Raw genomic sequence first — 57,671 nt, 5'->3', positions numbered from 1 at the left:
AGCGCATCTACGGCTTCCTCTTCGGGTACGTCGTGCTGCACTTGCGTGTGACCGCGATATAGCGCTACTTTCCCTGCGCCCATGCCCACATAGCCGTAGTCGGCGTCGGCCATTTCGCCTGGCCCATTGACGACGCAGCCCATCACCGCTATTTTGAGACCTTTTAGATGGCAGGTTGCAGCTTTTACTTTTTGCAGCGACGCCTGAATGTCGTAACGGGTGCGCCCGCAGGATGGACAAGCAATAAACTCCGTTTTGCTGATGCGTGCACCGCAGGCTTGCAAAAGTGTATAGGCCAGGCTCACAAAATCCTGGCGATGCTCCTCGTCAGATTCAAGCCAAATTCCGTCGCCGAGGCCATCGAGAAACAGTGGCCCAAAGTCGATGGCTGCAGAGATGGCTGATGCGGCTGCGTCGCCGGAATAGGTTTTATGCAAAATCACCGGAATGCGCAATTCGTCCTGATGCAACTCTTCAAAAAATCTCCGGAAGGAATATACTGCCGGCGCTTTCCGGCTGGTTGCCATTACCGGTTGATTGTAGTCCTCATCATTTGATGTTTCGTCCAAAGAAACTCGTTGCCAGCGCTTTTGCGCTGATTGGTTTGCATTGATTACTATATCCGGTTTTTCACATGTGTAATCTCCTGCCTCTGCCAACACCAGTGGTTCCACAATGGCAGTTTTGAGTTGCGATCGCTTCGAAAACCGCGGATTATAACTAAACGGATCGTAGAAAAAATCGTTAAAAACATCTGTAACCAATGCTTTCTTTTCCTGCTTTAGGTAATTGAGAATGCTGTGTGCTACCGGCACCTCATTCACCGGGTCTTCGGTAAGCGAAACGCGGATGGTGTCGCCGATGCCGTCGGCCAGCAATGTTCCAATACCTACGGCCGATTTTACGCGGCCTTCGATGCCGTCGCCTGATTCGGTTACGCCCAGATGCACCGGATAATCCATGCCTTCGTCCATCATCTTTTTTACTAAAAGTCGTGTGGCATGAACCATTACGCGTACGTTGCTGGCTTTCATCGAGAGGATGATTTGATGGAAATCCATCTCGCGGCAAATCCGTACAAATTCCAAAGCAGCCTCCACCATGCCTTCGGGGGTGTTGCCGTATCGATGGATGATGCGACGACCCAACGAGCCGTGGTTGGAGCCGATGCGTATGACCGTGTTGTGTTCTTTACAAATTTTGATGAGCGGACTGATTTTTTGGCGCACCTTGTCGAGTGCTTTCTGATATTGCTGCGGCGTATAGTTGATGTTGCGCGGTTCGGCACCGGTGTAGTTGCCCGGATTGATGCGCACTTTTTCGACGATGGCAGCAGCTACTTCGGCAGCTTTGGGACTGTAATGAATATCTGCGATAAGCGGAATGTTATAACCCTGCTTTTGCAACTCCTGTTTGATCAAGGCCAGGTTTGCGGCTTCTTTTACGCCGGGCGCAGTAATGCGCACCAGCTCACAGCCTGCCTGATAAAGCTGTATGGTCTGTCGCACCGAAGCGGCGGTATCCATGGTGCTGGTGTTGGTCATACTTTGCACGCGAACGGGATTGCTCCCGCCAACGGCTACCGTGCCTACCATTATCTCTCTTGTCATGAAACGCTGATTCATCTGTCGATTTTTGATCATTAGCAAATATAAAAAAACCTGCCTGCAAAACTACAAAGCGGAGCTTTTGGTGTAACTGTCGCAAAGATTTGTTTGGTTTGTAACATCCAAACTATGCCAAAGCATCTTTTCTGATAAAGTGGAAAAGAGCAGGGTGCAGGGCGTGTGGCGCAAAGGGCCAAGAACTGGACGCTGGGGACAAAAGTTTTTTCCATTCATCGACTTTTTTTGAATATCGAACCGAAGAATAACGAATAATGAAGTGAAGAAAGCAAGGCGCTGGGCGCAAAGGGCAAAACGCTGGCAAATACATGATCGTGATTTCTGTTCTTCTTTACTATCGTCTTATTTTTTTGTGCCTTTAGGCACATGATATGGGTAGAAAAAATATGCGCGCTCCTAATCTCGTCCCGTGTGGGACGAAATAATTTATTGCATTGCGCTTTCTACCCATATCGAATCCCTATGGGATGATTCCCCAATGCTTCGATAATCGCATGAAGACACTATAACAAACCTTTTCTCACTTCAAAATACAGCGATTCGATATTCTTTTTTTATTTTACCAGCTGCAGTCCCTCTGTGGCCGAGCTGTCGCCGGGGCGAATGAGCAAAACTTTGCGGAACAAAACCTCGGCTTCGCGCAGTTTGCCAAGTTTCAGGCTTGTCCATGCGTACATCACGTTGGCGTCATAATCGAACGGATAGAGGTTGGCCACTTTCTCGAAAAGTTTCAGTGCCTGCAGGTAATCCTCGCTGCTGTATAGGATCAATCCCAGGCGGTAACTGGCGGTGGTGTTGTTGGGGTCGATCTGCAATATTTTCTCGTATTGGGTTATTACCACCGCCCAGTTGCCAAGCGCCGCCAGCGGATAGACATACCCAAGCCTCGCCTCGATGGCGTACGGGCTGAGATTTACGGCACGCAGATAATACGCCGACGACTCGGTGAAGCTGCCCTGCATGTAATAAAGCCATCCCAAACGGAGATTTATCGCATAGGAATTTTCGTCGTAAACGGATTTGAGCTGTGCCACGGCATCGCTGTAATTGCCTTTGGTTTCGAGCGCATAGCTTTGGCTGAAAGCATTTTCGATGGTTTTAAAATCCTGCCCCTGAAGCTGCGGAATCCAAGCCATTGTTATGATAAGCAAGGTTGCTATTTTTAGTTTCATTTTCAAAATTGCCATTTTATTCCTCCGATAAAGGTGTTGAAATTATAATCTTTTTCCAAAACGATGTAATCCTGATTATTAATATAGCCAACGTAATTGCTGGTGCGCCGCATCAGGCGGTAGCGCAACGAAACTTCCAAATGGTTTCCGGCGACCCAGGTGAGCAATGCCTCCGCCTTAAAGCGCGCTTCCTCCGGTATGTTGAACAACACAAAAGCATTTTGCTCGGTGTAACCGCGCAGGTTGCCAATGGTTGCCGAAACATCAAGCCACAGCTTCGGCAGCACCCGTGTACCGACACTCTGGTGAAATATCAGGTGGCCTTCATTAATATCATCACCTAAGACAGTGAGGCCCGTGCGGGTGAAAAGCTTTAGGTTTCCCAATGGATAAACATTTACAAAAACGCCGGTTTGCCAGCCATTGCTGCCATCAAACGATGCAAGAGCACCGTTCAATGCGGTAGAAAAAATTCCAAACTCTTTACTGATGCCAAGCCAAAACAAATTATCATGACGCGTCGATGAAAGGGTATCAGGAACAAGCCCCTGGAAGCCATCATATCGAAAATTCCTGACATCGTAACGGGTGCGGGTAAGATGCCAGGCGGGTGTTAGCTTCCATCCCGGTGATGGAGTGTATTGCAGGTTCCCATAATATTCCTGCTGAACAGCCGTGTGGTGAAAATCGGGATTAGGCTTCCGTTGATAATTTACCTGTTGCGTTGCATCCACCGAAATAAAGGTGGCGCCGTGGTAAGTCTGTAACTGTGGCAGCACATTGAAGTTGATGCCGGCGTGATAATATTGCAGATTGTCGTAATACCAGGCTTGATTATAAATGGAATCGGCATGCTGACGGTTTTGGTAGTGATTGTGCAGATCGTCGGTAGCGCCAAAACCGGGGCCTCCTTCGATGTAAAGTTGATCAACGACCGGGGCTTTTTGTAATTCCAGCCGCTGGCGGTGAGCGGTGGTGAGTTGTGATAGTAAAACGCGCGCATCTGCGGTGCGTCCCGAAAGGAGATAGCTGTAATAGAGATATTCGGTGGCAGCCTCGTCGATAGGATTCAGTTGTCGCGCCTGACGGAAAAACGGAATGGAGCGGCGGTAATTTTGTGTTGAGTAAAAGGCAATACCCACACGCATTTGCATGTAAAAATGATCGACGCCTGCCCGAATTGCATCGGTGCCTGTCCGGATAAGTTCATCCCACTGCTGCTGCTGATACAACGCATACGTCAAACTGTCGGCATTTTGCACCTGCTGCCCCGAAACCAGTGCCGGAAAAATCAACAGTCCCCACAACAGCAGGATGCCACACAGACCGAAGAATTTTTTTAAAACTGACTGCATTTTCATGATTCTGTTTCGGTAGCGTTGAGGGTGATTTTTGGGCTTTTCATCCCAAATTTCTCGATTCTGTTGTGATTCACAATGATTTCAAAATTCATCCGACGACCTGATTTGCCGCCGTAATGCAGCCGGGCCTCCGAAGCCATTCGTATTTTGCTGCCGGAGAGGTCATCTTTAAAATCAACATATCTCATCTCGAAATCGGCGTGCATAAAGATGTGAAAGGGCGCCACAAAGTCCTGCCAAAACCTGATAAAGCTGTTTTTGAATACAGCCAGCGGAAACTGATCGGTGAGTTGCAGGTGGTCGTAATAGCCCAACGCAACTTTATAACAGCCGAGATAAAAATAGTAAAGCAGCGAAGTGTCGTCGCCGGAAAAATGGGTGAAATAAAACAAAGTTCCGTCATTTTTGAACCAGGCCTTGGCGCCACTCTGGATGCATTGCAAGTAGGTCTGGTTATAAAGATCGCTTTTTACTTCCCAGCTTACACTTTGTTCGGGTTGCTCATTTTGCGACCAGGCAAAAGTGATGGTTTGTCCCGGTACAAAATTGAAGGCGTCAAAAAGAGAGTTATTGCGTGTGATGCCGTTAACGGTGTCGCCATTTATCGGACGATCGAAAGTTTTTAATTGATGTGCCTTTTCCGTTTTCACAATGTATTTGGCGATGGGATAATCGTGCGTATGGGAGCCGATGTAAGGATTTTCCTGTAATTGGAAATGGATGTGTGGTTCCGGTGAGCGACCAGAGTTGCCTACTTTGGCAAGCAAAGCGCCACGCTTTATCACGTCACCTTTGTTTACCGCGAAGCTGCCTTTACGCAGATGGCTTATTTTACTGTAAAGTTTTTCGGCATGCCAGATGATGATGGTGTTGCCCCAGTTTTGCTCCAGATTTACCTTCCCGATGGCATTGTCGTCGATGCCGTCGAGGATTTCCTGCACCACGCCGTCGGCAGGCGCTATCACCGATTGGTTGAAAGAATAATAATCTTCGGGACGATTGCCGGTGCCGGAGAAAGTTTTTCCCTGCTCATCGGTGATTTCAAAATCCCAGGCATGGCGCCATGCCTGCTGGTGGGTGAGTTCGCCCTGATGTCCCTGCGTCACCGTCCACTCGCCATAAAAAGGCAGGACTATTGGGGTTTGCTGTGCTGCAAGATCAAAACGACTGGCATAATTATGCTGCGTGTAAAGGTTTTTCTCAGGTGAAAATTGCTGCACCACCACCAGCTCCGGTTTTTTGTTATGATGCTGTCTGAATTTCATCACATAAATAAACAAGACCACCACCACATTAAAAGCCAGCGAAAAAATACTCAGGTGTAGATTTTGAAATAAAGTAGACGTTGAGGTGATAATGATAGAGATGATGGGCGTGAGCAGCAGTACCCACAAAAACGACCACCGCGACGGGATGATAAAAAATCCGCCGATGGCAATGGCCGTCAGGATATAGTTGAAACCGATGTAAAAATAGCTTAGCTCGCCAAGGTTGGCACCGATAAAAAGATAATAAAAATAGGCAGAGAAAAATCCTGTAACCGAGAGCAGAAAGGCGATCCGCGAATAGATGATCAGGCCGATGGCGATGAGGATGCCGGCCAGCAAATGGTGCTGAAAAAATATTGCTCCAAGCGACTGGAAATACATCAGCAAGGCAGGATGAATAGGTAGATTGTTGATGTAATGATAAATGTCAACCAGCAGCGGCCCGCCGTAATCGTACATCTCATTGAGAATGTAGAGGCCGCGTTCGCTCATCTGCAGTTCGGTAAACTGCCGCGCCGCCAGGCTCACCGTCCAGATGGCCAAAAGGAAAGGCCACGCCAGATAAGGTAAGCCATATTTGCCAAAGTAATTTTCGAGCCAGATAGTGATGAAAAGCGTGAACAAGGCCGCAAAAAATAGTAGTACAAAAAAAGCCAGGCCGGGCTGGTAATAAATGCCTAATCCCAAACCAACGAGCAAAGCATTAAAACCATAATAACCCTGGCTGATTCCAAAACGGTTGAAGCCAATGAGCTGCGCAGCAACGTTAGCGATCAGCACGGCCAGCAAGCCACCTAGCCCGGCATGCCAGTCAAAAAAGGTAACGATCACCAGGATGACAGCAAAGATTTTGTTTTTGCTGAAGAATACCTGCGAATAGCTGTTGAGTATTCCGTCAACAAAATGGAGTAACTGCTTTCGGGTGGTCGTTACCATCTGGTTCTGCTTGTTGATATTTTGTGGTGTTTGCTTTAGCTTTCGACCGTAAAAATTGCCCTGAACAATTATTTAGCGAAAGCGAAAAATGAATGGTTTAAAGTTCAAAAGTTTTGAGATGTTCGGGCGTATTTTCCATGTGGATAAAGTTGTCGAGCGTTTCAGCCTGGCGGATTACGTGCACGTTGCTTTCCTGATCGATGAGCACGATGCGCGGCCGCAGCGTGATAAACTGCATCCACTGCGTCATGTTGTAGGCGCCCACCTGATGGATTACAAAATGGTCGCCTTTGTTGAGCAGCGGCAGCAGTGCGTTGTCACGAATTACATCGATGTTCATGCAGAGTGGCCCATACACGGTGGTGTATTCCGAAAAGTGCGTAAATTCCTGTGCAGGCGAAATCTTATGGTCGTACCATAGGGAGGTGAACAAGAGGTTGACGCCGATATCGATGATGGTGGTGCGTTTGCCGATTGCGCTTCTTTTGTTGGAGAGCACGGTTCCGAGGATGAATCCGGCTTCGTCGATCAGGGCGCGGCCGGTTTCGAGGATGAGCAGCGGCAGGTTGTCGGGCGGGAAATTAGCGCGCAGCAGTGCCGAGGAAATCTCTTCGGCAAAGTCGTCGATGTTGGGATTTACGTCCTGCCCGGGCAGGTACGAGCCTTTCAGCGTATTGCGCGACGGGAAACCGCCACCGAGGTCGATGTATTTTATCTGGTGATTGTATTTCTTTTGAATCCCCAGCGCCAGATCGCTAAGTTTGTTGACGGCTACTCCATAAGCTTTGGTGGTGAGCATAAAAGTGCCTATGTGGCAATGCAAGCCCACCAGCTCCATTTTGCCCGATGCCATGATTTTGTTGATAACATCCCACGCCTGGCCATTTTCGTAATTGAAACCAAAACGATCCCAAATCGGATAAATGCCCGTGTCCATGTTTACACGGATGGCTACGCGTGGTTTTTTATCCATCTCTTCGGTCAGGCTTATGATTGTGTAAAGCTCGTCGAGATGATCGATGTGGATGAGCGACTCATTTTGGATTGCTTTCTTCAGATCATCCTCCGTTTTGTCGGGGCCGTTGAAGATGATGTGTTTGCCTGAAACGCCATTGCGCAAAGCTTTGTCGTATTCAAATCCCGAAACCACTTCGGCCCAGGAGCCTTCCTGGTGGAATATTTTACACACCGCATCCAGATAGTTGGTTTTGTACGACCAGGCAAACTGTACGCGCGGATAGCGGTTTTTAAAAGCCTTTAGCGCGCGGCGGTATGTATTGCGGATGGTGCTTTCGGAGAGCACAAAGAGTGGCGATCCGTATTTTTCTATCAGATCCTGCACCTTCACGCCATCGATACTGGTTTTGGGAAAATTTTTGGGTTTCATTCCAAACTTGTTGGGCATGTCGTTTTCTACTCTTTTTATCAGCGGGCGTTCGTATCGTTGCTTTTCCATTGTTGTATTTTGGTTTTGATTTCTTTATTAATAACTAAAAACTAAAGTTCGCCGGTGGTGGAGATGGTTTGAAATTCCTCCATGTCCACGATCATATCCCAGGCATAGCGGATAAACATTTTACCTACGGCATATTCGCCCAAAGGCTCCACCTTTTGCCCCATAGCCAGCTTCACCAGCGCTTCGGGGATGTTGTGCCCCACGCCCACAGCCAGATAAATCCAGGCAGGGATGCGCGGGTTGATCTCGAGCACATAAAAGTCGTTGTCCTTGTTTTTCATCAGCTCCAGCTCAAAGCCGCCTTTCCATTTGGTACCGCTGATAAACTTGTCGGTGAGCGCGAGCATGCGTTTATCGGAGATGGAGATGCCGCCCCAGGCTTTGCCCTTGTCGGTGATGTATTGCTTGCGCATGGGCACTGCCGAAACCGTTCGTCCAGTTCCGTCGCCCAGCCCGGTAACGTTGAATTCGATGCCGTGTACAAACTCCTGAATGATCACGGGCAATCCCCACTTGGCGGTGATGCGGTGGAAAAATGTCTTTACCTGATCCTGGTTGTAAGCCACGTAGGCATCGTAGTAGCGGCCTTTGACCAGCAGCGGATAATCGAATTCGCTGCTAAGTTTGTAAATCTCGCTAATGTCGTTAATAACCTTGCTCTTGGGCACCAGCAGTCCATATTTCTCACCAAACTCCGGCAGGTTTGTTTTGTGACGTTCTTCAAACTGCTCCATCGTGGGCAGGCACATGTGGATGCCGCGCTCTTTGAGTTGCGCTTCGAGGCGGATGTAGGGATAAAGCTCAGCATCGAAGTTGGGAATGATTACGTCGAGTTTCTCCTGCGCATGTATGTATTCGAGGCGCTCCAGGATGGTTTCGATGCCCGAAGAGGGATAGGGAATCTGATAGGTTTTGTCCACCAGATCGTGCATGTAGAGGCCTGGCTCCAGCGACTCATAAGCTAGCCCAATGATGCGCACGTCGAAGCTCTCGGCTTCACGCAATGCGCGTATTACCGCCACGCCTGGCCCGGGGCTGTCGATGGCGTTGAGCGCCGATACAGCTATGGTTAGCTTGGGTTTTTTATTCATTGTCTGCTATCGAGAAGTTTTTTAATAAACCTAAAAAATCCTCTGCATCCTTTTCGAGCGTCTGGACATCAGTGGCATATCGCGCGTGCAGATCAGCAGTGATTGCCTCTACATTTTTGCCCTCTTTGAGCAGTTTTATTATTTCCACCCCGATCGGATTTACTGTAAAGGATTCGCCGGTGTCGGGATTGAAAATAAATCCCGAATCGCTTACGGCCACATTATTTTTAATCTTTATCATGATGCAATTATTTTAATGTTTCATTAAATCTAAAAATTCAAAATTTATCATTGAATTTATTTCACCACCAGCTTTCGGGCGGGTGTATTGTAACCTTCGGTAACGATGCTGTAGAAATAAATTCCGGATGGCAGTTGTGCGGTGTTTATCTGCACATGGTTGGCGCCGGCATTCACCGGAAGTTCAATAATCATCCTGCCAGCTTCGTCCTGAAGTTTTAAAACAGCACTGCTGATGCCTTCGGGCAGCTTGCACGGCACGATGGCGTAATCGGTAGCCGGGTTGGGAAAGGCTTCGGCAAAAGGCTGCCCCAGGGGCTGATGCTCTCCCACCGGAACATAGCTGCCCGGAAGATCATACAAGTTGGTTTGCATAGTGTAGGGATACACCGAATAGTCGTAAATATAGGCAATCATCTTCACGCCTGGCTCACCGAGATCATACACATACACATACTGCGCGCCGGGGATGCTCAGCAACTGCGACCCGGTTTCGGTAACGATTTTAGTGGTGTAAGTATAATATTGATTCACTTCGTCATAGGTGTAATAAATGTAGCAGAGAGCCACCTCGCTGCCGTTGGTAAACAATCCTTCCGCAGGGTAGCGGATGTCGTAAAGATAATGATTGGCAGGCACCGTCAGATTGATGGTTTTCCAAAGGCTCTGGTTTAGATTATAGATGCGTGCCTGGTTGGCGATTACGTCCATCACATAAAACTTGGTTCCGGAGTTGGCAAGCCACACATAGGTTCCCGAATGGTTGTACTGGCCTGCAGGAGTGATCTGTGAAAACAAAGGCTGCATGGCCAGAAATATTGCAAAAGTAAAGAGCAGTTTTTTCATTGTATGATTTCTAATAAATTTTAAGCAAGATTGATTTCAATGACTTAACATGAATGCCCGATGAGCCGAAAAAGTGTATGGTTTTCTATTTTTTTTGTATAAAGTTTTCGCCAGAAGAAAAATCGTTCTATTCTGCTGACTGCAATTGCCGCGCATTAATGTAATATCCGCCTGTGGTAACGACGCGTGCGCCGGCAGGCAGAGGCTTCGCCAGTTTTACGCTAACAAAGCCATCTTCGGCATATCCGGTAGTGATGGCGGCGCGATCGAAAAACATTTGCTCGCTGCCCTCCGGTGTGGTGGTGTAGAAGATATATGGATTAACGCTACTACTATTCATAATAGCGCCTTCGGGCAGCGCATCGAAAAGCTCCTCGCCGGTGTGTATTTTGGAGGCTACGAACATACCCGGCAGCAGGCTTTCGTTGCTATTTTCGAAACTTGCCCTCACCAGCACTACACGCCCGGCTTGCTGCACCGACGCGCCACGCGAAATGACCACTGCCTCATGTTCGGTAGCATCTATGTTCGATAAATTGAAACTCACCCGCTGTCCTTCTTGTATTTTCATAATGTCTTTCTCAAAAACCTCCAGCTCTACCAACAGCTTCTTGCGGCACGATACCTCAAAGAGCAGCTCGTTTTCCGAAACGTTTTTGCCAATGCTGGCCATGATGTCGTTTACGATACCCCGGATGGGCGATACCACCGGAACACGGCTATACATATTGTCGGCAGTGATGGTTTTGGCATCCAGACCCATCTGCGCCAGAATAATCGACATGGCGCGTGAGCGGCCTTTGGCGGTTTCAAAATCCGTTTGTGTTTGCAGAAACTTCTTTTCGGAGCTTACTTTTTCGTCGTAGAGTTTTCGTTGCCGCTCATATTCATTTTCGAGAAATCGCAATTGCTGCTCATTGATGAGATATTCCTGCTGAAGATTGATCAGGTTGGGATGTGTGAGGTAACACAACGGCTGTCCTTTGCTGACGATTTGCCCCAGCGTAACTTCTATAGAGGTAACCACGCCTCCTGTTAGCGGACTTATCAACGCATGGGATTCTGGTGGCAGCGCCAATACACCGCGGGCATTCACATCGCCCGAAAGCAAAACCTTTTCAATCGAACCAAACTCGAAACCCGCCAGCTCCATCTGCTGCTGCGTGAGCATTGTTTTTCCATCGATGCCCTCCGGTACATTATTTTCGGTGGGTTCCGGCTCCGAACCGCAGCTGGCTATCAGAAGCAGCAGCATAAATAGCAGAATCGTATTGTTCTTTTTTATTAATAAAAAAAACTGCCGGCTGCTGACTTTTATGAAGATAGATTTTAATCTCATGATTTAGTTGTTGTTGGCATTGATGATTTCTTCAAGTTGGATGATGGTGAGGTTGTAATTGGCAAGCAGCTCCAGATAATCATATTTGATTTGATAAGCGTGTGAGATGCTCATCACAAATTCAAAATAGGTCATTTCGCCGGCCATAAGGCTGGTTTGGCTGTCGGTGAGTATCTGGTCGGCTTTTGCGAGAGCTTGCGCTTCGAATCTGTCCACCATCTGCTGCACAAGTATTAGCTGGTTGGCCAGTCGGTGCAGCTCGCTGTTGAGGCGTGTCCGTTGGAAATCGAGTTCCGCTATCACCTGCTGTTGCTGCAATTTGGCCACCTGCACCTGCGCCTGCTGCGGCCAGAACCACAGCGGCACGCTCACACCCACCTGCCAACCATCGAAACCGGTGGTTTCGTCGATGGTTTGGTTGAAATATCCCACGTTGAAAGCCGGAAAATATTTGTTGCGCTCTACGCTAAGCGCCGCTTCCATCAGGTTGCTTTTGGTTTGCAGATAAGCAAGCGAAGGGGCGCTGTTTTCGGTAATTTCAGCAGGCAATGCCGGCGCCGGCAGCTTTAGCATTTGTTGCCCCGGAACATAGCTTCCGCTGATTCCCAATAAGTTTTTGAGCATTTGCTCGTATTCGTTTTGCGCCATCAGGTTGGTGTACATCTTATTTTCGATGGACAGCGCTTGTGTTTCAGCTACCGATTGCGTGAGCAACGGCACTTCCCCGGTTTGGTAGCGGAGCTGCACCGCCCTGGTGAAATCCCTGTAAATACTTTCTTCCTGCTGCGTCAGTTGGTGTTTGGCGTAAGCCGTCATCCATTGGATGTACAATGTTTTGATCTGTCGTAAAATGGCTGCTTCGGTAACCACAAATTCGCTTTGGCGCATCAGCAGATTGCGTTTTTGCAGTTTGCTGCGGCTGATATAAACGGTAGGAAAAGCTACCGACTGACTGATGCTGAGGTGCCGGTCGCTGAGTGCCGAGTTGATTTGTCCCCATTCGTAAGTAGCTTCGGGAGCGGGCAGGTCGAAAGCCGTTTTGCGCAACTTGTCGGCAATCTCCACATTGATGCGCGCATTTTTGAGTTCGTAATTATTTTCGACGGCCATCTGCAGCGCCTGTTGCAGCGAAAGGGTTTGCGGGCGCTCCTGATTTTGTGCTGAGAGTGCAGCGGGAATAATCAACAGTAAAAGCCACAAGGGTATTTTCATTTTACGCTTAAACGATATTTTAATTTTTTCATTAAAAATAAGATACAAAATCGGCAGCACTACCAGCGTGAGGAAAGTGGCAGAAGTGATACCACCAATGACCACCGTTGCTAGCGGACGCTGCACCTCGGCGCCGGCAGCGGTGGAGATGGCCATGGGTAAAAAGCCCAGCGCCGCCACAAAAGAGGTCATCAGCACCGGACGCAACCGGTCGGCGGTACCAACGCGAACACGTTCGTAAATGTCGGTGATGCCTTCTTTTTCGAGTTGGTTATAATAGGAAATCAACACGATGCCATCGAGAACAGCAACGCCAAAGAGCGCAATAAACCCGACGCCACCGGAGATGCTAAAAGGCATGTCGCGAAGGTAGAGCGCCCAGATTCCGCCAACGGCTGCCAGCGGAATGGCTGTAAATACCATCAACGATTGCTTCACCGAATGGAAAGCAAAATAGAGCAGTATAAATATCAGCGCAAGCGCCACGGGAACAGCTACGCCGGAAGAGCGCTGGGCGGCACGCAGGTTCTCGAAAGAGCCGCCATAAGTTAAGTAGTAGCCGGCAGGCAGTGTGAGATTTGCCGAAAGGCGCTCGTCCATTTCCTTCACAAACGACTCCACATCACGGTTGCGCACATTGATGCCGACAACAATACGGCGTTTGGTGTCGTCGCGCGAGATTTGCATGGGGCCTTCTTTAAACGAAATATCGGCCACCTGACTCAGCAGCACCAACTTCTGACCCGGTCGGTTTATACGCAGATTTTGCAGACTGTTCTGGTTGGTTCGGTAGTTTTCGGCGAGGCGCACCACCAGCTCAAAACGCCGTTCACCCTCAAAGACAACTCCGGCGGCCTCGCCGGCAAAAGCTGCACGGATAATCTTGTTCACTTCTTTGATGTTTACATCGTAAAGCGCCAGCTTGTCATAATCGTAGTTCACCACGATTTGTGGCAGGCCTACAATATGCTCTACGCGCACATCGCCGGCTCCGGCAATCTTATCGATGATAGCGGCAGCCTGATTTGCTTTTTCATAGAGAATATCCAGCTCTTCGCCGTAGATTTTTACAGCAACATCAGATCTTACGCCTGTCATCAGCTCGTTAAAACGCAATTGGATAGGCTGCGTAAATTCAAAAGAAATGCCGGCCAGAACGTCGAGTTCCTGTTTCATCAGCTGCATCAGATCTTCGCGGTTGTCCGCTGAAACCCATTCGCTCTTTGGTTTCATCACTATCATGATATCGGCATCTTCTACCGCCATGGGGTCGGTGGGTATTTCAGCAGTTCCTATTTTGGAGACTACGCTTTGCACCTCCGGGAACCTCTCAAGAAGGATTTTCTCAGCTTTGGTGCTGGTAGCAATACTTTCGGAGAGCGACGATCCGGGCGGCAGTGTCATCTGCGCAGCGATGTCGCCTTCTTCGAGGGTAGGCAGGAATTCGCCGCCCATCCGCGAGAACTGATAAAAGCTCACCGCCAGCAATACCACCACCAAAAGGATTACCGTAAATTTATAGCGCATTGCTACCTCCAAGGTGGGCCGGTGCATACGTTTGAAAAAATTCATGATGCGGTCGGCAATGTTGGTTTTATGACTCACTTTTCTGCTTAAAGCCAACGAAGAAATCATGGGAACATAGGTGAACGAAAGCAGTAAAGCGCCAATGAGTGCAAAGCTGACGGTTTGCGCCATAGGTTTGAACATCTTACCTTCGATTCCTGTAAAAGCAAGGATGGGCAGATAGACGATGAGGATGATGACTATGCCAAAAACGGCGGCACGGCTCACACGGTGGCCCGCCTGGGAGATGCTCTCGTCGAGCTGCGACTGGGTGATTTTTCCTTTGTAGTTGCGATGCAATTGGTGAATGATGCCCTCGACGATGATCACCGTGCCATCTACGATCATCCCAAAGTCGAGAGCCCCCAGGCTCATCAGGTTGGCCGAGACCCCAAAGAGGTTCATCATCGAAAAAGCAAATAGCATCGAGAGCGGGATCACGGAAGCTACGATAAGGCCGGCGCGCAGGTTGCCCAGCAGCAGCACCAGCACAAAGATAACGATGAGCCCGCCCAGGATGAGGTTTTCGCTTACGGTGTTGATAGTTTTGTGGATTAGCTCGGAGCGGTCGAGGTAGGGATTGATAGTGATGCCTTCGGGTAGGATTTTGTGTAGCTCTTCAATGCGTGATTTCACATTCTTTACTACCTGGTTTGAATTTTCGCCCTTAAGCATCAGGGTGATGCCGCCCACTACTTCGCCTTTGCCATCCTTGGTCATAGCTCCAAAACGCGGTGGTGCGCCAAATTGAACGGTGGCTACGTCTTTTATTTTGACAGGCACGCCGCCTTGTTTTTTTACAAGGATGTTACCAATATCGTCTAAATTTTTCACCAAACCTTCGGCGCGGATATAGTAGGCGTTCGGACCTTTTTCGATGTAGCTGCCGCCGGTATTTTGGTTGTTTTGCTCCAGGGCTTCAAAAATTTCAGAAATGGTTAAATTCATTCCCACGAGGGTGCGCGGGTCGATGGTTACTTCGTATTGTTTTACCAATCCGCCAAAACTGCTTATTTCGACAATTCCCGGTATTCCCGAAAGGAAACGCTTTACAATCCAGTCCTGAATGGTACGAATCTCCATGAGCGAATACATGTCTTCATAGCCGGGCTTGGGTTCGAGTACATACTGGTAAATTTCGCCAAGGCCGGTGGTCACGGGCATCATTTCGGGGGAGCCCATACCGTCGGGGATGTCGCCTTCGGCCATTTTTATCTGCTCACTCACCAGTTGGCGCGCCAAATAAGAATTCACTTTATCTTTAAAAACAATGGTTACCACCGAGAGACCATAGCGCGAGATGGAGCGTATTTCCGTAACGTCCTGAATATTGGCCATGGCAATCTCTACCGGGAAGCTGATAAATTGCTCTATCTCCTGCGGTGCCAGCGATGGTGAAACGGTAATCACCTGTACCTGGTTGTTGGTAATGTCGGGCACCGCGTCGATGGCCAGCGTGCTGAAGTTATAAATTCCCCAGGCAACCATCGCCAGAGTGAGCAAACCTACGATGAGTCGGTTTTTGATGGAGAATTCGATAATTCGGTCGAGCATGGGTGTAGGATGAAATGATGAAAAACACTTGCAATGTTAAGAAAAATTCTCAAAAAACGCAGGATTTATGCTTGCCTTTGAGCTAAATAGAAAAAGGGAAGCCTATTTAGGCAGCCCTTTTCCTGGAGTTACAAACTTTGGAATCGGGAACATTATTCTTTACGCATAATATTGGAATTGTCTTTAGCCGGAAATGAACAGACACAGAAACCATTGCCCACCTGCCAGGGCGATGAGGTAATCTCATCATAGAGTTCCTGGGAAATATACTGCGGTGTGTAGGTAAGACCCTGGAAAGTAAGATGTGCGTGGAAAGCACGCAGATGATTGCGCGAGCCGCGCAGGAGCTGCTGCAGGGTGTAGGTGATGTCGGTATTGTCCACATTATTAGCCAAATCTACCATCAGGTCGTTGATGTCGAGGTCTTCGATGGTGGCTCCCACTATAAGCGCATCCTGAAACGAGGCGGAACCCATTGCTGTAAGTGTATCATAGAGCGCCTGAAGCACCAGCTCCTGAAATATTCCCTGCTGATGGTTGGCAGCCGGATCGGGCAATTCGTATTTTTCGAGCAGGGCAAGCATGGCCGTGGTGTGGATGGTTTCGCTTTTGCTGATGTTGTTGAAAACCGGCACCGAATAAAGTGCGTACATGGCCACATATACATCATGCGCCAGCAGCTCTTCTTCGCGCATGTATGTTATTGCAGCGAGTTCACTTTCTGAGATTTCTTCGACAGGCATGCTATTGATACAGTCGTAAATGCATTGAATGATTACATCATTGTCAGGGTTTTGTTCTTCGAGTTGCAGCGACTTCTCGGCAGGACTTACGTATTTGTAAACTTCATCCATGTGCGATGCCTCGCTCTTGGAGCATTGTAACATCAAAAAACTAACAGCGGTTATAGCCATTATCAGCCAGATTGGTGCATTTCTTGTTTTCATAATAAAATAGTTTTTGTGAATAATTCTTGAAACGTCAAAAGTAGAGCGTTTGCCGCGGGTAGCTTTTATGAAACTATCATTAAGATGTATAAGATTTTCGTTTGAATGCCCCCTGGGTTTTCTAAAAAGTATTTTTGCACCCGTTCAAGACGAATAAAAAATATAGTTTTAGAAGACCGATATTTTGGAAATATGAACAAGCAACGACTCGAAATCCCTGATTTATTAAAAGGTGTGGCAGTGATGCTGATGGTGCAGGTGCACCTTACGGAGTTGTTTGCCACGCCTGATTTTTATGCAAGCCTTGCCGGCAAAATCTCACTGTTTTTGGGAGGACCACCGGCAGCGCCTGCATTTATGGCTGTGATGGGATTTTTCCTGGCGCGCAAAGCGCAGCCGCTGCTTCAACAGATTAAAAGAGGATTGCTGTTGCTGCTTTTGGGTTTCGCTCTCAACATAGGCTTGAACCTGCATTTGCTTATCAAAATCGTTTCGGGCAGTTATCAGCTCGACCCGTTGCGCTATATTTTTGGTGTCGATATTTTGTTTCTTGCCGGTATTTCTATCGTGGTGGTGGCCTTGCTGCGACCTTTGCTCCAAAAACGATGGGTGCTCTGGTTGTTGCTGATACCAGTGAGCGCCCTGGCAAATCGTTGGCTGCCGGTTTATGGTGGCGAAGCGCAATGGCTTCGTTATCTGCAGGCTTATTTTTGGGGACATTATTCCTGGTCTTTCTTTCCGTTTTTCCCATGGTTTTCCTATGTGCTGACGGGCTATGTTTTTTATCTGATTTATGAGCGATTTGCCCGCTTCATTACTATTAAATTCCGAAGAATTTCCGGTCTGGTTTTGCTGATACTGATCGTTTCCACCTTTGCGTATGGCTTTCGGGTGGCTACGTTACTCGAAGTGTATTATCATCACAGCGCTTTATTCGTTGCCTGGACGGCGGCCTTTATACTGCTCTGGACGCTGGCGTTGGCCTTGCTTAACAAGCTGGCCGGCAAAACCACTCTAATAAAATACCTGCGGTGGGCCGGAAAAAATGTCACGGCATTTTATGTGGTGCAGTGGCTCATCATCGGCAATATTGCCACAGCCATCTACCGAACTCAGGCAGGATGGACGCTACCGTTGTGGTTTATCGGAGTAGTTGGAGTTAGCAGCTTGTTGATTTTGGTTTACAGGGCGCAGGGCTCAAAGAGCAAGGCGCAGGGCACAAGGCAGTGAACTTCTTTTTTTTGAATATCGAATCGCAAATAATGATGGAAAAAACCACTTCAAAATTCAACATTCCCTTTTCTTTTGCAGGCTACGCTATTCTCCTGTGAGATGGCTTTGTATCATTGGTGTGTACCATTTTTATTTCGGTTTGTTTATCTTTGACGCCGAAAATATTTTGGTACTGATTTACATAAAATTGAGAAATTCTGATGAAAAAAATATTTGATGCATTGTTCTCGATGCACCTCACCGTGGTATTGTTGCTCATGTTTGCACTCTCGGCGGCCATGGCCACCTTTATCGAAAACGACTACGGAACCATAGCGGCGCGTGTGGCCGTTTACGAAGCTACCTGGTTTGAAATATTGCTTGCACTATTGGTCATAAATCTGGCTGGCAGCCTGGTGATTCATCATTCGTGGCGCCGCAAGAAGTACGCGTTGTTTATGTTTCACCTGGCTTTTATTATAATCTTTGTAGGTGCTGGCATCACGCGGTTTTTTAGTTATGAAGGGATGATGCACATCCGTGAAGGGGAAACCAGCAGCGAGATCACCAGCACCAGCACCTTCCTCACTGCCACATATCAAAGCGGCGGCGAGACCTTTTATGAGCAGCAGCATGTGCTCATGTCGCCCTATGATAGGAAGGCACCCAACTTTAAATTGAATACACCTGACGGTAATTTTAAGATAGAAACTATAGGATATATTGCCAACGCAAACCTCGAAGTTGTTCCTGTTAAGGGCGGAAATCCTATCGCATCGCTGTTTGTGATGAGTGGCATGCAGCGCGAAACCATTACTCTATCTTCGGGCGAGGTGCGACAGGTGGGAAATATGCAGATGAGTTTCGATAGCGGCGAAATGCTTGCAGGCGAATTGCAGTTGATGTTCGACGGTAGCCGGCTGATGTTTCAGGCTGCCGACACCATTTTTATCACCAACATGGGATCAGAGGTAAGCGGCTATATTTTGCCCCATCAAAAGGCGGAGATGCAGCCGATGCAGCTATACGACCTGGGGAAGAGCCGCATCGTTTTGCGCAGCTTCGAGCCAAGCGGCACCCTACAACCGGTGCCGGTCTCCAACCAAATGCAGCTGGCCACAGGATTGGATGCTGTGATGTTGCGGATCAGCAGCGGTAACAGCACCGTGAGCACCTGGGTTACCGGAAACCGTGGCGTGCAAGGCAAAGCAGATCCTGTTGAAATTGATGGAAAGACTTTACAAATCGCTTATGGCGCCATTACCATCCCCATTCCTTTTGCTTTGCAACTCAACGAATTCATTCTCGATCGCTATCCTGGCTCGAACAGTCCGTCTTCATACGCCAGCGAGGTGACGCTTATTGACACCGAACGCGACAACCGCTTTGACTTTCGCATTTTCATGAATCATATCCTCAATTACCGTGGCTATCGCTTTTACCAGTCGTCGTACGATACCGACGAACAAGGGACGGTGCTTTCGGTAAACCACGATGGCCTGGGAACGATCGTAACCTACATCGGCTATTTTTTGATGGCGTTGGGAATGTTGATGGCGCTGATAAGTAAGCGTTCACGGTTTGGATATCTATTAAATAAAATAACCGAAACACGTCGCAAAAAAATGAACCTGCTGCAGGTAATTCTTTTGATGTTGATGATTACGACGGCCATGTCTGCCACTTCGCAGGAGATGACCGACGTGAACGGCACACAGGTTCCGGTGATCGACCGCGAACATGCCAAAAAATTTGGTGAACTGATCGTGCTGGGACCCGGCAACCGTCTGGAGCCGGTAAACTCACTCACCGGTCAGTTGACGCGTAAATTCACCGGCAGCACCAACTTCGCAGGACTCACCTCCGACCAGATTGTATTGGGGATCATTACCGATCCGGCGCTGTGGCAAACGGTGCCGCTTCTTAAAACGACAAACAAAGAGCTGCGCGAACAGCTCGGCATCAGCGGAAAATACGCCAGCTTCTCCGACTTTTTTCAGGACGGAAAAACCACCAACTACCTTATGAGCCAATGGGTGGAAACGGCTTATCAGAAGAAAAGCATGGACCAAACCAAGTTTGATAAAGAGGTGATAAAGATGGATGAGAAGGTCAATATTTTCTATTTTATTCATACCTACAACTACCTGAAGCTATTTCCAAAAACAACGGATCCGGCCGACAAGTGGTTTGCTCCTAACGAAGAAGTGACGGGCATGCCTGCCGACGACAGCAACTTTGTGCGCAACGTCATTCCGCTTTACGCTAATACATTGGCCGAAGCCTTGACCAGCGGTAACTATGCAACTCCCAACGACATCGTAGATGACATCGATATTTACCAACGCAAATATGCCGGCGACCTGCTGCCCTCCGACATGCATCGCCGCATCGAAATTATTTATAACAAAGTAGAGATTTTTGAACGGCTTTTCCGCTATTACGGTTTGGTAGGATTGATATTCCTGTTGGTGCTTTTTGCTAAATTGGTGACGCCAAAGCTGAAAATAAATTTTTTTAAAAATGTCCTTATCGGAATATTGGCGGTGATGTACCTATTTCAGACGCTGGGTATCGTGGCACGGTGGTATATCTCCGGTCATGCGCCATTGAGCAACGGCTACGAGAGCATGATATTTATTGCCTGGGCTACCATGACGGGCGGCTTCCTGCTTTCGCGCCGCAGCAATATTGCCCTGGCAGCTACCACAGTGCTGGCGTCGCTCACCCTGTTTGTGGCGCATCTCAACTGGATGAATCCCGAGGTAACCAACCTGGTGCCGGTACTCAAGTCGATATGGCTAACCATTCACGTGGCCATCATCACTTCGAGCTATGGGTTTTTAGGGCTTGGAATGATTCTGGGACTTTTCAACCTGCTGCTGATGATCTTCCAGAACCGTAATAACCTGGTGAGTTTTAATCTGACCATCCGTGAGATTTCGCTTACTGCGGAGGCCACGATTATTATCGGATTGTATATGCTTACCATCGGAACTTTCCTGGGCGGCGTGTGGGCCAACGAGTCGTGGGGGCGCTACTGGGGCTGGGATCCCAAAGAAACCTGGGCGCTGATAACGATTCTGGTTTATGCCGTGATTGTTCATCTCAACTTTATACCCGGTATCATGGGGCGCTACGTGTTCAATGCGCTGGCGGTGGTGGGGTTCAGCTCGGTGCTGATGACCTATTTCGGTGTGAATTACTACCTGTCGGGGCTGCACAGCTACGCTGCCGGCGATCCGGTGCCGATACCCGCTTTTGTTTATTACACCATTGCCATTCTTTTAGTAATTCTGATATTTGCCTATATCAAAAATTCTAAAACCAAAACACTGATACGCACCTTGCAACGGGAAGGAAATCAGGAGACGGGGATGGAAGAAAATAGGTAGAAAGATTTTGGTTAAACCGCGAAGACGCTGAGACGCAGAGGAAAATGAATAAAAAAAAGTTAAACCGCTGAGGCGCGGAGACGCAGAGGAAATGAGAAAATAAAACCTTGATATTTCTGTGTAATCGTGAAAATCCCCGTACGTTTTTCGGCATACGGGGATGTTTTTTTAGGTGAGGAAGTTGCTGATTTTTAGTCCCACATAAATGGTGCGCGGCGTCATGGGGCCATAAATGTAGCCCGGGTCGCGGTCGACGCCAATATCAAAATCGTCCTGATAGGCATTGAATATGTTTTTGATGCCTGCAAACAGCCGCAGCGTGGCTCCGTTGAGTTTGATGTCGTAACGAACTTTTGCGCCCATATCAAAAAAGATGGGCGACTCCCGTAGCTCGCCGGCGTCAGGGTCGGGGATATTTATGCCGAAGTAAGGCACGAGCATTTTGCCGGTATAATTGCCCGAAGCAGAAATGCCCAGCTTTTTGGTTGTTTGCCAGTCGAGGGTCAGGTAGCCATATTGATCCGGCGTGCGTAAAAACTTTTTCTCGTCAAACTCCTGTGCCTCTTCGTATCTGCTCTTTTGCATGGTAAAGCCCGTTTTGAGTGAAAATGGCGTCATCGGCACCACATTCAGTTCTATATTAATACCCTGCACATTGGCGCCGTCGTCGGCATTCATGCGTGTATAAATCACCTCGCCGTTTTGGTCGGGAGCGCTAAATTCGTTTACAAAAGCATTGTTGAGCTGTGTGTAAAATCCTTCCACAAGCAGCCCGATATTAACGGTGCCCAAAAGTTTGTTGAAATCGAGGGAAGCCATAAAGCTATGACTTGTTTCCTGTTCCAGATCGGGACTGTTGCGGTGTATCACGCGGCGCGAGCCTGATGTTTCTACGTGCAGGTCTTCGTCGAAAAGCTGTGGAGCACGATAGCCTTGTGAGTAGCTCAGGCGTGCCTGCAGGTATTTTTTAACGTCATATTTCAATGCAACACGCGGGCTGAGAACATTTCCTGATTTGTCCTCGTCGGTTTGCTCTCTATCGCTGATCTGATAATGATCCAGCCGGGCGCCTACCGAAACTTTCAATCTGCGCCAATCGATTTCGTACTGGGCAAAAAGCCCGGTGGTGTTGGTGGTCTGGTCGGTAATGGTGAGCGTTGAGGTGTGTGGAATGCTTAAAATGGAATCGCCAATGATGACGGCATTTTCGATGTCGGCATAACCCGGCTTTTCATCGGTAAGCCAGCCGCCGTCGTTTTCGATGCCAGCCACTATTCTGGAGTTTTCAAATTGGGCATTGTATTGCGCCCCGAAGGTGTACGAAAAATCCTGCGTCAATCCGTAGTCTTTCAGCGATTGGTTGGCGCCGTAGTAGGAATCTCTGTTGATACGCTGCCCCGAAACAAAAACGGATATCAGATCACTTTTTCCGATAAAATGCTCATACGTCAGCGCACCGGTTGTGATGTTGTGATCCAGGGCTTCGGCAATATTGGCCTCGTGCACCGGATATTCAAACCTGTCGCCGCCGCGCCGTTTTTCGTTGATATGGAAAAAATCGCCCGAAATGCGTGCTTTTGTTCCAAAGCGATGGTAAACCCGCGCACCGATGGTGGTGTTTTTGAGTGAGGCAATTTCGGAGAAGCTATCGTTGTTGGCATCGAAGGGTTCTCTGTCGCGATAAAATCCATACAGCGCCATGCCTGTCTTGTTGTCGGCACTCACGAGCGAAGTATTAAAATTAACAGAATAATCAAGCACTGCATCTCCCGATCCGGAAACTCCTACGCCGGTCATCCCCGAGTTTATTCCCACTTCATAGGCATTATTTATTGGATCTTTTAATATCAGATTGATGGTGCCGGCAATGGCGTTGCTGCCATAAAGTGCGGAGCCGCCCCCACGGATTATCTCCACACGCTCTATCATGTTCGAGGGTATAAGCTCCAGCCCATACACTCCCGCAAGCCCGCTGAAGATGGGGCGGCTGTTGATAAGAATTTGCGAATAGGGTCCTTCCATGCCGTTCATCCGCACCTGCGAAAAGCCACAGTTCTGGCAGTTGTTTTCCATGCGCAAGCCGGGGCTGAAGTTGAGTCCCTCGCTTAGCGTCACCGATTGTGTGGTAGCAAAAAGTTTGGGCGTAAGCGTATTTACGATCGTTGATGAATTGAGCCGGTTGGAAGCGTTGCGGTCGCCGGTAATCACCACCTCTTCCAGGCCCAGGTAATCCTGCTCCAGCTCAAAGTTCAACTCTTTGGTTTCGTGTGCCGTCGCAGTTATCGATTTTTCCTGTGGCTTGTATCCGAGCGCCTGCGCAAGAATAATGTGCTCGCCTTCGGGCAGGTGGATGAGATGGAAATGGCCGGTTTCGTCGGCGGTGGTGCCAATAGTGGTGCCTTTGATGCTCACGGTGGCAAAGGGAATGTGCTGGCCTTCGCATACCACGTGTCCGATGATATTGGCATCGGTTTTAGTTTTTTGTGCAAAAATAATTTGTGCGTGTGCTATCAGTAAAATTAGTAGGACAAGATGTGTTTTTCTCATAATATCATATTCTGATTCTGTGATAAAAAAATTGGTTGTGGCTATCGTGTTTGCATACTATGCCCGGTAGCCCACTACGGAATTATTTCCGTCGTAAAAAAACAAGATTCAGAAATCTTTTAAATGATATTATGCGAGAGGAGGAGCACGTCCTTGTGGCAGGGATACAAATACCACCGGGTGAACGAGCGAGGGCAGGGCAAATGAAATTGCTTGTTTGGCCGGGGCAATCAGTGCCAGGGTGAAGAACGTAAAAACAAAAAGTATCTGTAGGTTTTGTAGAAAGAAAATTTCGGATTTGGTGTGATCGTGCGTTTTGGCTGGCTGCCCGTCATCCGACTTGGGGTAAGGGTGTGCGTGCTGCACAATGGTGCCGTCGGCCATCTTATGGGTGTGGACATACAGCGCCTGGTTGGCAATGAACATCCCCATGATACCTATCGTGAGAAAGATCAGAAATTTGGTCGCTATGTTTTTAATTGTTTGCGCCATCGGGCGTTCAGGTTAGCCTGTTTTAATTTTAATAAAAAAACTTAACGCTCACAAAACTATTATTGATACCGCTACGGCGGCAATGTGTTGGAAGATGTAGGCTCAAAAGAACTGTTTGTTGTTCCTTGTTTTAGCGGCTATATTACTTTTCTACGGCTTGCATCGGACTGCCGACTGAGGACTGCCGATCGAGAACTGCTGATGGTTTATTCGATGAAATGGACTAACTTTGTAATCTACAAATACCGATACAAATGATGCAGACATTGATTTTGAGAAGTGATTCAGAAGAGAATATCCGGTTGCTTTTGCAGCTCGCCAAAAAATTGGAGTTTAGCGCTTACCAGCTCTCACAGGAGAAAGCAGAGGACTTAGGTATTGCGATAAGTATTCTTGATGGCATGCAGTCCGGGGTTTTGGATGAAGGCGAAAAATTTGATTTCATCAGTAAGTTGCAGAGCAATGAAAGTTGAAATCACCCGAAAATTCAAAAAACAAATTGAGTCGTGTGACAATATCACGATTAGGAAAAAAGTGGGAATAATACTGGCGGATGTTGTAAAATGTGATTCGCTTAAAGAAATCAAAGGATTGAAGAAGCTGAAAACACCAGGTAGCTATTTTCTTATTCGGGTAAATGATTATCGTATCGGAATATTCCTACAAGGCGAAACTGTTTATTTTGCAGCCTTTGATCATCGTTCTGATATTTATAAGTATTTCCCTTAACTTTTAGACAAATTTATTCCCCTTGTTCAAAGGAGAGAAGATTGTCGGTTGAGGGAAAAGGTTGTCGGAATGTTCCCTTCACCAGGCTGGCTTCGACAGGCTCAGCCGCCGCAGCCACCACAAGACAGGTGTCATTCCCATCGACTGCGCTGGTTTCGACAAGCTCAACCACCGCAGGGCAGGTGTTGTTTTGGAGGCTATATTACTTTTCTGCGGTGTACAACGAACTGAGACCTACCGACTGAGAACCGCTGATGGTTCATTCGACGAAATGGGTTATTTTTGTACGTATGAAATCAAAAGCCTTTTTTATTGTAGCAACCTTTTTCTTCGGCATCAATTCGCTGATGTACGGCCAGGAAAAAACAGGTCTTGATATTGGCGACAAAGCACCCAATATCATTGAAAAAGGAATCGACGGAACAACCTTTGAGCTTGACTCACTAAGAGGGAAAATTGTTCTGATTGACTTTTGGGCCTCCTATTGCGGGCCATGCCGTAAGAAACACAAGCTGCTTATTCCTTTGTACGAAAAATACAAAGACGCTGCTTTCACAACCGGAAACGGATTCACTGTTTTTAGTGTCTCACTCGACGGAAACAAGGAAAGATGGAGTAAAGCGGTTGAGAAGGACGGACTTATCTGGCCCTGCCATGTGAGCGATCTAAGCGGAATAATTTCAAGTAAGCACAGGAAAACATACAACGCTTCTTTTATTCCGGTTAACTATCTGATAGACGGGAACGGAATCATTATCGGGAAAAACCTTTTCGGGGAAGAGCTTGAAGAAGCGCTGAAAGGAATGATGAAAAAATAAAAGTGATATGAAATTTACACAGGCGTTAGCAAGCAAGTGCAGAAACCTTACCACACATTAAAATACCTTTAGTCTTCCCGACGTGTAAAGCCGACTCTAAAATCCAAAGCTTTAATTTTTTTAACAAAAATATAGCAGAAAATTTCGGAGAATTGAAAAGTTTGAATATTTTTGCCAAGTATTAGCAAGAATAAAATCAGCAAGTATTAGATATGGAAACATTTGGGGAGTTTTTGAGAGCCGAAAGAAAAAAGAGGGGATTAAACCAAAGTGAATTTGGCCAACCACTAGGTGTAATTATGACTGAAATTTCAAAAATTGAGAATGATCACAAGAAGTTTCCCTTTGCTAGTTTAGAAGCACTTGCCAATTTTTTAGGAAAGGATTATTTGGAGTTGAAAAACCTATATGTCGCTGACAAGTTGGTTGAGGAAGCTCATAAATACGAATGTTCCGATGCTGTTTTCTCTGTAGCGGAAAGTCAGTCGAAATATTTGAGAAATAAGAATGTTAAACAAGGCAAATTTAAGTTCTAATGAAATACAAAAACTTCATACAGGCATTAGGATTTACACCTAAAGAAAATACTTTCGGTATTTTTCATAAAAAATACTATGGCTACGCTATTGAGATTGATTTTCAAAACTCAATTTTTAATTTTGGCAATGAAATAAACTGTGAAAATAAAACCACTCAAAATTTTTCTCAAGCCGAAAACTTCGTTGTTCTTGAATGTGTGGATAGGCTACTTGAAAAGGGATACCATCCAAAAAACATAGTTTTAGAAAAAACCTGGAGGACTGGACATGGTACAAGCGGAAGATTAGATGTTCTGGTAAACCATGATAATGGATCAGCCTATTTGATGATTGAATGCAAGACTTGGGGAGCGGAATTTGAAAAAGAGCTTAAGAATTTGGAAAGAAATGGTGGTCAGCTTTTTACCTATTTCCAACAGGATAAGGATGCAGATATTTTGATGTTGTATGCTTCCCAACTTCAAGGAAATGCCATAGAGTACAAAAGCATCATTGTAAAAATTGAAGAAGATTACCGACAAACAGGAAATGTAAAAGACTTCTTTGAACGTTGGAATAAACTACCTAAAACCAATGGTATTTTTGAAAGTTGGGTTACACCTTATGAATTTCAAAGTAAAGCACTCACTAAAAAAGATTTAAAAGATTTAAAGCAAGAGGATAGTAGTTTCATTTTTAATCGCTTTTTAGAAATACTGAGGCACAACGTAGTTTCTGACAAACCTAATGCCTTTAATAAGATATTTACACTTTTCCTTTGTAAAATCGTTGATGAAAACATAAATCCTGACGAGCAATTAGGTTTTCAGTGGCTCGAAGGAGAAGACAATCATATTTCCTTTCAAAAAAGGCTGACCGACCTTTACAACCGAGGAATGCTTGAACTTTTAGAAAAGAAAGTTACAGATATAAGTGATAGTGAATTTGACAAACAGTTTTTACACGTACAACCACTATACAAAGACAAATTCAAAGAGATTTTAACTGAAATTCGACTTAAAAAGAACAATGAATTTGCCATAAAAGAGGTGTATGATGATGCTTCTTTTGAGGAAAATGCTAAGGTAGTAAAAGAAGTAGTAGTGTTACTTCAAGAGTTTAAAATCCGCTATACTTACCGCCAACAGTTTTTAAGTGACTTTTTTGAATTGTTATTAACCACTGGATTGAAACAAGAATCAGGTCAATTTTTCACTCCTGTTCCAATTGCTCGTTTTATTATCAAGAGTTTACCACTTCAAGAAATTACCGTTCAAAAAATTGAGCAAGGAAACGCGAATGATTTACTTCCCACGATAATTGATTATGCAGCGGGAAGTGGACATTTTTTGACGGAATCAATGGAAGAGTTACAAAAATACATTGATAAATTGGACGAAAACAATTTTAATCCTACCACCACAAGAGCCTTAAAAAAATGGAAAGAAGATCAATTTGATTGGGCTAAAGATTACGTTTATGGTATAGAAAAAGATTACCGTTTAGTAAAAACAGCCAAAGTAAGTTGTTATTTGCACGGTGATGGCTTGGCAAAAGTAATTCACGGTGATGGTTTGGGTGATTTTGCGACTTCAACAGAATTCAAAGATTTACTAAAAGAAACCGATAAAACCTATCCGCAAGACAACAAACAATTTGATGTAATTATTTCAAATCCTCCTTACTCGGTATCTGCTTTTAAAGGATACATGGATGAAGAAAAATCAAAAATTGGTTTTGATTTGTACGACAGATTGACCGACCAAAGTTCCGAAATAGAATGTTTGTTTATTGAACGTACCAAACAATTGCTTAAAGATGGCGGTGTGGCAGGAATTATTTTACCAAGCAGCATTTTGAGCAATACAGGCATTTACACACAATCAAGAGAAATCCTTTTAAAGTATTTTGAATTTTTAGGCATTGCCGAATTAGGCTCCAATACTTTTATGGCAACAGGCACAAACACCGTTACCCTATTTTTAAGACGCAGAAACAATGCAGATGCATACAATGTAGAAGAAGCCATTAAAAAATGTTTTGTAACCCTGCAGGATGTTACGATAAATAGTATTGAAAAACCGCTTGCCAAATATGTGGCTCACGTTTGGGACACGATTACTTTTGAAGATTATAAAACTCTTTTGCAGAAAACCCCGAATGAAAATATAGAACAACACGAAATTTACAAGGAATACATCAAGAAAATTAAAGCCAAAAACGAGCAAGAGATTTGGAATAGTATTTTAGATTTAGAACAAGACAAGTTCCTTTATTTTGTACTGGCTTATCCTCAGAAACTCGTTTTGGTAAAAACTGGCGAAAAGAATGAAGAAAAACGCTTTTTAGGTTACGAATTTAGCAACCGAAGAGGTAGCGAAGGGATACACGCAATTCAAAGAAGCAAAAGCATAGACGAGTGCACCCAATTGTATGATGCTGATAGTTTTACTAATCCTGAAAAAGCAAGCACCTATATTTATAAAGCATTTTTAGGCGAGTTTGATTTAGAATTTCCTGAAAATTTACAACAAAACCTGAGCTACCACAACTTGGTAGATATGCTCACTTTTGACCGAGTGGACTTTGAAAAAAACATTTCACTCTTTGCTAAAAAAAAAGTGAAAATTGAGAGTAAATGGGAACAAAAAAAATTAAATCAGCTTGTTTCAATTGTTAGAGGAGCTTCACCTAGGCCTATTAAAGAATATATTTCTGATGAATTTAATGGATTCAATTGGATAAAAATTGGTGATGTCAAAATTGGGTCAAAGTTTATTACAGAAACTAAAGAAAAAATATCTAAAGTGGGTGCGGAAAAATCTCGTATCGTAAAAAAAGGGGATTTTATTCTTTCCAATTCAATGAGTTTTGGTAGACCATATATTATGGGAATTGATGGATGTATTCACGATGGATGGCTTTTATTAAGTGATTTTTCAAAAAAGTTAAACAAAGATTATTTGTATTATATGCTTTCTGACAAAATTGTACAGGAACAATTTATTAATGCGGCAAGTGGTGGAACTTCGGTTGACAATCTAAATATTGATAAAGTTTCTCATACTTTAATTCCACTCCCACCAATCGGCATTCAGCAAATAATAGTTTCTGAAATTGGAGCATTAGAACAGCAAGAGCAAAATGCGATTGAGGAGGTTGAAAAACTTAGATTTTACATTGGTAAAATAATCAATAACTCAAAAGCATCCTTAATAAAATTAGAAGACATTACCACCAAAATAGGTAGTGGTGCTACTCCTAGAGGAGGAGAAGGTTCCTATCAGTCAAGTGGTATAAGTTTAATTAGAAGTCAAAACATTTATGACTACGGAATGATTGAGAGGGGTCTTGCTTTTATTAACGAAGGACAAGCTAAAAAACTCGGTAACGTAACAGTAGAGAAAGATGATATTCTTTTTAATATTACTGGAGCTTCTATTGCAAGATGTTGTATTGTTGAGGATAAGTATATACCCGCCAGAGTGAATCAGCACGTTTCAATAATTAGAACAAATGAAAAAGCACTTCCTAAATATGTTCAATCAATATTAGTAAGTACTGAATTCAAAGAGAAATTATTAGAAATTGGCAATGGTGCCACTTCAAGGCAGGCAATTACTAAGTTACAGTTAGAAGAATTTAAAATCCCTTTACCGTCTATAGAAGAACAAAAAAAGATAGTTTCAGAAATAGAAAAGATTGAAACCAAAATAAATGAATTGGAAAATCAAATAGCTGAAATTCCAAAACAGAAAGAGAAAATATTGAAAAAGTATTTGGAGTAAATGTCAGCGCAAAGACTGACATGCCAATTATACTAACCTGTATGTTGCAGCAGCGGATAAAGTGGTAAATTCAAGGTCTGTGCTTCTACAAAAGCTTGGGGTACACTAATAGGGAATTACTTCGTAATCTCGCACTTCACATAGCCAAACCATTGTTTGCCTACAAAAACTACCACCATGAAAAAAACACTATTTACAATCGTTGCCTTTTGCTGTTTGAATGTTTCTTACGGACAAAAAACAGAGTTTTGGGTCTCACTCAATTCAGGACTATTCTCATTTGCCGGCGAATCTGCTGAATCCGTTACCGGCATCAACTATAATGAACAGATGCAATCAGGCTATACAAACAATCCTTACGGTTCAAAAAGCGGACTTGCTATCGGGCTGTCGGGAAACATAAAAAGTATCTCAAAGAAAAATTTTATCCTCGGTGCCGACTTAGGCTATGAAAAGTTGAGAAGTAAAATTGAAATTAACAAAATCTATGGCTGGACCGGAACCTCGTCTTACAGATTGGATGCAACAGGGAAAACCTTTTTAAATTCTAATTTCATAAACCTGCGTCTTTTTGCGGGTTACCGGTTACCTGTAAACAAAGTAAATCTCGATTTTACAGGCGGGCTTGAGATTGGATACTGCCTCAGCGCAAAAGAAAATGGTTCCGCAACTGCTTCTGGCGGCATTAAATATGAAACTTCTGTCGACAGAAAAACCATTGATTTCGATTTCAGACCAGGAATTCAAATTGCCGCCAATTACAAAAATGCCGGAGCTTACATTGGCTATTCGTTTGGACTTACAAACTACCGGGCTGACTTCGATGGCGGAAAAAATGAAGCCTACGCGAGACTTTTACGCTTTGGGCTGACACACCAGATAAAATAGTGGGCAGCACGCAAAACACGGAAACACCATCAATATCCATCTTATCATAATTAGTATTTACTTTCGTTTGGTAAAAACTTAAAAACATGAGAAACCTGCATCTACTTTTTTTAGCTTTGATTTTGTCAACCACTTTCGGTTGCGGGAAAAAGTCATCGGAGCCGGATAGAATTACCGGTACCTGGACATTTGCGGTAAAGCCAACACAAAATTTGAATAATTGGCAGGGACACGTAGAACATAGAACTGTATTCGATGGTAGTGAGGAATTGACCTTTGAACACAACGGTGACTTTTATATCGACACCGTCAATTATGGTACCTGGATGTTTGATGCTGATCAGGATGTTTTAATAAACTTAACCCACGGAATGGGCTATCCTCCTGATGTATTCCCGCAGAACGCAATGGCTTTTGAGATAATCAAATTAAACGATTCGATCATGGAGGTGTACCATCGCTACTATAAGTTTACAGAAAATAAATACAAACTTCGGAAGAAGCGATGATGAAATGCGCCGCCTAACTCATTTGTTTCCGCTCCCATCATTTTTATAAAAAAAAACAGGCATCTCATGCGGAATGCCTGTTTTAGTTAAATAAATCCCTTTCTGAACCCGATCAATACTTCGGCTTTTCCATCGGCAAATCATTTTCTCCATCGGCGGGTTTACGTCTTTGCATCAGTGCAAAAATCAGCAGCGCGATGCCGCCAAAGAGGAAGGTCATCGAGAAATAGGCTACTTCCTGCATCATGTTGGTGTTATTTACCAGCAGGTGCCCCAGCAGGATTCCCACCGCCACGCCAATGAGCAGCAGCCCAAAGCGCAGTGAGCCATCTGTGGTTTTACTCGTTTTCAATGTACGCGCGTCGGCGCCATGCTGTATCAGGTTTAACTTAATTTTACGGTCGGCCTGGATGTAAACGAGCGCCACTACCATTCCGAAAAATCCCAAAGGAACCAGTATTTCTACCATAACTTTCAATTTTTATGATGATGATTAATTTTATTTTCCATTCACCCGCTTTGACACCGATTTTGCCGGTTGGTTACAAAAAATCTTTTATGTCAAATTATAGAAAGAAAATCTTGTTGGGTTGATGTGCTTCAAAGGCATGGTGCAAGGCGCAAAGAGTAAGGATTTGGACGGGGTTGAACAGGAGTTTGGACGAGGCTTTGTGGCTGAGCTTGTCGAAGTCCTCGTCCACCTTATTTCTACAGGCTCTGCCAGTTGCAACCTATCATTGTTAGCTTCCAGCAAATTTTTCCGCACCTTTGTAACCTAACGCATGAATCAGCGTCAAAAAAGGCACAAATGAATTATCGCGACGACAGTTTTTACATTGATCAGGTGCTCGGTGGTAACCAGGCGGCGTTTGCTGCACTGGTCGAAAAACACCAGCAGATGGTTTTTACCATTGCCGTAAAAATCCTGCGCAACCGCGAGCAGGCCGAAGAGATAGCACAGGATGCTTTTGTGAAGGCGCATGCCGCACTGAGTTCTTTTAAAGGAGAGGCTAAATTCTCGACGTGGCTCTATCGCATTGTTTACAATGCCGCAATTTCGGCCGGGCGCCGTCGCAAGCCGGAGTATGCTGCCATCGACGAAACGCTCATAGAGCAATACACCACCGACGAGATTTATCCGCAGGTGGAGGCCATGAGTCAGGAGGAGCAGATGCAGCTGATCGAAAATCTGATGCAGCGCCTGCCCGAAGACGACAACCTGCTGCTGACGCTCTATTATAAAAATGGAAAGTCGATTGCTGAGATGGCTGAGATCACCGAATACTCGCAGTCTAATGTCAAAATAAAGCTATTTAGACTTCGCCGACGGCTTTACGACGACATGCAACAAACGCTCAAAAAAATGGTTTAACACGTAAAATGGACATCAACAAAAATATCAACAACATCGACGACGACTTCCTGAAGCGGCTCATCAGCCTCAGTGCCGATGAAGAGGTGCCGGAAGGTTTTAGCGAAAGAGTGATGCAACAGCTTCCTGCCGTTCAGGAGCAGCCCGTAGTTGCAGATGCTTCCCGGCGCTGGATTTGGATTTTATCAATAGCTGCCGCGGTGATAGCAATAATTGTGGCCATTCCGTTTGGCGCCGGAGAATTTTTTGCCCGTCTTGCCTCGTCAGAAAGTTTTCAGGTTTACGGCGCGATTTTCAGCAGCGTCATCCGTTCGTTTTCCAAGGGTTTTTCTAGCCTCCAGATTGGCAACATAGGATTTATGATATTAATATCAACAGTGCTGCTTTTTCTTATCAGCCTGCTGCTTCGGCGGTGGTTCGACCAAAACACTTCAGCAGCATAATACCGCCGTTGGCCGCAATTGCACATCGAAAAAAGACCTGTTATGCTTCCTCCATCTGTCAAAAAAGCCATTACCAACTTTCTCTCCCGCCATTTTTCTGATAAAGATATCCTCATTAATCAGGTGTCAGGGGTTTCGGGGGGTTCCATAAATTTGGCTTACCGTCTTGAAACGAGCCGTGGCAACTTCTTTGTAAAAACCAACCACGCATCCCGTTATCCGGAGATGTTTCAGAAAGAAGCAAAGGGTTTGGCGCTGTTGCGCAATGCTCGAACTTTTACAGTTCCTGAGGTATTTCTGGCTGATGCAGCGGGTGAAGAATCGTTCATGCTGATGGAATATATTGAGGGTGCAAATGAGCATAAGGATTTTTGGGAAGATTTTGGCACCAGCCTGGCGCGCATGCACCGGCAGCACGCAGAGCAGTTTGGTCTGGATCACGATAATTATATGGGCTCGCTGCATCAGCACAACAATCAGCACGACGACTGGGTAACGTTTTTTATCGAAGAGCGCTTGCAGCGACAGGTGGTGCTGGCGCGCGATAATGGCGCTATGGGACGCAGCGACGTGGCTACTTTTGAGCGGCTTTATGTGCGGTTGCCCGAAATATTTCCGCCGGCCAGCCCTTCGCTTTTGCATGGCGACCTTTGGAGTGGCAACTTTATTACCGACTCGGACGGCTTCGCCTGCCTCATCGATCCGGCGGTATATTATGGCCATCCCGAAATCGACATCGCCATGTCCACACTTTTTGGCGGTTTCAGCAGCCGCTTTTACGAAAGTTATTACAACTACAATCCCTTTCCCGGCAACTACTACGAGCGCCTTCCCATCTATAACCTTTATCCGCTGCTGGTTCATGTAAATCTTTTCGGCGGTGGCTATCTCTCGTCGGTGCAGCAGACGCTGCGGAGGTTTTGAAGGGGGAGAGGAGGATTTGATGATGTGATGATTTAAGGTTGTGGGGATATTACCATCCGGCTTTCAAGCGTCCGCAGGACATAGAAACGTCATAAAAAGAATTTGTGACGAGGGAATATAGGAGGATAGCCACCCAGGCACCAGGAGCCGAAAAAGCACGAAGTTTTTCTGTGGTTTTGACGAGCAGCCTAAATTCAAATTGTTTTTTCGAACGCTCGAATGTCCTTCGGACGATTCGAGGTTTCTACCACCTAATCACTTCTACTTTCACGTCTCTCATCTTTCATTTCTCATCTCTCATTTCAATATTCTCCTTATCACGCAACGCTCATCTCTCCCATCTTAATCTAAAAAACTATTTTTGAGCTTTCAATAATTTCAAAAAATTATAGATTATGAAAAATTTGCCTTTATTCCTTGCGCTTTTTCTTAGCATTGGCTTGTTCAGCCAGGAAAACCTGGATTATCAAAAACCCCCGGAAGCCATTCTCGAACTGGTGGATGCACCGCTTTCGCCATCGGTGATCATCGATAAAAATGGCGAAAACGTGGTTTTGCTTTATCGCGATGCCTATAAGTCGATTGCCGAGCTGTCAGAAAAAGAGATGCGCCTTGGTGGTTTGCGTATCAATCCCAAAACCTCCATCGGCAGCCGCACCAATTATTCCAACAATATCAAAGTTAAAAAAGTAAGCGATGATGTTGCCCGCCAGGTAGCAGGCCTCCCCGAAAATGGCAGATATACTAACTTCCGCTGGTCGCCAAATCAACAGATGATGGCTTTTACCAATACTACTTCCGAAGGCGTGGAGCTGTGGTTGCTTGATATGGCCGCGGCCAAAGCAAGCCGTCTTACCGATGATAACCTAAACGCCAATATGGGAAATCCCCTGGTGTGGTTCACCGATAACCAGGCACTGCTGGTAACTATGTTGCCCGATGATCGGAAGGAATTGATCGACACCGAAGAAGCTGTACCCACGGGACCTACCGTTTCGGTGAGCGAAGGCGAAAAGGCGCAAAATCGTACCTATCAGGATTTGCTGCAGGATGCCAACGATGTGTTTAATTTTGAGCAACTGGCACGCTCCGAAATAATAAAAGTAAATCTGGATGGCGAGCAAAGCCCCTGGCTGCCGGCGGCCATGTATCGCAACATTTCGTTTTCGCCCGATGGAAACTATGCTATGGTGCTTAGCACACACAAGCCTTTTTCGTACTTGGTGCCTTACTATCGCTTTCCTGCCAAAACCAATATATATGATGCCGATGGTAAATTTGTGTTAACGATGATTGATGACCCGCTGCTCGAGGTGCTGCCCCAGGGTTTTATGTCCGCAAAAACCGGAAGACGCGATATGAGCTGGCGTGCCGATAAACCTGCAACGCTGGTATGGGCAGAAGCCCTGGACGAAGGCGACCCTGAAATTGAAGTGGACTTTCGTGATGAAGTATTTCAGTTTCCGGCACCTTTTACCGGAGAGCCACAATCGCTCATCAAAACCATCAATCGCTTTTCGTATATCCAATGGGGAAAGGATGATATTGCGCTCGCTTACGATTACTGGTGGAACGATCGCAACACTAAAACGTATTTGTTCGACCCCTCAGATGCCACTAAAGCTCCCCGCATTGTTTTCGATCGTAACTATCAGGATCGGTACAGCGACCCGGGACGTTTTGTAACGCACGAAAACGAATACAACGAGGAAGTGCTTACCATCCACAACAATAAGGCTTATCTAATGGGCGACGGCTATTCCGAGGAGGGACAGTTCCCATTTATCGATGAGATGAATTTTAAAAATCTGGACACCAAACGCTTGTATCAATCCTCCTACACCGACAAGCTGGAGCGGCTGATCAAAGCCATCGACATGAAAGAGGGTAAAATACTCGTGCGCATCGAGTCGGCCAGCGCGTATCCCAACTATTATTTCAGGGATATTAATACAAAAAAGAATAGCCTTACGGCAATTACTTCCTTTAAAAATCCCTTTAAAAGTTTGCAGGATGCACACAAAGAAGTAATCACTTACCAGCGCGATGATGGTCTGGAACTTTCGGGAACGTTGTATTTACCGGTAGGCTATGATATGGATAAAAAAGAAAAACTACCTATGATACTCTGGGCTTATCCCCAGGAGTTTAAAGATAAAAATAGTGCCGGGCAAAACACCCAAAACCCTAACGAGTTTACCTATCCCTATTATGGATCGGCCATTTATTGGCTCACGCGCGGATACGTGGTACTCGATGATGCCGCCTTCCCGATTGTGGGCGAAGGCGACGAAGAACCCAACGATAGTTTCAGAGATCAACTGGTGGCCAATGCCAAAGCTGCCATTGATGCAGTGGATGAGCTGGGCTACATAGATCCCAATCGCGTGGCCGTGGGCGGACATTCTTATGGAGCCTTTATGGTTGCCAACCTCTTATCGTACTCCGACTTGTTTGCCGCAGGTATAGCGCGTAGTGGCGCATACAATCGCACGCTTACGCCCTTTGGTTTCCAGAGCGAGGAACGCAACTACTGGGAAGCACCCGAGGTGTATTACACCATGTCACCATTTATGCACGCCGACAAAATGAAAACGCCGCTCCTGCTTATCCATGGCGAGGCCGACAACAACTCGGGAACCTATCCCCTGCAAAGCGAACGCTACTTTAACGCGCTTAAAGGCCTGGGCGCGCCTGCCCGCTTGGTTATCCTGCCCAAAGAAAGTCACGGCTACCGCGCCAAAGAAAGCATCCTCCACCTGCTGTGGGAGCAAGATCAGTGGCTGGAGAAATATGTGAAAAATAGAGAGATGGAGTAGTTCGACAGGCTCACTAACAGTAGTTCGACAGGGTCACTAGCTCTTCATTTTTGACGCTTGAAGGTCCTTCGGATGCTTCAAGGTCGGGGAAAGCGCGAGACTTTCGATCGTCCGCAGAACCACGAAACGTCAAAAACGGGGAGAGTTCCATTTTGATGTGAAGATTTTTCGGACGCTTTAAGGTCGGGGAAAGCGCGAAACTTTCGAGCGTCCGCAGGACATCGAAACGTCAGGACGAATAAAGATTAAAACTTCACCCTTACCTGTGCTTTTATCTCCGTGCGCGTGTTTCCCTGCGATTCGTCCAATCCTGTTCCCACTGAATCCCGGTTGTTCCAGGCGGTTTGTGCCAGCCGCAGCCAAACGTCGATGTGGTCGGTGATCTCGTATTTTATTAATAGATAAAAACGACTTCCTTTATAATAATAAGATGGGATGGAAAAAGCATAGAGCACGTCGTTTTCGTAAGCATAAATGCGCGTGTCGTAGTTGTCGGTGTCGAAGAGGGCGTAGCGCAGGCTGATGTCGTAAGGCTTTCCTTCGGGGCGAAAGAGAACATCCTGATAGATCAGAAAACCATCGGAGCGGTTGCCGGCAGTGTTGTTGTAAAGCATGTATTCGAGACGGCTTTTCAGCGTTAGACCAGGAAGGACCGTGTAGGCAATATTAAAACGGAAATTTTGCCGGGCAATGTCGTCGGTGGTGCGCAGCGGGTTTTCGCCACCGGCATTATATTGTTTGTGGTCGTTGCGATATCTGAAATACATCTCCACTTCCCGCGACATTCTGAAGTCGAGCTGCGCTAGGTATTCAGCGCCATGCGACGGGAAATTTACGCGGTAGCGCAGCCACGGGAAGCTGAAAAAGTCGGCATAGCCCGAAAAGCTCCACCGCCGTGTGAGGTCAGCGCGCACGCCGGCATAGAGGCCGCGTTCGTTTTGGTTGTTGCTGCTTTCGCCGATGGCATTGCTGTAAAGGTTTTGATATTTAACGCCATAATCCCGATAAAACAATGAGAGCGCCACCTGCGCATGAAGTGCTGCCTGCAGGCCGGCGAGAAAAGCGCTGCCACCATTTTCACTTCCGGACACTTCTCCAAAAAACTGAAAACGGTCGATCACCAGGTTGTAATCGAAGCCGTAGTTGAGGTTTTCTTTTCCGGAGAAATAAAATTTCTGATAGAGTTGATTGGTTTTCTGCAGCGGCTTGTCGAGTTGTGTTTTGTAGATGGTGGCGCCGATGCGCAGGGTTTTGGGGCTCCATTCGGCGCGTCCGCCAAATAGTGTTTCCCGAATGGCGTGGCGGTTAGCAAGCTCTGACTGTGTTCGGTGATAGCCGGTTTGCTGCAGCGAAGTCACAAACTGTATCTCCTGGCTCAGCGTATCCACGTCGCCGATGTTGGCGTCGATTTTTTTGCTGGAATAAAAACCCGTAAAGCGCAGGTTTTTGATGCGTGTGGTCACCGCCGCTCCCCGCATAAAAAGGTTTTCGTTGGCAGAAGTGTTGGGCCGGATACGGCGCTGGTTTTTTACCACCGAGGTGGCATCCGACGATTTTCCGAATGCCAGTCCGCTCCACAGCGTCAGCCCCTGGCCAAACTCCAGGTGATAGTCGCCCACGGCAAGTTGCTCTATCACACCCAGATCGGCGGCGTACGCAAAAGCCGAATAAAAGTCGAAACCATTGGGCTGCGACCGTTTAAAAAATTCTTCTCCGGCATCTTTCTCAGCGGTAATGCCGGCACGTATCCGATTTTGATAGTTAAAACCATAACGGGCATAAAGCCTGTCGGGGCTGCCGGCATAATAGCTGTTGGGTTTTGCCAGCTTTGCCGAGTCGCTCATCGGGCGGTAACCTTCCTGCTCTTCCAACGTGCGGGCATACCGCAAAAAAATATCGTGCCGGCCATATTTCAAAATCGTTGACGGGCGTATATCCGGTCGTGGTTTTTCAGCGGAAACTGTTACAAAAGGTTCCATCAGCGCGATAAGGTCGCCGTCAAAACCTTCGATGGCCTGCAACTCATAAAGACTTACCAGCAAGCCATATCGCAAGCGGTAGCTGACGATTTGATGCGCCTGAATGTCGGTAAGGAAAAACAGTTGCTTCAGCTCATCATAGCTGGCATAGTTGATATTAATGGGATTTTGCTGCAAAAGATAAAGCTGATCGAGCAGGTCGCTGTAGTCGAGCTCGGTTTCGTTGCGTTCGGCCATTTGTTCGATCATGCTGATAAGTTCTTCGCGGCCTTTAAGTGTACCCGGCGGTTGCTGCGCCTTTGCCGGTTGCATGGTTTGGCTGGCCATTATCACCACCAAAAGCCAAAACCGGAAGTTGAAGCTACCCGTGCTATGTATTTTTAGCTTTCGCAAAATGATTATTTAAAATGATAAATCAGCCCTACCTGTGGCGAATAGCCCAGCACCTGATGGATGGATGAAGAGATGTCGATTTGAAGATTTCCCAGCAGCACCCCAAAGCCAAAGGAATAAAGAGCAGGGTCGGTGGCAATGCCGCCACGCACACAGAGCTGCGGTATCAGCCGGTATTCGATTCCAAATTTGAGATTAACATCAAAATCGCTTTGCTTTTCCGCTTCGGCGGTAAGAGTTAGATTTTCGTCGAAGGCATAAGCAGCTCCCAGCCGGAATGCGGCGGCAATGCGTTCGTCGGCATAATCGGCCATTTGTGCTCTGATTGGATTATAAATGTGTGCTCCCAGGCTCAGGTGATCATCGATGCGCGCCAGCAGCCCCACCTCGAAGGTGAGCGCACCATGCGAGCCATAGTCGCCGCCGATGGCAGTATGCAGGTAATCGAGCTGCACACCGACGGCAAATCGCTCCGACAGCTTGCGGGCATAAGCCAGCCCAAATTTACTTTCGTTGAATTGTTCGTATCCGAAATGCGAAACCTTGAGTCCGAATACGCCATAACGCACAGGCAGAACTGCGCCGGCAGATTTCAGGCTAAGCTCTTTTACCAAAAAACGGTTTTCGTAATAGGCTCCTGCGGTGAGATTTTCTTGCCAGGCCATCCCCGCCTGGTTATTTTGCAACGACCAAAAATCGGCTAATGCTACCGAGGCACCGCCCATAGCTGATGAGCGCGCTCCCTCCGGCACGTTCTCGCCGGCAGCCATAACTTCTGTCATGAAAAAGATGCACAACAGCAACAAAAATTTATGCTTGTACATGACGGGAATAATTTGTGGCCTAAAAGTAGAAAAATTTCACAACGCGCTATTTTAAAATGAGGTTTTTATTTTAATTTAATTTCTAGAAGCAGTCACGCCGTGAATGCTGTCTAATTCCGCAGTATTCTCTTCAAGCTTTTATTCTTTGGTCTGGCGTTATTCACGGCGTGACTTTTAAAGCTGTCGAATCTATTGCTTTAAGCCCCAAAGGGGCGCCATCGTTAGCTCAGTGTAATTTTTAGTTGAAGCTTCTTCGTCAATCTCAATGGCAATATAATACATCAATTAACTTTTATCGGCTGCTGGCTGCTTTTCTGGTCTGGCGTTATTCACGGCGTGACTTTTAAAGTTGTCGAATCTATTGCTTTAAGCCCCAAAGGGGCGTTATCATTAGCCCGGGGCATAGCCCCGGGTCTATGGAAAATCCGTTCCAAAAAGCCCCAACGGGGCGACATCCTTTCATTCTGCAGGGTGGTAATGACAACCCTGGTGAAAACGATATTGACATCGCCTTTTGGGGTTAATTTGATTCCGTTTGCCAGAAATCCGTATTCAACATTTCAAAATCCGTAGTTCATTTCCGGCCTCAGTCACGCCTTGAATGCTGTCCATGCCCGCTGCGTTTCCCTTACCACTCACCGCTCATTTCTAATCTCTGCCATCTTTGCTTTCCAAAAAAATGCCTTGGGGAAGTTTCTTTCTGTGAGTTGCAGGGGCGGCTCTGTGAATATTGCAAATACCGCCGAGCCGCTGCCGGTCATGGCGGCGTAGTTGGCGCCGGCGTTGAGGAGGCGGGTTTTAATATTGGAAATTTCGGGGCATTGGCTGATGGCCATAGGTTCAAAATCGTTGTGGATGGTTTGCATCCACTGGCTGATGGGTTGGCGAATGGCTTCGTTGATTGGTAATGGTGGCGGGGCAGGCGTGATGGCTGCATAAGCCTGGCGGGTGCTGATGTGGCAGCCGGGCTTAACGATGAGGATGGTTTTGCCGATGAGATCGAAATCCGTTTCGGTGAGATGGTCGCCGCGTTCAGTGGCCAGTGCCGGATGGCTGCGGATAAAAAAGGGACAGTCCATGCCGAGGGTGGAGGCATATTGTTGCATGGAGCTGACGGTGAGGTCAAGTTGGAATTCCTTGTTGGCCAAGCGGATAAGGAAGGCAGCATCGGAGGAGCCACCACCGAGTCCGGCGCCGGAAGGGATGACTTTGTGCAGATGGATATGAACGGGCGGCAGGGTGTGGTGCTGCTGCAGCAGTCGCCAGGCGCGCATCACCAGGTTTTGATCGGGCGAGCCGCCGATGAATAAGCCGGAATGAGTGAAACGTGTGCCACCATTGGGCGACGGAATGAGCTCCAGCACATCGTGGAGTGGAACGGGTAGCAGCAACGATTGTATGTTGTGATAGCCGTCGGCGCGGCGTTCGGTGACGTAAAGCCCCAGATTAATTTTGGCGTGTGGGAAGACGATCATTCCTTTGAAATTTATTTGGACAAAAGTAATGGAATTGGCGAAAGCGCGGGGCGCGAGGTGCGAGGCGCATGGCGCGAAGAGCATGGCGCATAGAGCGTGGCCCCGACGTTAGGACGAGACTGAGCCTCGTTCTTTTTATTCTTAAAGGCTTTGCCTGTTTTTATCTATTGAAAATTGAAACCAAAGAAGCAGCTAAGCCTGCGGAAATAGATGCAGCTTAGGCAGGTTTCGACTACGCTCAACCACCGCCTAAGCTGAACGTCGGGGTTCGCAGCCCCGCAGGGGATGCAACCCCTGGCAATGAATATCGAACCTTAGAATATCGAATGTTGAAATGAAAGACACTGTCTGCCGACTGTTGGCTGAGAACTGTTTCATCCCTTCTATTGCCATGAGTTGCGGGCTTTTGAGGCAGGGATTGGAGCGGCATCCCTGCGCAGCGGCGGGTGATATTTTGCGCTGCGGTGGCGGCTGACGAAGGAAGCCCCCGCACGCCGCAGCAAAATACACCCGCTGCAAGCAGGATAGAGCGGAAAGCCTGCCCGGCCTCCCAAATCCAATCAAGAGTAATGACGATGTTTTTAAATAAGAAGAGGGTTTATTTGTAAATTTGCCACCTTTTCAAATAATATTATCCGACAAAAAATGCCCATCATCAATTCGTTTTTTTCATGGATCATCAAGAAGCGCATCCATCAGATAGAGCTTTTTATGAAGTATCCGCATGAGGTGCAGCTGGAGCTGTTTCGCAACCTGATGACTGCCGGCGCCGAGACGGAATGGGGCGAGAAGTATGGCTATGAGGATATTAAAAGCCCGGAGGAGTTCCGGGATCGGGTGCCGATAAGCGATTACAACAAGCTAAAACCCTACATAGAGCGACTGCGGAAGGGTGAGCAAAATCTGCTTTGGAATACCGAGGTGAAATGGTTTGCCAAGAGCTCGGGCACTACCAACGACAAGAGTAAATTTATTCCGGTGAGCAACGAGGCGCTGGAGGAGTGCCATTACAAGGCAGGCAAAGATATGCTGTCGATTTTTTATAACAATCATCCCGAATCGACGATTTTTAGTGGCAAAGGGTTGGCGATGGGTGGTAGCGGTAGCATCAGTGAGGTGAGCAATGCGTCGTATTATACGGGCGACCTTTCGGCGATACTGATGCAGAACCTGCCAATATGGGCACAGGTCAAGAAGACGCCGAGCCGTTCGATATCGCTGATGGATGAGTGGGAGAGCAAGATAGAAAAAATGGCGAATGTTACGCTGGAGCACGACGTGACGAGTATTTCGGGCGTGCCATCGTGGACGCTGGTGCTGATAAAGCGCATCCTGGAGCTGTCGGGCAAAGACAACCTGGCGGAGGTGTGGCCCAACCTGGAGGTGTTTTTTCATGGCGGCGTCAATTTCGATCCTTATCGGTCGCAGTTCAGACAACTGATCCGCTCCGACAAGATGAGCTACATGGAGACCTACAATGCCAGCGAAGGATTTTTTGGAATCCAGGATCGTACCGACCACCGCGACATGCTGCTGATGCTCGACTACGGCATCTATTACGAATTTATCCCTCTAGAAAATATAGAAGAAGAAAACCCCCGCACCGTGCTGCTGGATCAGGTAGAGCTGGGTAAGAATTACGCAATAGTGATAAGCACCAATGGCGGCTTGTGGCGCTATATGATTGGCGACACAGTGAAGTTTACCAGCATCAGCCCATACAGGATTCAGATTACAGGGCGTACGCGGAGCTTCATCAATGCATTTGGCGAGGAGCTGATAATAGAAAATGCCGAGAAGGCGCTCACGGCGGCCAGCGAGAAACATGGAGCCAGCATTTCAGAATTCACGGCAGCACCCATTTATTTTGATGGTGATAAAAAAGCAGCCCACCAATGGCTGATAGAGTTTGGCAAAGCGCCCGACGATCTGGAAGCTTTTGGACACGACTTCGACGAGGAGCTCAAAGCCCAGAATTCTGACTATGAGGCCAAACGATACAAAGATATGGTGCTACAGCCGCCGGTGATAAAATCGGTGCCCGAACAAACTTTTTACAACTGGCTGAAAAAACGCGAGAAACTCGGCGGACAGCACAAAGTGCCGCGCCTGTCGAACGACCGCGAATATGTGGATGAGATTCTGAAGATGATCGACTGACAGCCACAGCAGAGATAAAGTTATCGACAAAAAGGGCTTTTTCGGGTGGAGGCCAAATTTTGTTTTATACTTTAGCGGATTGATACAAAACAATAAATTCTGATCAACGATGCACATTGCCATAGCCGGAAATATTGGTTCAGGGAAAACCACCCTCACCGCACTGCTTGCCAAACATTTTCAGTGGGAGCCCCATTTTGAGTCAGTCGACAACAACCCCTACCTGCACAGCTTCTACGACGACATGATGCGCTGGTCGTTCAACCTGCAGATCTATTTTTTGAATAACCGTTTCCGGCAGATTATCAAAATCCGCGAAAGCGGTGAGAAAGTTATTCAGGATCGCACCATTTACGAAGACGCCCACATCTTTGCGCCCAACCTGCACGAGATGAACCTGATGTCCACACGCGACTTCGACAATTACAGGTCATTGTTCGATTTGATGGCGAGTTTTATTCAGCCTCCCGATCTGCTGATTTATCTGCGTGCCACCGTGCCCACGCTGGTGCGCCAGATTCAGAAACGTGGCCGCGACTACGAAGAGTCGATCCGGCTCGATTATCTGAAAAGCCTCAACGAACGATACGAGCAATGGATAGATAGCTACACCGCCGGCAAAAAGCTGATCGTAAATGTGGACAACATCAACTTTGCCGAGAAGCCCGAAGACCTGGGCGTAATCATCGACAAAATCAACGCGGAGCTGCACGGGCTGTTTTAGTTTCGACGGCTTCGACAGGCTGGCTTCGGCAGGCTCAGCCACCAGGCCTCGACACGTTGGCTGAGCTTGTCGAAGCCAGCTCAACCACCCTCACTCCGATGCGAATAGCCATTCCATTTATTATCCGGCTTTTATCTCCCTACCATTAGTTTTTGTACGTGTCGGGTATGGTTTTTTTGATCTTCGATTTGCAAAATATACAAACCGGCATCCAGTTGGCTGATGTCGATTTTCACATCATTTCGCCCCGCCGTGAGCGGCGTTTCGTGGCGCTGGCATACCCGACCCATCTGATCCAGGATTAAAACTGAAATCTCGGTTGTTGCGGGATTATTAATGCCAATGTTTACAAAGCCGTTTGCCGGATTAGGATAGAGACGGAATGTGGCAGATGCAGCCGGGCTTTCTACTGAGCTGCCTCCCTGCGTGGTGATGGTAGTTTTGGGATCGCCCACCAGAAGGTTCATCCACGAAAGTGTTTTAGTGGCCATATAATAGCTCTCGGCCAGATTGTATGGATGCTCCTGTTGCAGCGTGTAGCGATCGAAGAAAACCGCGTAGTTCGTTATCAGGCTTGCAAAAGTTGCGTGGACATAGGTAGCACCTCCGGTACATCCTTCGCCGATCATCGTTGATAATTGCAGAGCATCACTATAATTGAGGCTGTCATAAAAAGTAAAATCCGGCACAGGAACGATCAATTCGGCAAACGATCCTTTTTCCCAGGAAAAGTTAAGCGGCTCCTGCACAAGTTTGTGGATAAATCCTATGTAGCTAATCACATGGTTCAGCTCCGATGGCACCAAAGAATCGCTATGCAAAAAGGCATTCCAACCCCGATTGGTAAGCGTGTCGATGGCTGGTTGCATCATGTTAATAAAAAGAGAGGCTGTTATGCTGTCGCGGGGATAACTGATGTCGAAAACAAGCTGACCCAATTCTTTGTTCACGTACGACCCGGGTCCACTGCGATCGATCAGCGCATACACATCAGCAAGCGTATTGCCGTCGAGCCGCGAAACCAGCAACAAGTCTGTATCAGAATCTTCGATGTGTGCAGTGCTTTTATACCAGGGATTTTGAACGTGCCCTTGTTGTATAATGCGTGTGCTGTCTGCGCTGAAAAGCAACGTTAACTCCGATTCAACGGTAGAGCAATATTTCCATGATTGTGGGGGGAGAATACTGCAACTATCCACCGCAATATCAAAAGGAACGCCCTTGGTGGTGACGAGATAATGCAATTGATCCTGAAGCTGATTTTGCAGGATGTAATTCTTGATCTGATACTGGATGTTGCGAAATTCGGTGGTATCGATTTCTTCATCGGTGATGGTTTGGATGTGAATCATGTTTTGCGGCGGTATGTTGCGCGCCTGCATAAAATATTGCCCGATGGCAAGCGATGCCGGGCTGTTGTCGTTCACGATCACCCCTACATCGTCGTAGGTAGTGGTTTGTGCGAAAGCAAAAATTGCAAACAGCACAAATGTTAAAGTAATGAGAATTTGACGTTTCATGTTTTACAAAGTTTTTTGGTTATTAAAAATGGTATTGATTGTTCTTGACTTTGATAATATTTATTGTGTGTAGCTCATCTCCAGGATCTCAATAACCCTGCCCTTCAGGGCGGGGTCAGATAGCCCTGTAAGAAACCTGCGGGCTTTAGCCCGTAATTCTTTTGCATCAGTATCTTTCCATGAACTCATTATTATATTCATTTTATTTGGGCTAAAGCCCACTGAAACTTTTTTGCCTTTTACCCCCGGGCTAAAGCCCGGGGTTAGTTATCAACTGACTATAAAATATTATATCAGAGCTTGGTTGTTTTAAAAAGTCCACCTTAATCCTAATTTCACTCCTGCCTCGAATGGATTTTTGGTGCTGTGGTCGCTGTTGTTGCGGATTCCTTCGGGATACCACCACAGCGAAGGCTCGGCATGCACAGCAAGCGATCGTCCTACTCTGTATCCGACGCCCAGTGCCAGGTGATATTTCCATTTCACATTGTACTTCTCCATCAGGTTGTTTTGGGTTTCGAGGTATTTGATGTCGTCGGGACTACCGGGTTTGCCGGGCACCACTTTTCCTGTTACGATCATCATGTCCAGACCGGTTTTCAAATCGAAATAAAAGTTGCCATTGTCGCGCAGGCGGTATCCCAACGTTAGCGGCACATTGATGGCCGAGAGTTTTATCCGGTCGCTGTTCTCTTCTTCTACATACAGCGAATCATACACATCCACCAGCTCGATCTGATAAACCCGCCGCACGAGGCTGTCGCCCTGTTCGCTGATGTAATTCTCAAGCTCGTAATGTTCGGTGTTGATGAGTGTACCCACAAATTCAAAATGATAATAATCCCAGGCAATCTTGTCGTCAAAAGCCAACTCGCGGTAGCTCACACCCGATTCCAGAATAAAATTGTCGATGTGCATAGCCACCGAAATTCCGACGGCAGTGCTGTAGTTCCGGTCATCGTTGACGGTTGAGATATTTTGAATAAGCGTAGGCTGCACATAAATACCTGCTTCGAAAAGTAGCTTGCTGTGAGGATTGTTAAAACCGAATCCGTTTTGTTTTCGGATTTTTGGGCTTTTGATATTGCTGTATTTTGCCGGCAGGCCGGTCTGCTTTGCAGGCAAAACGGACAAAGCTATTTGGTCTGTTTTTTCTTTCGGGTTATCAAAAGTGGTGTTTTGCAGAGTTGGATTTGATAGCTGGCTGGTGCCTGATTGGAGATTTTCGGTTTCCGGGGGCAGGGCGGGTTTTATCGCGCTAAGCGGTTTTTCTTGTTGAAGCTCCGCCAGCTTATTGTTTTCACTTTCGTTAATGATCTGAGAATTTAAAGATTCCTCCTGCGCTCGCAGGCCATCCGACAGCTCCGGTGCAGATTGCTGCGACTCCTTATTTTCAATAGCCAATTCTAACGCTGATGGTTTTGTTAAATTGATTTCTTGATGGTCGCGGCGAAGGTCAAGGTTGAAGTACCAGCCCGGCAGCAGCAAAAGAATTACCGCCAAAGCTCGTAAATAATTGCGGTACGTCGCATACCAGGAGTGCGGCAGGCTTTGGCTGATTTTTGTCCACAGACCCGCATTGGGTCGGTGCACCGGAAGTTTACCATGCAAGCCCCCGGCAGCACCTCCGGGCAAAGCACCTTCGATGCCTGCCCACACATCCCTGTCGGGTTTGTGCTGCGGCAAGCGGTCGGAAAGCTTACGGTTAAGTGGTGCTGCCTGTTTCATACGGCGTTGATTTTTTCAATTTTGATGCGTAATAATTTTTTTGCTCTCGAGAGCTGCGATTTCGATCCGCCCTCCGAAATTCCCAACAATTCGCCCGTCTCGCGGTGGCTGTATCCTTCCACTTCTATCAGTAAAAATACCGTGCGGTAGCCTTCGGGCAGCGAAAGAATAATTTGTTCGAGATATTCCCCGGAGAGGTCTTCCGGAAATTCAACCGGAACGTTGTAGCCATTTTCATCCAACCGATCAGTTAGTTTCGTCTGTCGAATTTTTGCCAGTGCTTTGCGCACCACAATGGTTTTTATCCAGGCTCCGATAGTGGAATCGCCTCTGAAACTTTTGATATGTTTAAACACTTCAATGAACGCTTCCTGCAGAACATCGTGCGCATCGTCGCGGTGGTTCAAAATCCGGTAGGTAGTTGTATACATAGCATCGCAATACAATTCGTAAAGAGCTTTTTGTGCTTTGCGGTTGTTCTGTCTGCACCCCTCTATTATCTTTTCTGACTTCGTTTTCTGATCCACCAACATTGATTTTTAATAAGGAGGCCTTTTGATCGCAAAAGGTTGCACCTGGTGTGTAGGAAAATATTACGGCAGCAATAGAAAACTGAAGATACGCTGGCACTAAAACACGGCGCAGCGCATCCTGTGAGAATACTAAAATGCGGAATGGAGGCGAAGTGATTTTGAGTTTTGTTGTAACTTTTTGAGTGTTTTTTATCGGTCATTTCATCGTAAAATATTTTTTCTGAAATTAAAACACAATTCCCATTTGAGAGGAATTGATTTATCCCTATTCATTTTTAATCCAAATTATATGATAAATCAAACAAAATCATAAATACAACTATTTTTGGGCTTGAAAATGAATGTTGAAAAACTAAATATTGATCAGCTCGATGCGCGTCCACCGAAGTCCGCAAAAGGAAGAAACTTCCTTTTGCACCTTCATCCCTATCAAATGCCGGAAGCAAATCTTCGGTTTACACATACGTGCGGTCTGGGCGGTATGGCTACCACGCTGATTTTGTTACAGCTTTTTACCGGAATCCTGCTGCGCTTTCATTATGAGGCAAGCCCGCAAGCTGCCTACGATTCAATCCAGCGCATTCAGGAAGGGCTTCTGTTTGGAAAGTTTGTAAGGAACATCCACCACTGGAGCGGAATGTTTTTAATCGTCATCACCTTCCTGCATTTGGTCAGGGTTTTTCTGTCGGGTGCCTTCACCGCGCCACGCCACTGGAACTGGGTAATTGGTGTCGCTTTGCTTTTGAGCGTTGTGTTTATCAACTTTACAGGATATTTGTTGCCCTGGGATCAGCTCTCCTATTGGGCCATCACGATAAGCACAAATATGTTGGATTATGTGCCCTGGGCAGGTCAGTGGATTAAGGAACTTATCAGAGGTGGCGCTGAAGTAGGAGCCGCAACACTGCTCAATTTCTACACCTTTCACACAGGAGTTTTTCCGGCGCTTCTTGTTGTTTTAATGCTCATACATTTTTGGAAAGTAAGGAAAGCTGGGGGTGTAATCCTGCCGCGAAATATCTCTTCTTCTGAGGTCGTGCGCGTCGAAACCAACCCGCATCTCATCAAGCGCGAAGCGGTGGTTGCCCTGGCTTTATTGGCATTTGTGTTTTTATTCAGCACACTCATCGACGCCCCTTTGCAGGAAAAGGCCAATCCGGCCTTCAGCCCCAATCCGGCAAAGGCTCCCTGGTATTTTCAGGGCATTCAGGAATTGATCCTGCATTTTCACCCATTCTTTGCCGTAGTCATTATTCCTTCCATACTGTTGGCGGGTCTTGTAGCCATTCCATTTTTGAAATATTCAGGCAGCGAGGGTAAGGTGGATTTTACAAGGGAATCCTACAACAGAATTATCCTTTGGTCGGCAATAACAGCCATTGTGATAACGCCGGCTTTGATCGTGCTGGATGAATACGTTTTGCATCTGGAAGGATTATTTACCAGTGTTCCTCCCATTATCAGCGTGGGTTTGGCACCCTTTTTATTTTTAGTGGGGATGACCTGGTTATTTATGTTTTTTATTAAAAAGAAATTCAGCAATAAGAAAATAGATTTGGTTTTAGCACTCTTTGTTTTGTTTACCGTGGCCTATTTGATGCTGATGTTTTTCGGGACATTTTTAAGGGGAGCGGGGATGCATTTGGCGTTTTGAGATGCGGGTTGCGGGATGCGGGTTGCAGGTTGCGGGATGCGAGTTGCGGGTTTGAGAAAATAATTGAAGTTTATGAATTCATATAAAGATCTTGAAATTTACACACTTTCGTATGATTTGGCTTTGCAAGTTCATAAAATGACAATGGAGTTGCCAAAGCACGAAATGTACGAGCAGGGGAGCCAAGTGAGAAGGTCATCAAAAGGAATAAAAGATACGATTGCTGAAGGCTTTGGCCGAAGAAGATATAAAGCGGAGTTTGTCAGGTATTTGGTCTTTGCCCATGCTTCATGCGATGAGGCAATATCACAAATTGAAATGATAAGCGATCTTTATTATCAAGACAAGCCGCTAACAAAACTTTTGGAAGACTATGATAAACTTGGTAGGATGATTAACAAATTTATCCAATATGTCGAGAACAACTGGAAATAGGATTAATTTAAGTGACGGAGTTTCGGAGCCAACAACCCGAACCCCGCAACGCGAAACGCGAAACCCGGAACCCGGAACCCGTTCTCGTCGGGCCTTTGTGAAAAACCTCTGGCCGGCGCTGGGCGCTATCGTTAGTCTTGAATTTTTGTGGATGACTTTTTCGTTTTTATCGCCAACTAAAAAAGCCGATGTAAAAAACATCTCCCAACTAAGAACGGTGGGCGATTTAAAGAACATTCCAAATAATTCTGTTACACCTGTGAGAAGCGGGCAGTTTTATCTGGTTCGGCTCAACGATGGAGGGCTGCTTGCTTTGTCGCTAAAGTGCTCTCACCTGGGCTGTTCGGTTTCGTGGGACGAAAGCAAAAACAGGTTCATTTGCCCTTGTCATGCATCCGAATTTGCCATGAACGGAAACGTCATCAATCCGCCCGCACCCAGGGCGCTGGATTATTTCCCGATAATCATCGATCAGGGCGTAGTGAAAGTGGATACCAGCAAGCCGATGAAAAGAAAGGAATTTGAAAAATCGCAGGAAACTTACGCTTAGAGAGAATGGTGTGATGGAAATTAGTTATTTATAGATTTAAAAATGCAAAACAACACCTGGAAATTCATCGGCCTTTTGGCAGCAGTGGTCATCATCCTGATCTTTCCGGCGCAATGGATCAAGTTCCATTATTTTTCGGGTAACGATAAGATTGTATCATCGCGGCCCTACTTTGTGGGTGGCGAAAATTGCATGGAGTGCCACAAGATTGAATACGACCTCTGGGTAAATTCGCACCACGATTTAGCAATGAAAGTGGCGAATGATTCAACGGTTCTGGGCGACTTCGATGATGCCCTGTTTGTTTCGGGAACTGATAGCAGCAGGTTTTTCAAAAAGGACGGGAAGTTCTTTGTGCATACCCGTGGGCCGGGTGGCCTTTTCGGCGATTTCCAGGTAGATTATACTTTTGGCTGGTGGCCTTTACAGCAATACCTCATCCCTTTCGAAAACGGGAAATACCAAACCCTGAATCTTACCTGGGACTCGGATAAAAATGAATGGTACAACATGACCGAGGCCGTGTATGCCGGTGAAGAAATACTGCCCGACGACTGGCTTTACTGGACCAACCAGGGACAGAACTGGAACGGCATGTGCGCCGAATGCCACTCGACACACTTGCAGAAGAATTTTGATCCCGAAGCACTTACTTTCAATACCACCTGGTCGGATATTAATGTGCATTGCGAAGCCTGCCACGGCCCCGGCTATGCCCATCTCGACTGGGCGGCACTGCCCGAAATGTCGCGGCCGGAAGATGTCAATACCGGATTGGTGGTTTCGACACGTGATCTTCCAACCAAAGAATATGTCGATCTGTGTGCCCGCTGCCATGTGCGCCGCTCAGCTTTAAGCGATTTCGATCACTTCGGCAGCCATTTGCTCGATCATTATATTCCGCAATTGGTGAACGAACCCATGTATTATTCCGACGGACAAATCCTGGAGGAAGACTATGTGTATGGATCATTTGTCCAGAGCAAAATGTTTACCAACGACATAAAGTGCAACGACTGCCACGATGCCCACAGCCTTGCCCTGGTAAAAACCAGAAACGGCCTTTGCCTGCAATGCCACCGTGCTGAATCTTATGATACTTACCAGCATCATTTTCATAAAATTAAAGATAACCCTGAGTTACAGCAGGGCAACCATCGGAAAATGGTTTACAAAGAGGGCGAGGGCGCTTTGTGTATCAATTGCCATTTGGATGGCGGATATTATATGGGCGTGGATTACCGCCGCGACCACAGCTTCCGCATTCCCCGTCCCGACCTGACCATTAGCCTGGGAGTGCCCAATGCCTGCAACAGTTGCCACGCTGATGAAACTGCCGCATGGTCGGAAAAATACATCACCGAATGGTATGGCAAAAGCAGGAAAGCCCATTACGGCGAAACCTTTGCTGCTGCCGAAGATGGCGACAATTCTGCTATTACAAGACTCATCGAAATATCAACAGCATCTGACGACCAATACCCGCCAATAGTGCGGGCAACGGCAGCATCACTGCTGGCTAACTTTGCTGATGAGCGCTGTTTCAAAACCATCAGGTTTTTACGCAACGATCCTGATCCATTGATCAGGACTTATGTCATCAGGGCATACCAACCTGCTTCTTACGATGAATTAAAGGAAACCATGGTGCCACTTCTTAACGACCCAATTAAGGCTGTGAGGGTTGAAGCCGCCAGCCAACTTAGCATTTTGCCTAAGGAACAAGTTGATTCTACTTTTATAAAAGGATTTAATGAAGGATTAAAGGAATATGAAGCCGCCATGCGCTATACTGCCGATTTTGCCACGAGCCGGCATAATCTTGGTAATTTCTATTCCAATACAGGGCACATCGATAAAGCCGAGAAGAATTACCTCGCAGCCATTGCTATCGACAAAGTTTTTTATCCTGCCAAAGTAAACCTGGCCATGATTTATAACCGGCAAGGCAAAAACGAAGCGGCCGAAAAACTTTTCAGGGAGGCAATTGCTATCAACCCCGCAGACGGCAGCCTCTACTATTCCTTAGGATTGCTTTTGGCTGAAATGCAAAAATATAAAGATGCCACAATAATTTTGGAGCAGGCCGGAGAGCTTATGCCCGAAAGGTCGCGTATTTTTTATAACCTGGGATTAATCTATCAATATCTTGGTGATGATGATAAAAACGAAAGCCGCTTATTAAAAGCTACTGAACTGGAACCCAACAACCAGGATTATATCTACGCACTTGCAGAGTTTTATGCCAGGACGGGAAGGCCGAAAAAGTGAAAGCGCCCGGGTTTTACACCGATAAAAAAAGGGGAGCGTAATCTAATCGCTCCCCTCCTTGTTGAAAACAGTTATTCTTTTCGGATTAAGAAGGTTTTGTAATCGGTATCTTTCGAAATAATTTTAACCAAATACAGCCCAATTTCAAACTTTGAAAAATCGACGGAAACTCTATTTTCGGTGCCATCAACTTGCAGCGTATGCTCTCTGCCCAGCATATCAATTATTTTAACGGAGGTCACTTCCTCTAAATTTTCTAAGAACAAAGTGCCGCTTACAGGATTTGGATAAGCCTTAACTATTTCCCGAAAGGGGGAATTTATATTTACACCACCACATCCATCGCCTATCGAATCGATTTTAAATTCATAACCAAAATTTGCTTCGTCCTGGCTAAAACCACCTACCCATTCTCCATTGTAATAAACGTTGAGATAACCGGCAGGGTTCCCATCGCTGATGCCGTCACCATAGGCGTCGTAGATTGTAAATGTGTAACAAGCTGTGGACATAACACAAATATTACTGGTGTGTAAAGTAGCTCTCTGAAGCTCTTCATTTGTTGCAATTATCGTATTGTTTTCATCAACAATACTCCATGAAGTTTCGGACTGATAGTAATCGGTGAATAGCTCGATTGTTATTTCTGCATCTGTGGATTTAACATGGGTAGTGCGTAAATTATTACCAGGATCCTGATCATCCTCAACGATTACCTCCACATCAATGGTGTAGTCTCCAAATACTGACAAATCGGCTTTTTCAATAAAAGTATAATCCAATGTTTCTCCAACTTTGATTTCTTCATTTACGGTTTCGGTAACAAGAATAGAACTGTTTATAACATATTGCACATCAAAAGTACTAACGTCCAATGTCCCTGTGTTTTCGAGTGTTATTTTGATTTCTTCATTTGCAGTTAGGGTACAGCCATATTGATTGTCTGGGGCAAGAATGGCGATCATTGCCAAATCATTTCCATCGTCAACCGAAATGCAACTGATATCATCCATAGCAAACTGATAAGTTCCTCTTTTTACAAAGGCAACTTTAATCTCTTTCCCTTCCCAGGCGGTTAAATCAAAAGCGTATTCTTCGGTATAATGCAAAACCACACTCTCTTCATACAATATCAATTCACCAATTTCCCACGTATCTTCCGCTACATCATAGACCATAATGTACAGCCAGGTCCAATAGGAGGGAGTTGATGAATTATACCACATCCAGTAATTAACATTTGTAGTAGCATTAGTGGGCACCGAAAATTGTGGCGACATCAACCAGTCATATTTGTCTTCCAGGTTAAATGTTCCTCCAATCCAGGCAGCAGAATTCCCTGAATGTACATAGTTAGGTTGCATCGACAGACCCCACATTTCCAATGGATCCATACCGCCAGGGTAATCATACGGCGTTTCGTTAATGCTTGTGGTCATTCCGGTAGTCCAGCCGGCATCAAAACCAGGGCCTTCAAATCCTGAGGAAAAAATTGTGTTCTGTGAAAAACTAAATAAGCAAACAAAAAGGCTTAATGCTAATGTAATGGTTCGTTTCATGTTATTTTATCTTTTTTGTATTAAGAAGGAATCGTATTCGGTATCTTTCGAATTTATTTTAACCAAATATAGCCCGTTTTCAAACTTTGAAAAATCGACGGAAACTCTATTTCCAGTGATTTCAGCTTGCAGCGTATGTTCCCTGCCAAGCATATCAATTATTTTAACGGAGGTCACTTCCTCTAAGTTTTCTAAGAACAAAGTGCCGCTTACAGGATTTGGATAGGCCTTTACTATTTCGCGAAAGGGAGAATTTATATTTACACCGCTACAACCATTGCCTATTGAATCGATTTTAAATTCAACACCGAAATTTGATTCGTCCTGACTAAAACCACCTACCAATTCTCCATTGTAATAAACGTTGAGATATCCGGGAGTGGGGCCAAAGCTAATGCCATCGCCGTAACCGTCGTAAATTGTAAATGTGTAACAACCTGTGGACATAACGCAAACATGATCCGTATGTAAACTTGTTTTTTGGAGCGCTCCATTTGTTGCAATTATCGTATTGTTTTCATCTACAATTTCCCATGAAGTTTCATTTTCATAAAAATCGGTAAGCAGCACAACTGTTATTTCTGCATCTTTGGATTTAACATGGGTAGTGCGTAAATTATTACCAGGATCTTGATCATCCTCAACGATCACTTCAACATCAATCGTGTAGTCTCCAAATACTGACAAATCGGCTTTTTCGATAAAAGTATACTCCAATGTTTCTCCAGCTTTAATTTCTTCATTTACAGTTTCAGTAACAAGAATAGCACTGTTTATAATGTAGGTTAGGTCAAAAGTACTAACGTCCAATGTCCCGGTATTTTCAATTCTTATTTTGATTTCTTCATTTGCAGATAGGGTACAGCCATATTGATTGTCAGGGGAAAGAATGGCACCGACTCCCAAATCATTCCCATCGTCGATGAAAGTAAAACTAATATCATCCATAGCAAATTGGTAGGTTCCTCTTTTTGCAAAGGCAACTTTAACGTCTTTTCCTATCCACGGGGTTAAATCAAAAGCATATTCTTCGATATAATGAAAAGGTGCATTCATTTCATGCAATATCAATTCACCCATCTCCCACGTATCTTCCGCTACATCATAAACCATAATATACAACCAGGTCCAATTTGATGGGGTTGATGAATGATACCACATCCAGTAATTAACGCTTGTTCTGGCATTGGTTGGCACTAAAAATTGTGGCGACATCAACCAGTCATATTTGTTTTCGAGGTTGAGTGTTGCCCCAATGTAAGCAGCAGAATACCCAGCGTGTACATATAGCGGTTCCTGTGTTAAATCCCACATGTCCCATGGGTCTAATCCTGCCGGGTAATCATACGGAGCTTGATTTATGTTTGTTGTCATTCCGGTAGTCCAGCCCGCATCAAAGCCAGGGCCTTCAAATCCTGTCGAAAAAATTGTGTTCTGTGCAAAACTGAATAAGCAAACAAAAAGGCTTAGTGCTAATGTAATGGTTCGTTTCATGCATTTTATTTTTTTGATTAAACAATGAAGCAAAAGTAATACTATCATTTTCAGTAATGACCACACATCTTAAAATATTTTAAGAACCAATGGAAAGTCTTGCTACTTCCAGATGAACGCTTAACCGGCTGTGAGTCATGATTTGTTGTTATCGGCTGGCATTTGTAATTGTTTGTTTTTTATCTGTTCAATAAATCTTTCATTCATTAATTCAAATAATTCGTTATCGTATTCAGCCGAATGCTTTTTTACAACTCTTTTAAATTCATCAAAATGAAAATCAGACTTTCGATTTTTAATAACCTCGTAAATTTTTGAATATTTAATTTCTGTATACATTTTCCTTTTATCGAAAACATCATAATCTTCATTATTATAGTCTGGTCTCAGTAGATAAAAATGTAATGTTCGATTTGAGGGCAAGGAGATATTACTTTTTTGGTCAGTAAAATGTTCTTCAGCTTTTTCTACATATTTTTCTAACTGAGAATAATCGCTGTTTCTTTGACAACTTATCCTTGATTTTATTTTGTTCTCAATTACTATTGCACAATCTCCAACTTCTATGAATAAATCAATATTACCGATTGATTCTCTAGTAATTTTGGGAGTGCTGTTAATTATATTTTCATCTCCTATTTCTAAGACATTCTCAACAAAATCAGACCAAAAGCTTTTGTCGTTTTCAAGGAAATGTGCTAATAAATTTGAATTAACTAATTCATCATTTTCTTTTCTAATTATTGATAGAAAACTTTCAGTGTTTTTATTATTTTCTGAAAGGTTTACTTTGCCCACAGTATTTTTTTCCCAAAACTCAGCGTTTTGAATAATATCCTCCTCTATTGTTTTATAATTTTCGTTGTTAGGATCTATGTATAGTTTTTGAGACTGATTGTTTATAGCTCTAATGTTTTTTAAAACAAATGAACTATTAGATGAATAATATTGATTATCATTGATAGTTAGATAAATATCAGTTTTAGCTTTATAAATTCCTTCCGCCTCAAATGTTACAAAATGATTAGACCAAGAACCTAATTCATAGATTTTGATATTACCGTAGGTAACCTTGTTATCATCTATATATTTTCTTTGGGAATCATCTATTCCTGAACCTACTTTTCTGATTACATTAAGGCTTATTTGTTGCTTAATTTCTGCTTTCCCTATTACTTTTACAACTCTATTCCCAACAGATCTAATAAACAATATTTGCTTAATTCGATTATCCCATTTATTATTGATATTGCCATAAGGATTTACATAAATGTAGTATTTATCATTGTCTGATTGGTACATATT

The 57,671-nt window shown here is 45.7% G+C and carries 42 protein-coding genes (1 of these 42 running past the window's edge); 19 read left to right on the top strand and 23 right to left on the bottom strand.

The annotated features are described in order from the left end of the window. The 11 genes from ispG to VFC92_04265 all read right to left on the bottom strand — a co-directional run. Window positions 1–1,625: the 5' portion of a (E)-4-hydroxy-3-methylbut-2-enyl-diphosphate synthase gene (ispG, locus tag VFC92_04315; GenBank protein HZK07403.1), read on the bottom strand. Its footprint begins 43 nt before the window's first position; the window shows 1,625 of its 1,668 coding nt (coding positions 1–1,625); it begins with the start codon at window positions 1,623–1,625; its stop codon lies off the left edge, out of view. A gap of 554 nt (window positions 1,626–2,179) precedes the next feature. After that, window positions 2,180–2,797, bottom strand: coding sequence for a tetratricopeptide repeat protein (locus VFC92_04310; GenBank protein HZK07402.1), 618 nt, complete (start codon window positions 2,795–2,797; stop codon window positions 2,180–2,182). 2 nt (window positions 2,798–2,799) lie between these two features. After that, complete coding sequence (locus VFC92_04305) at window positions 2,800–4,158, bottom strand: hypothetical protein (GenBank protein ID HZK07401.1); 1,359 nt, start codon at window positions 4,156–4,158, stop codon at window positions 2,800–2,802. Next, window positions 4,155–6,362: an urea transporter gene (locus tag VFC92_04300; GenBank protein ID HZK07400.1), complete on the bottom strand. Its 2,208-nt coding sequence runs from the start codon at window positions 6,360–6,362 to the stop codon at window positions 4,155–4,157. Before VFC92_04300 ends, VFC92_04305 begins: the two co-directional genes overlap by 4 nt. Window positions 6,363–6,459: 97 nt before the next feature. After that, complete coding sequence (locus tag VFC92_04295) at window positions 6,460–7,818, bottom strand: hypothetical protein (GenBank protein ID HZK07399.1); 1,359 nt, start codon at window positions 7,816–7,818, stop codon at window positions 6,460–6,462. Between the two features lie 41 nt (window positions 7,819–7,859). Beyond that, window positions 7,860–8,909: an ATP-grasp domain-containing protein gene (locus tag VFC92_04290; protein HZK07398.1), complete on the bottom strand. Its 1,050-nt coding sequence runs from the start codon at window positions 8,907–8,909 to the stop codon at window positions 7,860–7,862. Further along, a complete protein-coding gene (locus tag VFC92_04285; protein HZK07397.1) occupies window positions 8,902–9,150 on the bottom strand; it encodes a PqqD family protein in 249 nt (82 codons plus the stop codon). Before VFC92_04285 ends, VFC92_04290 begins: the two co-directional genes overlap by 8 nt. A gap of 56 nt (window positions 9,151–9,206) precedes the next feature. Next, a complete protein-coding gene (locus tag VFC92_04280) occupies window positions 9,207–9,995 on the bottom strand; it encodes a T9SS type A sorting domain-containing protein (protein HZK07396.1) in 789 nt (262 codons plus the stop codon). A gap of 127 nt (window positions 9,996–10,122) precedes the next feature. Beyond that, the gene (locus VFC92_04275) at window positions 10,123–11,334 is read right to left on the bottom strand and encodes an efflux RND transporter periplasmic adaptor subunit (GenBank protein ID HZK07395.1); all 1,212 of its coding nucleotides are present in this window, start codon (window positions 11,332–11,334) and stop codon (window positions 10,123–10,125) included. 3 nt (window positions 11,335–11,337) lie between these two features. Further along, window positions 11,338–15,666: a CusA/CzcA family heavy metal efflux RND transporter gene (locus VFC92_04270; GenBank protein HZK07394.1), complete on the bottom strand. Its 4,329-nt coding sequence runs from the start codon at window positions 15,664–15,666 to the stop codon at window positions 11,338–11,340. A gap of 152 nt (window positions 15,667–15,818) precedes the next feature. Further along, the gene (locus VFC92_04265; protein HZK07393.1) at window positions 15,819–16,613 is read right to left on the bottom strand and encodes a DUF2202 domain-containing protein; all 795 of its coding nucleotides are present in this window, start codon (window positions 16,611–16,613) and stop codon (window positions 15,819–15,821) included. Between the two features lie 192 nt (window positions 16,614–16,805). On the opposite strand from VFC92_04265, the gene VFC92_04260 reads away from it, so the two are divergent. Then, window positions 16,806–17,843 carry an acyltransferase family protein gene (locus VFC92_04260; protein ID HZK07392.1) on the top strand — a complete coding sequence of 346 codons (1,038 nt, stop codon included), beginning with the start codon at window positions 16,806–16,808 and terminating at the stop codon, window positions 17,841–17,843. Window positions 17,844–18,046: 203 nt separating this feature from the next. Further along, window positions 18,047–21,220 carry a cytochrome c biogenesis protein CcsA gene (ccsA, locus tag VFC92_04255; protein HZK07391.1) on the top strand — a complete coding sequence of 1,058 codons (3,174 nt, stop codon included), beginning with the start codon at window positions 18,047–18,049 and terminating at the stop codon, window positions 21,218–21,220. Window positions 21,221–21,388: 168 nt separating this feature from the next. Here the strand turns inward: ccsA and VFC92_04250 are convergent, their stop codons facing one another. Both VFC92_04250 and VFC92_04245 read right to left on the bottom strand, forming a co-directional pair. Continuing rightward, on the bottom strand, window positions 21,389–23,767 hold the full coding sequence (locus VFC92_04250) for a TonB-dependent receptor (protein HZK07390.1): 2,379 nt from the start codon (window positions 23,765–23,767) through the stop codon (window positions 21,389–21,391). A 129-nt stretch (window positions 23,768–23,896) separates the two neighbouring features. Further along, entirely contained in the window at window positions 23,897–24,259 is a 363-nt protein-coding gene (locus VFC92_04245) for a hypothetical protein (GenBank protein HZK07389.1), read from the bottom strand. Between the two features lie 254 nt (window positions 24,260–24,513). Between VFC92_04245 and VFC92_04240 the strand changes: the two genes are divergently transcribed. The 7 genes from VFC92_04240 to VFC92_04210 all read left to right on the top strand — a co-directional run bounded on the left by VFC92_04240 (window position 24,514) and on the right by VFC92_04210 (window position 31,509). Beyond that, on the top strand, window positions 24,514–24,732 hold the full coding sequence (locus tag VFC92_04240; protein ID HZK07388.1) for a hypothetical protein: 219 nt from the start codon (window positions 24,514–24,516) through the stop codon (window positions 24,730–24,732). Then, window positions 24,722–24,988: a hypothetical protein gene (locus tag VFC92_04235; GenBank protein HZK07387.1), complete on the top strand. Its 267-nt coding sequence runs from the start codon at window positions 24,722–24,724 to the stop codon at window positions 24,986–24,988. The genes VFC92_04240 and VFC92_04235 overlap by 11 nt, the downstream gene beginning before the upstream one ends. Window positions 24,989–25,278: 290 nt before the next feature. After that, a complete protein-coding gene (locus VFC92_04230) occupies window positions 25,279–25,806 on the top strand; it encodes a TlpA disulfide reductase family protein (GenBank protein HZK07386.1) in 528 nt (175 codons plus the stop codon). A 212-nt stretch (window positions 25,807–26,018) separates the two neighbouring features. Next, window positions 26,019–26,342 (top strand): helix-turn-helix transcriptional regulator, encoded by a 324-nt coding sequence (locus tag VFC92_04225; GenBank protein ID HZK07385.1) that lies wholly within the window; start codon window positions 26,019–26,021, stop codon window positions 26,340–26,342. After that, the gene (locus VFC92_04220) at window positions 26,342–30,112 is read left to right on the top strand and encodes an N-6 DNA methylase (protein ID HZK07384.1); all 3,771 of its coding nucleotides are present in this window, start codon (window positions 26,342–26,344) and stop codon (window positions 30,110–30,112) included. The genes VFC92_04225 and VFC92_04220 overlap by 1 nt, the downstream gene beginning before the upstream one ends. A gap of 177 nt (window positions 30,113–30,289) precedes the next feature. Beyond that, window positions 30,290–31,000: an outer membrane beta-barrel protein gene (locus VFC92_04215; GenBank protein ID HZK07383.1), complete on the top strand. Its 711-nt coding sequence runs from the start codon at window positions 30,290–30,292 to the stop codon at window positions 30,998–31,000. Window positions 31,001–31,086: 86 nt separating this feature from the next. After that, the gene (locus tag VFC92_04210) at window positions 31,087–31,509 is read left to right on the top strand and encodes a hypothetical protein (GenBank protein ID HZK07382.1); all 423 of its coding nucleotides are present in this window, start codon (window positions 31,087–31,089) and stop codon (window positions 31,507–31,509) included. A gap of 112 nt (window positions 31,510–31,621) precedes the next feature. Here VFC92_04210 and VFC92_04205 read toward each other — a convergent pair whose 3' ends face one another. After that, a complete protein-coding gene (locus VFC92_04205) occupies window positions 31,622–31,978 on the bottom strand; it encodes a DUF6249 domain-containing protein (protein ID HZK07381.1) in 357 nt (118 codons plus the stop codon). A 339-nt stretch (window positions 31,979–32,317) separates the two neighbouring features. Here VFC92_04205 and VFC92_04200 point away from each other — a divergent pair, with 339 nt between their 5' ends. The 4 genes from VFC92_04200 to VFC92_04185 all read left to right on the top strand — a co-directional run bounded on the left by VFC92_04200 (window position 32,318) and on the right by VFC92_04185 (window position 37,067). Beyond that, window positions 32,318–32,881 carry a sigma-70 family RNA polymerase sigma factor gene (locus VFC92_04200; GenBank protein ID HZK07380.1) on the top strand — a complete coding sequence of 188 codons (564 nt, stop codon included), beginning with the start codon at window positions 32,318–32,320 and terminating at the stop codon, window positions 32,879–32,881. An 8-nt stretch (window positions 32,882–32,889) separates the two neighbouring features. Next, the gene (locus VFC92_04195; protein ID HZK07379.1) at window positions 32,890–33,324 is read left to right on the top strand and encodes a hypothetical protein; all 435 of its coding nucleotides are present in this window, start codon (window positions 32,890–32,892) and stop codon (window positions 33,322–33,324) included. A gap of 42 nt (window positions 33,325–33,366) precedes the next feature. Continuing rightward, window positions 33,367–34,248, top strand: a complete 882-nt coding sequence (locus tag VFC92_04190; GenBank protein ID HZK07378.1) for a fructosamine kinase family protein — start codon at window positions 33,367–33,369, stop codon at window positions 34,246–34,248. 395 nt (window positions 34,249–34,643) lie between these two features. Beyond that, a complete protein-coding gene (locus VFC92_04185) occupies window positions 34,644–37,067 on the top strand; it encodes a prolyl oligopeptidase family serine peptidase (GenBank protein ID HZK07377.1) in 2,424 nt (807 codons plus the stop codon). A gap of 245 nt (window positions 37,068–37,312) precedes the next feature. Here VFC92_04185 and VFC92_04180 read toward each other — a convergent pair whose 3' ends face one another. The 3 genes from VFC92_04180 to ispE form a co-directional block, all read right to left on the bottom strand. Then, window positions 37,313–39,439: a helix-hairpin-helix domain-containing protein gene (locus VFC92_04180; protein HZK07376.1), complete on the bottom strand. Its 2,127-nt coding sequence runs from the start codon at window positions 39,437–39,439 to the stop codon at window positions 37,313–37,315. Window positions 39,440–39,444: 5 nt separating this feature from the next. After that, window positions 39,445–40,263, bottom strand: a complete 819-nt coding sequence (locus tag VFC92_04175) for a hypothetical protein (protein ID HZK07375.1) — start codon at window positions 40,261–40,263, stop codon at window positions 39,445–39,447. 635 nt (window positions 40,264–40,898) lie between these two features. Next, window positions 40,899–41,738: a 4-(cytidine 5'-diphospho)-2-C-methyl-D-erythritol kinase gene (gene ispE / locus VFC92_04170; protein ID HZK07374.1), complete on the bottom strand. Its 840-nt coding sequence runs from the start codon at window positions 41,736–41,738 to the stop codon at window positions 40,899–40,901. Between the two features lie 645 nt (window positions 41,739–42,383). On the opposite strand from ispE, the gene VFC92_04165 reads away from it, so the two are divergent. Together VFC92_04165 and VFC92_04160 are read left to right on the top strand one after the other, a co-directional pair. Continuing rightward, window positions 42,384–43,898: a GH3 auxin-responsive promoter family protein gene (locus tag VFC92_04165; GenBank protein HZK07373.1), complete on the top strand. Its 1,515-nt coding sequence runs from the start codon at window positions 42,384–42,386 to the stop codon at window positions 43,896–43,898. 109 nt (window positions 43,899–44,007) lie between these two features. Further along, window positions 44,008–44,622, top strand: coding sequence for a deoxynucleoside kinase (locus VFC92_04160; protein ID HZK07372.1), 615 nt, complete (start codon window positions 44,008–44,010; stop codon window positions 44,620–44,622). 131 nt (window positions 44,623–44,753) lie between these two features. Here VFC92_04160 and VFC92_04155 read toward each other — a convergent pair whose 3' ends face one another. The 3 genes from VFC92_04155 to VFC92_04145 form a co-directional block, all read right to left on the bottom strand. Beyond that, entirely contained in the window at window positions 44,754–46,142 is a 1,389-nt protein-coding gene (locus VFC92_04155; protein ID HZK07371.1) for a TIGR03790 family protein, read from the bottom strand. A 309-nt stretch (window positions 46,143–46,451) separates the two neighbouring features. Further along, window positions 46,452–47,870 (bottom strand): hypothetical protein, encoded by a 1,419-nt coding sequence (locus VFC92_04150; protein ID HZK07370.1) that lies wholly within the window; start codon window positions 47,868–47,870, stop codon window positions 46,452–46,454. After that, entirely contained in the window at window positions 47,867–48,397 is a 531-nt protein-coding gene (locus VFC92_04145) for a sigma-70 family RNA polymerase sigma factor (GenBank protein ID HZK07369.1), read from the bottom strand. Before VFC92_04145 ends, VFC92_04150 begins: the two co-directional genes overlap by 4 nt. Window positions 48,398–48,740: 343 nt before the next feature. On the opposite strand from VFC92_04145, the gene VFC92_04140 reads away from it, so the two are divergent. The 4 genes from VFC92_04140 (at window position 48,741) to VFC92_04125 (ending at window position 53,313) form a co-directional block, all read left to right on the top strand. Beyond that, on the top strand, window positions 48,741–50,057 hold the full coding sequence (locus tag VFC92_04140; protein ID HZK07368.1) for a cytochrome b N-terminal domain-containing protein: 1,317 nt from the start codon (window positions 48,741–48,743) through the stop codon (window positions 50,055–50,057). 72 nt (window positions 50,058–50,129) lie between these two features. Further along, window positions 50,130–50,492, top strand: a complete 363-nt coding sequence (locus VFC92_04135; protein ID HZK07367.1) for a four helix bundle protein — start codon at window positions 50,130–50,132, stop codon at window positions 50,490–50,492. Beyond that, on the top strand, window positions 50,470–51,042 hold the full coding sequence (locus VFC92_04130; protein ID HZK07366.1) for a Rieske (2Fe-2S) protein: 573 nt from the start codon (window positions 50,470–50,472) through the stop codon (window positions 51,040–51,042). The genes VFC92_04135 and VFC92_04130 overlap by 23 nt, the downstream gene beginning before the upstream one ends. A 42-nt stretch (window positions 51,043–51,084) precedes the next feature. After that, the gene (locus VFC92_04125) at window positions 51,085–53,313 is read left to right on the top strand and encodes a tetratricopeptide repeat protein (GenBank protein HZK07365.1); all 2,229 of its coding nucleotides are present in this window, start codon (window positions 51,085–51,087) and stop codon (window positions 53,311–53,313) included. A gap of 71 nt (window positions 53,314–53,384) precedes the next feature. Here the strand turns inward: VFC92_04125 and VFC92_04120 are convergent, their stop codons facing one another. The 3 genes from VFC92_04120 to VFC92_04110 form a co-directional block, all read right to left on the bottom strand. Beyond that, window positions 53,385–54,872, bottom strand: a complete 1,488-nt coding sequence (locus tag VFC92_04120; GenBank protein HZK07364.1) for a T9SS type A sorting domain-containing protein — start codon at window positions 54,870–54,872, stop codon at window positions 53,385–53,387. A 6-nt stretch (window positions 54,873–54,878) separates the two neighbouring features. Continuing rightward, window positions 54,879–56,366 carry a T9SS type A sorting domain-containing protein gene (locus tag VFC92_04115; GenBank protein ID HZK07363.1) on the bottom strand — a complete coding sequence of 496 codons (1,488 nt, stop codon included), beginning with the start codon at window positions 56,364–56,366 and terminating at the stop codon, window positions 54,879–54,881. A 135-nt stretch (window positions 56,367–56,501) separates the two neighbouring features. Beyond that, window positions 56,502–57,671 (bottom strand): hypothetical protein (locus VFC92_04110; protein ID HZK07362.1); only part of this gene is annotated, 1,170 nt, incomplete at its 5' end.

The organism is Bacteroidales bacterium (assembly GCA_035647615.1).
Classification (GTDB): domain Bacteria; phylum Bacteroidota; class Bacteroidia; order Bacteroidales; family 4484-276; genus SABY01.
This window is presented reverse-complemented; position numbering and strand designations above follow the sequence as displayed.

Excerpts from the sequence above, each read along its gene's own strand:
- VFC92_04310 (HZK07402.1), bottom strand. The coding sequence starts at position 2,797 with ATGAAACTAAAAATAGCAACCTTGCTTATCATAACAATGGCTTGGATT.
- VFC92_04305 (HZK07401.1), bottom strand. The coding sequence starts at position 4,158 with ATGAAAATGCAGTCAGTTTTAAAAAAATTCTTCGGTCTGTGTGGCATC.
- VFC92_04300 (HZK07400.1), bottom strand. The coding sequence starts at position 6,362 with ATGGTAACGACCACCCGAAAGCAGTTACTCCATTTTGTTGACGGAATA.
- VFC92_04295 (HZK07399.1), bottom strand. The coding sequence starts at position 7,818 with ATGGAAAAGCAACGATACGAACGCCCGCTGATAAAAAGAGTAGAAAAC.
- VFC92_04290 (HZK07398.1), bottom strand. The coding sequence starts at position 8,909 with ATGAATAAAAAACCCAAGCTAACCATAGCTGTATCGGCGCTCAACGCC.
- VFC92_04285 (HZK07397.1), bottom strand. The coding sequence starts at position 9,150 with ATGATAAAGATTAAAAATAATGTGGCCGTAAGCGATTCGGGATTTATT.
- VFC92_04280 (HZK07396.1), bottom strand. The coding sequence starts at position 9,995 with ATGAAAAAACTGCTCTTTACTTTTGCAATATTTCTGGCCATGCAGCCT.
- VFC92_04275 (HZK07395.1), bottom strand. The coding sequence starts at position 11,334 with ATGAGATTAAAATCTATCTTCATAAAAGTCAGCAGCCGGCAGTTTTTT.
- VFC92_04270 (HZK07394.1), bottom strand. The coding sequence starts at position 15,666 with ATGCTCGACCGAATTATCGAATTCTCCATCAAAAACCGACTCATCGTA.
- VFC92_04265 (HZK07393.1), bottom strand. The coding sequence starts at position 16,613 with ATGAAAACAAGAAATGCACCAATCTGGCTGATAATGGCTATAACCGCT.
- VFC92_04260 (HZK07392.1), top strand. The coding sequence starts at position 16,806 with ATGAACAAGCAACGACTCGAAATCCCTGATTTATTAAAAGGTGTGGCA.
- ccsA (HZK07391.1), top strand. The coding sequence starts at position 18,047 with ATGAAAAAAATATTTGATGCATTGTTCTCGATGCACCTCACCGTGGTA.
- VFC92_04250 (HZK07390.1), bottom strand. The coding sequence starts at position 23,767 with ATGAGAAAAACACATCTTGTCCTACTAATTTTACTGATAGCACACGCA.
- VFC92_04245 (HZK07389.1), bottom strand. The coding sequence starts at position 24,259 with ATGGCGCAAACAATTAAAAACATAGCGACCAAATTTCTGATCTTTCTC.
- VFC92_04240 (HZK07388.1), top strand. The coding sequence starts at position 24,514 with ATGATGCAGACATTGATTTTGAGAAGTGATTCAGAAGAGAATATCCGG.
- VFC92_04235 (HZK07387.1), top strand. The coding sequence starts at position 24,722 with ATGAAAGTTGAAATCACCCGAAAATTCAAAAAACAAATTGAGTCGTGT.
- VFC92_04230 (HZK07386.1), top strand. The coding sequence starts at position 25,279 with ATGAAATCAAAAGCCTTTTTTATTGTAGCAACCTTTTTCTTCGGCATC.
- VFC92_04225 (HZK07385.1), top strand. The coding sequence starts at position 26,019 with ATGGAAACATTTGGGGAGTTTTTGAGAGCCGAAAGAAAAAAGAGGGGA.
- VFC92_04220 (HZK07384.1), top strand. The coding sequence starts at position 26,342 with ATGAAATACAAAAACTTCATACAGGCATTAGGATTTACACCTAAAGAA.
- VFC92_04215 (HZK07383.1), top strand. The coding sequence starts at position 30,290 with ATGAAAAAAACACTATTTACAATCGTTGCCTTTTGCTGTTTGAATGTT.
- VFC92_04210 (HZK07382.1), top strand. The coding sequence starts at position 31,087 with ATGAGAAACCTGCATCTACTTTTTTTAGCTTTGATTTTGTCAACCACT.
- VFC92_04205 (HZK07381.1), bottom strand. The coding sequence starts at position 31,978 with ATGGTAGAAATACTGGTTCCTTTGGGATTTTTCGGAATGGTAGTGGCG.
- VFC92_04200 (HZK07380.1), top strand. The coding sequence starts at position 32,318 with ATGAATTATCGCGACGACAGTTTTTACATTGATCAGGTGCTCGGTGGT.
- VFC92_04195 (HZK07379.1), top strand. The coding sequence starts at position 32,890 with ATGGACATCAACAAAAATATCAACAACATCGACGACGACTTCCTGAAG.
- VFC92_04190 (HZK07378.1), top strand. The coding sequence starts at position 33,367 with ATGCTTCCTCCATCTGTCAAAAAAGCCATTACCAACTTTCTCTCCCGC.
- VFC92_04185 (HZK07377.1), top strand. The coding sequence starts at position 34,644 with ATGAAAAATTTGCCTTTATTCCTTGCGCTTTTTCTTAGCATTGGCTTG.
- VFC92_04175 (HZK07375.1), bottom strand. The coding sequence starts at position 40,263 with ATGTACAAGCATAAATTTTTGTTGCTGTTGTGCATCTTTTTCATGACA.
- ispE (HZK07374.1), bottom strand. The coding sequence starts at position 41,738 with ATGATCGTCTTCCCACACGCCAAAATTAATCTGGGGCTTTACGTCACC.
- VFC92_04165 (HZK07373.1), top strand. The coding sequence starts at position 42,384 with ATGCCCATCATCAATTCGTTTTTTTCATGGATCATCAAGAAGCGCATC.
- VFC92_04160 (HZK07372.1), top strand. The coding sequence starts at position 44,008 with ATGCACATTGCCATAGCCGGAAATATTGGTTCAGGGAAAACCACCCTC.
- VFC92_04155 (HZK07371.1), bottom strand. The coding sequence starts at position 46,142 with ATGAAACGTCAAATTCTCATTACTTTAACATTTGTGCTGTTTGCAATT.
- VFC92_04150 (HZK07370.1), bottom strand. The coding sequence starts at position 47,870 with ATGAAACAGGCAGCACCACTTAACCGTAAGCTTTCCGACCGCTTGCCG.
- VFC92_04140 (HZK07368.1), top strand. The coding sequence starts at position 48,741 with ATGAATGTTGAAAAACTAAATATTGATCAGCTCGATGCGCGTCCACCG.
- VFC92_04135 (HZK07367.1), top strand. The coding sequence starts at position 50,130 with ATGAATTCATATAAAGATCTTGAAATTTACACACTTTCGTATGATTTG.
- VFC92_04130 (HZK07366.1), top strand. The coding sequence starts at position 50,470 with ATGTCGAGAACAACTGGAAATAGGATTAATTTAAGTGACGGAGTTTCG.
- VFC92_04125 (HZK07365.1), top strand. The coding sequence starts at position 51,085 with ATGCAAAACAACACCTGGAAATTCATCGGCCTTTTGGCAGCAGTGGTC.
- VFC92_04120 (HZK07364.1), bottom strand. The coding sequence starts at position 54,872 with ATGAAACGAACCATTACATTAGCATTAAGCCTTTTTGTTTGCTTATTT.
- VFC92_04115 (HZK07363.1), bottom strand. The coding sequence starts at position 56,366 with ATGAAACGAACCATTACATTAGCACTAAGCCTTTTTGTTTGCTTATTC.